Origin of the sequence: Corynebacterium sp. HMSC064E10 (assembly GCF_001812505.1) — a bacterium.
GTDB lineage: Bacteria > Actinomycetota > Actinomycetes > Mycobacteriales > Mycobacteriaceae > Corynebacterium > Corynebacterium amycolatum.
The window spans coordinates 399,778-453,937 of sequence record NZ_KV809173.1; the positions used below are offsets into that span (position 1 = coordinate 399,778).

At 58.8% G+C, this 54,160-nt stretch carries 48 protein-coding genes and 3 tRNA genes (1 of these 51 cut by a window edge); 10 read left to right on the plus strand and 41 right to left on the minus strand.

All coding sequences use genetic code 11. The annotated features are described in order from the left end of the window. Positions 1-1,139 carry the 5' portion of a Tex family protein gene (locus tag HMPREF2860_RS03575; protein ID WP_038628656.1) on the minus strand. 1,180 nt of this gene lie to the left of the window's left edge, so the window shows 1,139 of its 2,319 coding nt (coding positions 1-1,139); it begins with the start codon at positions 1,137-1,139; its stop codon lies beyond the left edge, outside the window. An 82-nt stretch (positions 1,140-1,221) separates the two neighbouring features. Here HMPREF2860_RS03575 and HMPREF2860_RS03580 point away from each other — a divergent pair, with 82 nt between their 5' ends. Continuing rightward, positions 1,222-1,716, plus strand: coding sequence for a DUF1877 family protein (locus tag HMPREF2860_RS03580; protein WP_038628654.1), 495 nt, complete (start codon positions 1,222-1,224; stop codon positions 1,714-1,716). Here HMPREF2860_RS03580 and HMPREF2860_RS03585 read toward each other — a convergent pair. The 4 genes from HMPREF2860_RS03585 to rpsP form a co-directional block, all read right to left on the minus strand. After that, positions 1,676-2,323, minus strand: coding sequence for a phosphatase PAP2 family protein (locus tag HMPREF2860_RS03585; protein WP_038628652.1), 648 nt, complete (start codon positions 2,321-2,323; stop codon positions 1,676-1,678). The two genes, HMPREF2860_RS03580 and HMPREF2860_RS03585, sit on opposite strands and share 41 nt — an antisense overlap. Further along, entirely contained in the window at positions 2,323-3,210 is an 888-nt protein-coding gene (gene trmD / locus HMPREF2860_RS03590; RefSeq protein WP_070628594.1) for a tRNA (guanosine(37)-N1)-methyltransferase TrmD, read from the minus strand. Before trmD ends, HMPREF2860_RS03585 begins: the two co-directional genes overlap by 1 nt. Further along, on the minus strand, positions 3,207-3,701 hold the full coding sequence (gene rimM, locus HMPREF2860_RS03595) for a ribosome maturation factor RimM (protein WP_038629546.1): 495 nt from the start codon (positions 3,699-3,701) through the stop codon (positions 3,207-3,209). The genes trmD and rimM overlap by 4 nt, the downstream gene beginning before the upstream one ends. 143 nt (positions 3,702-3,844) lie before the next feature. After that, positions 3,845-4,327, minus strand: a complete 483-nt coding sequence (rpsP, locus tag HMPREF2860_RS03600; protein ID WP_038628648.1) for a 30S ribosomal protein S16 — start codon at positions 4,325-4,327, stop codon at positions 3,845-3,847. 297 nt (positions 4,328-4,624) lie between these two features. Here rpsP and HMPREF2860_RS03605 point away from each other — a divergent pair, with 297 nt between their 5' ends. Next, a complete protein-coding gene (locus tag HMPREF2860_RS03605; RefSeq protein WP_038628646.1) occupies positions 4,625-6,775 on the plus strand; it encodes an acyltransferase family protein in 2,151 nt (716 codons plus the stop codon). A gap of 16 nt (positions 6,776-6,791) precedes the next feature. Here the strand turns inward: HMPREF2860_RS03605 and ffh are convergent, their stop codons facing one another. Further along, positions 6,792-8,387, minus strand: coding sequence for a signal recognition particle protein (ffh, locus tag HMPREF2860_RS03610; protein WP_038628644.1), 1,596 nt, complete (start codon positions 8,385-8,387; stop codon positions 6,792-6,794). Between the two features lie 605 nt (positions 8,388-8,992). On the opposite strand from ffh, the gene HMPREF2860_RS11020 reads away from it, so the two are divergent. Continuing rightward, positions 8,993-9,859, plus strand: a complete 867-nt coding sequence (locus HMPREF2860_RS11020) for a collagen-like domain-containing protein (protein WP_070628595.1) — start codon at positions 8,993-8,995, stop codon at positions 9,857-9,859. A 523-nt stretch (positions 9,860-10,382) separates the two neighbouring features. Then, the gene (locus tag HMPREF2860_RS03620) at positions 10,383-11,114 is read left to right on the plus strand and encodes a hypothetical protein (RefSeq protein WP_038628640.1); all 732 of its coding nucleotides are present in this window, start codon (positions 10,383-10,385) and stop codon (positions 11,112-11,114) included. 173 nt (positions 11,115-11,287) lie between these two features. On the opposite strand, the gene ftsY is transcribed toward HMPREF2860_RS03620, so the two are convergent. The 16 genes from ftsY to HMPREF2860_RS03695 all read right to left on the minus strand — a co-directional run bounded on the left by ftsY (position 11,288) and on the right by HMPREF2860_RS03695 (position 29,526). Beyond that, the gene (gene ftsY / locus HMPREF2860_RS03625; protein WP_070628596.1) at positions 11,288-12,844 is read right to left on the minus strand and encodes a signal recognition particle-docking protein FtsY; all 1,557 of its coding nucleotides are present in this window, start codon (positions 12,842-12,844) and stop codon (positions 11,288-11,290) included. A gap of 47 nt (positions 12,845-12,891) precedes the next feature. Then, complete coding sequence (gene smc / locus HMPREF2860_RS03630; RefSeq protein WP_070628597.1) at positions 12,892-16,386, minus strand: chromosome segregation protein SMC; 3,495 nt, start codon at positions 16,384-16,386, stop codon at positions 12,892-12,894. Between the two features lie 88 nt (positions 16,387-16,474). Continuing rightward, positions 16,475-17,791 (minus strand): ammonium transporter, encoded by a 1,317-nt coding sequence (locus tag HMPREF2860_RS03635; RefSeq protein WP_049181503.1) that lies wholly within the window; start codon positions 17,789-17,791, stop codon positions 16,475-16,477. Positions 17,792-18,049: 258 nt separating this feature from the next. Beyond that, complete coding sequence (locus tag HMPREF2860_RS10860) at positions 18,050-18,331, minus strand: acylphosphatase (protein ID WP_076772972.1); 282 nt, start codon at positions 18,329-18,331, stop codon at positions 18,050-18,052. Next, entirely contained in the window at positions 18,321-19,781 is a 1,461-nt protein-coding gene (locus HMPREF2860_RS03640; protein ID WP_049181285.1) for an alanine/glycine:cation symporter family protein, read from the minus strand. Before HMPREF2860_RS03640 ends, HMPREF2860_RS10860 begins: the two co-directional genes overlap by 11 nt. A gap of 18 nt (positions 19,782-19,799) precedes the next feature. Continuing rightward, the gene (mutM, locus tag HMPREF2860_RS03645) at positions 19,800-20,663 is read right to left on the minus strand and encodes a bifunctional DNA-formamidopyrimidine glycosylase/DNA-(apurinic or apyrimidinic site) lyase (protein ID WP_038628632.1); all 864 of its coding nucleotides are present in this window, start codon (positions 20,661-20,663) and stop codon (positions 19,800-19,802) included. Then, positions 20,663-21,391: a ribonuclease III gene (gene rnc / locus HMPREF2860_RS03650; RefSeq protein ID WP_038628630.1), complete on the minus strand. Its 729-nt coding sequence runs from the start codon at positions 21,389-21,391 to the stop codon at positions 20,663-20,665. Before rnc ends, mutM begins: the two co-directional genes overlap by 1 nt. Positions 21,392-21,433: 42 nt before the next feature. Continuing rightward, positions 21,434-21,994 carry a YceD family protein gene (locus tag HMPREF2860_RS03655; protein WP_038628628.1) on the minus strand — a complete coding sequence of 187 codons (561 nt, stop codon included), beginning with the start codon at positions 21,992-21,994 and terminating at the stop codon, positions 21,434-21,436. Between the two features lie 29 nt (positions 21,995-22,023). Then, positions 22,024-22,785, minus strand: coding sequence for a DivIVA domain-containing protein (locus HMPREF2860_RS03660; protein ID WP_070628598.1), 762 nt, complete (start codon positions 22,783-22,785; stop codon positions 22,024-22,026). A gap of 10 nt (positions 22,786-22,795) precedes the next feature. Next, positions 22,796-23,269, minus strand: coding sequence for a pantetheine-phosphate adenylyltransferase (coaD, locus tag HMPREF2860_RS03665; protein ID WP_038628624.1), 474 nt, complete (start codon positions 23,267-23,269; stop codon positions 22,796-22,798). A gap of 45 nt (positions 23,270-23,314) precedes the next feature. Next, entirely contained in the window at positions 23,315-23,881 is a 567-nt protein-coding gene (gene rsmD, locus HMPREF2860_RS03670) for a 16S rRNA (guanine(966)-N(2))-methyltransferase RsmD (protein WP_038628622.1), read from the minus strand. Next, on the minus strand, positions 23,882-24,154 hold the full coding sequence (locus HMPREF2860_RS03675) for an acyl-CoA carboxylase biotin carboxyl carrier protein subunit (protein ID WP_005509454.1): 273 nt from the start codon (positions 24,152-24,154) through the stop codon (positions 23,882-23,884). Between the two features lie 24 nt (positions 24,155-24,178). Then, on the minus strand, positions 24,179-26,329 hold the full coding sequence (locus tag HMPREF2860_RS03680; RefSeq protein ID WP_038628621.1) for an ATP-dependent DNA helicase RecG: 2,151 nt from the start codon (positions 26,327-26,329) through the stop codon (positions 24,179-24,181). A gap of 4 nt (positions 26,330-26,333) precedes the next feature. Continuing rightward, positions 26,334-27,860 (minus strand): DAK2 domain-containing protein, encoded by a 1,527-nt coding sequence (locus tag HMPREF2860_RS03685; protein ID WP_038628619.1) that lies wholly within the window; start codon positions 27,858-27,860, stop codon positions 26,334-26,336. A gap of 6 nt (positions 27,861-27,866) precedes the next feature. Beyond that, on the minus strand, positions 27,867-28,532 hold the full coding sequence (locus HMPREF2860_RS03690) for a uracil-DNA glycosylase (protein WP_038628617.1): 666 nt from the start codon (positions 28,530-28,532) through the stop codon (positions 27,867-27,869). Positions 28,533-28,569: 37 nt separating this feature from the next. Then, on the minus strand, positions 28,570-29,526 hold the full coding sequence (locus tag HMPREF2860_RS03695) for a thiamine-phosphate kinase (protein WP_038628615.1): 957 nt from the start codon (positions 29,524-29,526) through the stop codon (positions 28,570-28,572). Positions 29,527-29,637: 111 nt separating this feature from the next. On the opposite strand from HMPREF2860_RS03695, the gene HMPREF2860_RS03700 reads away from it, so the two are divergent. After that, entirely contained in the window at positions 29,638-30,618 is a 981-nt protein-coding gene (locus HMPREF2860_RS03700) for a DUF3515 domain-containing protein (protein ID WP_038628613.1), read from the plus strand. Positions 30,619-30,628: 10 nt separating this feature from the next. Here HMPREF2860_RS03700 and HMPREF2860_RS03705 read toward each other — a convergent pair whose 3' ends face one another. Together HMPREF2860_RS03705 and HMPREF2860_RS03710 are read right to left on the minus strand one after the other, a co-directional pair. Then, positions 30,629-31,732 (minus strand): D-alanine--D-alanine ligase family protein, encoded by a 1,104-nt coding sequence (locus HMPREF2860_RS03705; protein ID WP_038628611.1) that lies wholly within the window; start codon positions 31,730-31,732, stop codon positions 30,629-30,631. 35 nt (positions 31,733-31,767) lie between these two features. After that, positions 31,768-32,766 carry an NAD(P)H-dependent glycerol-3-phosphate dehydrogenase gene (locus tag HMPREF2860_RS03710; protein ID WP_038628610.1) on the minus strand — a complete coding sequence of 333 codons (999 nt, stop codon included), beginning with the start codon at positions 32,764-32,766 and terminating at the stop codon, positions 31,768-31,770. 112 nt (positions 32,767-32,878) lie between these two features. Here HMPREF2860_RS03710 and HMPREF2860_RS03715 point away from each other — a divergent pair, with 112 nt between their 5' ends. Then, complete coding sequence (locus HMPREF2860_RS03715; protein WP_187402694.1) at positions 32,879-33,859, plus strand: NUDIX hydrolase; 981 nt, start codon at positions 32,879-32,881, stop codon at positions 33,857-33,859. A gap of 4 nt (positions 33,860-33,863) precedes the next feature. On the opposite strand, the gene HMPREF2860_RS03720 is transcribed toward HMPREF2860_RS03715, so the two are convergent. Genes HMPREF2860_RS03720 through leuC form a run of 4 tightly spaced genes read right to left on the minus strand, consistent with a single transcriptional unit; the run spans position 33,864 to position 39,844 of the window. Further along, positions 33,864-36,332 carry a polynucleotide kinase-phosphatase gene (locus HMPREF2860_RS03720; RefSeq protein ID WP_070628599.1) on the minus strand — a complete coding sequence of 823 codons (2,469 nt, stop codon included), beginning with the start codon at positions 36,330-36,332 and terminating at the stop codon, positions 33,864-33,866. A 2-nt stretch (positions 36,333-36,334) separates the two neighbouring features. After that, the gene (locus HMPREF2860_RS03725) at positions 36,335-37,726 is read right to left on the minus strand and encodes a 3' terminal RNA ribose 2'-O-methyltransferase Hen1 (protein WP_038628604.1); all 1,392 of its coding nucleotides are present in this window, start codon (positions 37,724-37,726) and stop codon (positions 36,335-36,337) included. A gap of 47 nt (positions 37,727-37,773) precedes the next feature. Further along, the gene (gene leuD, locus HMPREF2860_RS03730) at positions 37,774-38,364 is read right to left on the minus strand and encodes a 3-isopropylmalate dehydratase small subunit (protein ID WP_038628602.1); all 591 of its coding nucleotides are present in this window, start codon (positions 38,362-38,364) and stop codon (positions 37,774-37,776) included. A 52-nt stretch (positions 38,365-38,416) separates the two neighbouring features. Then, entirely contained in the window at positions 38,417-39,844 is a 1,428-nt protein-coding gene (gene leuC / locus HMPREF2860_RS03735) for a 3-isopropylmalate dehydratase large subunit (protein WP_038628600.1), read from the minus strand. A 65-nt stretch (positions 39,845-39,909) separates the two neighbouring features. Between leuC and HMPREF2860_RS03740 the strand changes: the two genes are divergently transcribed. Continuing rightward, the gene (locus HMPREF2860_RS03740; RefSeq protein WP_038628598.1) at positions 39,910-40,635 is read left to right on the plus strand and encodes an IclR family transcriptional regulator; all 726 of its coding nucleotides are present in this window, start codon (positions 39,910-39,912) and stop codon (positions 40,633-40,635) included. Beyond that, on the plus strand, positions 40,635-41,819 hold the full coding sequence (locus HMPREF2860_RS03745) for an MFS transporter (protein ID WP_038628596.1): 1,185 nt from the start codon (positions 40,635-40,637) through the stop codon (positions 41,817-41,819). The genes HMPREF2860_RS03740 and HMPREF2860_RS03745 overlap by 1 nt, the downstream gene beginning before the upstream one ends. Here the strand turns inward: HMPREF2860_RS03745 and HMPREF2860_RS03750 are convergent. The 6 genes from HMPREF2860_RS03750 to HMPREF2860_RS03775 form a co-directional block, all read right to left on the minus strand. Beyond that, positions 41,816-43,453 (minus strand): ABC transporter permease subunit, encoded by a 1,638-nt coding sequence (locus tag HMPREF2860_RS03750; RefSeq protein ID WP_239392957.1) that lies wholly within the window; start codon positions 43,451-43,453, stop codon positions 41,816-41,818. The two genes, HMPREF2860_RS03745 and HMPREF2860_RS03750, sit on opposite strands and share 4 nt — an antisense overlap. A 50-nt stretch (positions 43,454-43,503) precedes the next feature. After that, positions 43,504-44,970: an ABC transporter substrate-binding protein gene (locus HMPREF2860_RS03755; protein ID WP_038628592.1), complete on the minus strand. Its 1,467-nt coding sequence runs from the start codon at positions 44,968-44,970 to the stop codon at positions 43,504-43,506. 71 nt (positions 44,971-45,041) lie between these two features. Beyond that, positions 45,042-46,250: an MFS transporter gene (locus HMPREF2860_RS03760; protein ID WP_038628590.1), complete on the minus strand. Its 1,209-nt coding sequence runs from the start codon at positions 46,248-46,250 to the stop codon at positions 45,042-45,044. Further along, a complete protein-coding gene (locus HMPREF2860_RS03765) occupies positions 46,247-46,891 on the minus strand; it encodes an ABC transporter ATP-binding protein (RefSeq protein WP_038628588.1) in 645 nt (214 codons plus the stop codon). Before HMPREF2860_RS03765 ends, HMPREF2860_RS03760 begins: the two co-directional genes overlap by 4 nt. Beyond that, positions 46,888-47,502 (minus strand): ATP-binding cassette domain-containing protein, encoded by a 615-nt coding sequence (locus HMPREF2860_RS03770; RefSeq protein WP_224786641.1) that lies wholly within the window; start codon positions 47,500-47,502, stop codon positions 46,888-46,890. The genes HMPREF2860_RS03765 and HMPREF2860_RS03770 overlap by 4 nt, the downstream gene beginning before the upstream one ends. A gap of 25 nt (positions 47,503-47,527) precedes the next feature. Further along, positions 47,528-48,466, minus strand: coding sequence for a TDT family transporter (locus tag HMPREF2860_RS03775; RefSeq protein ID WP_224786642.1), 939 nt, complete (start codon positions 48,464-48,466; stop codon positions 47,528-47,530). Positions 48,467-48,535: 69 nt separating this feature from the next. Between HMPREF2860_RS03775 and HMPREF2860_RS03780 the strand changes: the two genes are divergently transcribed. Together HMPREF2860_RS03780 and HMPREF2860_RS03785 are read left to right on the plus strand one after the other, a co-directional pair. Further along, on the plus strand, positions 48,536-49,450 hold the full coding sequence (locus tag HMPREF2860_RS03780) for a LysR family transcriptional regulator (protein ID WP_070432195.1): 915 nt from the start codon (positions 48,536-48,538) through the stop codon (positions 49,448-49,450). Then, complete coding sequence (locus HMPREF2860_RS03785) at positions 49,434-49,859, plus strand: carboxymuconolactone decarboxylase family protein (protein WP_070432194.1); 426 nt, start codon at positions 49,434-49,436, stop codon at positions 49,857-49,859. Before HMPREF2860_RS03780 ends, HMPREF2860_RS03785 begins: the two co-directional genes overlap by 17 nt. On the opposite strand, the gene HMPREF2860_RS03790 is transcribed toward HMPREF2860_RS03785, so the two are convergent. From HMPREF2860_RS03790 to HMPREF2860_RS03820, 7 genes are all read right to left on the minus strand, one after another. Further along, the gene (locus HMPREF2860_RS03790) at positions 49,766-50,962 is read right to left on the minus strand and encodes an acyltransferase family protein (RefSeq protein ID WP_236658489.1); all 1,197 of its coding nucleotides are present in this window, start codon (positions 50,960-50,962) and stop codon (positions 49,766-49,768) included. The two genes, HMPREF2860_RS03785 and HMPREF2860_RS03790, sit on opposite strands and share 94 nt — an antisense overlap. A 70-nt stretch (positions 50,963-51,032) precedes the next feature. Next, positions 51,033-51,989, minus strand: a complete 957-nt coding sequence (locus tag HMPREF2860_RS03795; protein WP_070628601.1) for a lactate/malate family dehydrogenase — start codon at positions 51,987-51,989, stop codon at positions 51,033-51,035. A 128-nt stretch (positions 51,990-52,117) separates the two neighbouring features. Then, positions 52,118-52,190 (minus strand) — tRNA-Glu (locus tag HMPREF2860_RS03800). An 84-nt stretch (positions 52,191-52,274) separates the two neighbouring features. Continuing rightward, the gene (locus tag HMPREF2860_RS03805) at positions 52,275-53,057 is read right to left on the minus strand and encodes a TatD family hydrolase (protein WP_038628581.1); all 783 of its coding nucleotides are present in this window, start codon (positions 53,055-53,057) and stop codon (positions 52,275-52,277) included. Further along, on the minus strand, positions 53,057-53,836 hold the full coding sequence (locus HMPREF2860_RS03810; RefSeq protein WP_070628602.1) for a tRNA threonylcarbamoyladenosine dehydratase: 780 nt from the start codon (positions 53,834-53,836) through the stop codon (positions 53,057-53,059). The genes HMPREF2860_RS03805 and HMPREF2860_RS03810 overlap by 1 nt, the downstream gene beginning before the upstream one ends. Before the next feature lie 76 nt (positions 53,837-53,912). Then, positions 53,913-53,985 (minus strand) — tRNA-Glu (locus HMPREF2860_RS03815). Between the two features lie 49 nt (positions 53,986-54,034). Continuing rightward, a tRNA-Gln gene (locus HMPREF2860_RS03820) sits at positions 54,035-54,106 on the minus strand. Positions 54,107-54,160: the final 54 nt, after the last annotated feature.

The following is a 54,160-nucleotide window of genomic DNA, read 5'->3' on the forward strand; positions in this document are numbered from 1 at the left end:
CCGTTGCCGATGGCCATGAGCTCCACGCGGTGAGTGGCGCAGACAGTGGCCAGCTGCTCCTTGGCGCCAGACCAGTCATTGCGCGGCTGGTGCGGGTAGACGATGGCAGTGTCGAGCACCTTGCCGGTGGAGTCGACAACGGCGCACTTCACACCATTGCGGTATCCCGGATCCAGGCCGAGAGTGGCGCGCTGACCAGCAGGGGCAGCCAGCAGCAGGTCGCGCAGGTTACGGGCGAAGACATCCACAGCTTCAGCCTCGGCGCGCTCCTTCAGTCGAGTGCGGGCATCGAGGGCAGCGGAAACCTCCAACTTGGTACGCCAGCCGAAACGAACGGCCTGGTCAATCCACTTGGAGGCACCGCCGTCGGGAAGCTCAAAGGCCTCACGAATCATGTGTTCGTAGGTCTCATCTTCACCCGCATCGATGTTGAGAGTCAGGATGCCCTCGGCCTCTCCACGCAGCACGGCCAGCACACGGTGGCTGGGCATGGTCTCCAGCGGTTCGTTGTGCTCGAAGTAGTCGCGGTACTTCGCGCCCGCAGTCTCCTTGCCCTCCACCACGGCAGCGGCGGCGGAACCGGAAGACCACACCTGCTCACGGACAGAGCCCACCAAATCAGCATCAGTAGCGAAGCGATCGACCAAAATGGCACGGGCACCGGTCAGAGCGTCCTTCGCATCCTTACCAGCTGCCTCGCCATATTTAGTGGCCAGAGCCTCAGGGTCCGCGGCGGGGTCGGCCAGTAGCTCCTCCACCAGCGGTTCGTACCCGGCCTCACGCGCAATATCGGCCTTGGTCTTGCGCTTCTTCTTGTACGGCAGGTAGAGATCCTCCAACCGTGCCTTGGTGTCGCAGGCGAGGATGGCGGCCTTGAGGTCGTCGTTAAGCTTTCCCTGCTCTTCGATGGCGGCGAGAATCGTCTGCTTGCGCTCTTCTAGTTCGCGCAGGTAGACGACGCGTTCCTCGATGAAACGCAGCTGTGTGTCATCGAGCCCGCCGGTTACTTCTTTGCGATAGCGGGCGATGAAAGGCACGGTGTTGCCTTCGTCGAGAAGCTTGATAGCGGCGGCGACGGCACTTTCGGCAATGTCCGCACCAGTGGCGGCGAGTTCTCGGGCAATTACTGATGAAATCACCCGGGCAACTTTACTATCGTGGAAGTACCAATTGGCGAACGCCCCACAGAAGGCTCGCAGTTAACACCGGAAAAGGAGCCCCATGAAGCAGAAACTCTGTGCCGAATACCTGCGCATTTCCGATGAGGAGGCAGCACGGTTAGTTGAGGTCGCAGCACCTGCGGCGACCAGCGACGGCGGCACGGCGGGGCTTGTTAACGACGGCGCGGAGAAGATTATCCTGCAGCACTTCGTCGACGTTCCGGACGAAGATGCCCTGGACATCGACACCGACTGGGAGTCCCTGCTTCGCACGTTGACCGGTAATCCCATCGACGGCCAGGCGCTCGGCGACCCGCTGGCGGAGGCCATCCTCGGCGCCGACCGCGTCTGCCGCAAGCCGCTGTCCGCGGTCATCCGCGCCGATCGCGTCGGCGACGTGCACCAGACGCTGGCAAGCATCGACTTAGACGCCCGTATCACGGACAATGGTTCGCTTATCGACGAAGCCACTGCGACGCAGCGCTACCGCGAACTCTTAGCTTTCTATGAGGAGACTAAAGCAGCGCGTAGCGCCGTGCTCGTGGCCATCTCCTAAGAACCAACAACGCAACTGCCAAGCCGATAACTCCGGCGATAAGTCCGCCGATAACATCGGTGAGCCAGTGCGCCCCGACCCACACGCGTGATAGTGCCACGGCACCGATAAGCGCGACGATGGCCAGGTCAAGCAGCTTGCGGGCTGTGCGCCGCAATACGGGGATGGCAAGCTGCATCGCGGCCATGCCGCTGGAGGTAACCGCTGCCACATGTGCAGAAGGAAACGCTGCATCGTGCAGGTTGACCAGCGAGAACTCCTCGCCCGGTCGGTCGCGGTCCAAAAACCACTTCATGGCATAAGTCACCGCAATCGACGAACCGAATGACGCTGGCAGTAGCAACGCCCACGCACGGAAGCGGAACCACAGGAGTGCCGCAGCAACAAGCGTGACCGGCGCGACGTAAATCGGCCGGATAATCTCGCTCAAAGTCAGCATCAAACTATCGACGCGGCCATTCCGTGCCCCATGCAGGTCACTGACCCAGCCTGCAAACGACTGATCTACGCTCCCCGCCAGCTGCGTTTGAGTGAACCACGCCAGTGCCCCTAGGACAGCTAACCAACCAATGACGTGCCGGGGTCGCGCAATTCGAACACGTGCCACTAGCAGTTCTCCTCGGTTACTTCCCCAATGACCTCTTGAATTATTTCCTGGTCACGGACGCTGAGGTCGACGTCGGCAAGCAAATCCGGACGACGTTCGGCCGTACGAATGAGTGACTGATCGCGCCGCCAACGGTCCACCAGCGCGTGATTGCCGCTGAGGAGAACGTCCGGCACTTCTAGTCCACGCCACTCGCGCGGCTTTGTGTAGGACGGCCCTTCGAGCAGACCGTCAGAGAAAGAGTCCTCCTCGTGGCTCTTGCGGTTGCCCAACACACCTGGGATTAACCGCACGACGGACTCCGCAATCACCAGCACCGCCACCTCCCCGCCGATCAGCACATAGTCCCCAATAGAGACCTCACGCACGCGATAACGATTAGCGGCATCATCAATAACGCGCTGGTCAATGCCCTCGTAGCGCCCGCACGCGAACACAATGTGCTCCTCGTGTGAGAACTCCTGCGCCATCTGCTGCGTAAACGGCTCGCCCGCCGGGGTCGGGACAATCAGCAGGGGCTTCGCTGAATCTTCTTCACTTAACGACGGCACTTCCGCTGCAGCATAGGAAGATTCCTCGGCCAGACCCAGTTTCTGATCATGGCGGACATTGTCCGAATGCGGCACAGCGGATGTCAACGACTGCTCCACTTTCAGCGTCGCGATCTCGTCGAGGGCGAGACCCCAGACATCCGGCTTCATAACCATGCCGGGGCCACCGCCGTAGGGCGAGTCATCCACGGCTTGGTGTACACCTGGCGCCCAGTCGCGCAGGTTGTGCACTCCGACGCTCAAAATGCCCTGTTCGATTGCCTTGCCCAGCAGCGCATGACGCAGTGGCTCGAGGTACTCCGGGAAGATTGTGACTACATCGAGACGTAAGCTCACAGCTCCAACAGTCCTTCCGGCGGCGTGATGGTGACGGTTGAGTTCTCAAGGTCTACTTCCGGAACGATTTCCTCTACCAGAGGAATAAGTACCTCCCGGCCGCCTCCGTCAAGCGTGACTTCAAGGAGACGGTGAGCGGGAGCACGGACGATAGAAGTGACCTCGCCGATATCGGTGCCGTTGCGGACAACGCGCAGGCCTTCGAGTTCAAAGTCATAAAAACCCTCGTCTTCGAAGACGGGTTCGGCATAAAACTTCATGCCCCGATAACGCTCGGCCTCATTGCGGCCCGGAATCTCCTCGAAGCGAACCAGCAGACGGCCCTGGTGCGGACGCGCCGTTTTCACAGTCAGCTGTTCTTCACGGCCCGCCTGTACACCCAACAGCGTGGTTCCGACTGCGAAACGCCCTTCCGGGTCATCCGTTGTTGCATCAACGACGACTTCCCCGCGCACACCGTGGGGCTTAATCACTCGGCCAATAAGCACCATGTCAGCTACCGACACGCGCACACTCCCTCTCTTATAAAGGCTCTGTAAAACACCCGCATAAAGCAAAAAGGCGCCACCCAACACTTCGTCTTGAAGTATAAGGTAGCGCCCGGATTAGCTAAGCGGCGTACTCAGCGTCCTTATTACTCGGCGTCCTCGGAAGCCTCGGACTCAGCAGCCTCAGCCTCGGCAGCCTTTGCGGCCTCCTCAGCTTCCTTAGCAGCCTTAGCTGCTTCCTTGGCCTCGCGGCGCTTAGCGGTGATGGCCTCCGCGGACGGGCCGTTGTTGGCCTCTTCCAGAGCCTTGTTGAACAGCTCGAGCTTGGTCGGCTTCGGCTCAGCAACCTTCAGAGTGCCCTCAGCACCCTCGAGGCCCTTGAACTTCTGCCAGTCGCCGGTGACCTTCAGAAGAGCCAGAACCGGCTCGGTCGGCTGTGCACCGACGCCCAGCCAGTACTGAACGCGCTCGGAGTCAATCTTGATGATCGACGGCTCTTCCTTCGGCTGGTAGATACCCAGGTTCTCGATGACCGCACCGTTGCGGCGGGTACGAGCATCAGCAACGACAACGCGGTATTGAGCAGTACGAATCTTACCCAGGCGCTGCAGCTTAATCTTGACTGCCATGAGGAGTTCCTCTTTCTTCTATGTCACTGGACAATACTTATGCATCCAAGCTCACCAGTAATTACTAACGAGGTGCCTTGAACCGGTTTTGCCCTTGGGATATTTACACTGCGCGTGACCACCGGGCGGCCGTGGCCGGATCCGATGAATTCGCAGTCGTGCCTCAGCTGAGGATTCTCATTGAGGCAACTCGAGGTATGTTACCAGCAGTTTTGGAAATTAACAAAACTGCGCACTCGAAACTCTGCATACCCACTAAAGCTGAACGTCGTTGACAGTGCGGTAACGTAACATTCTATGAAAACCACCGGCACCCAGTATAGGTATGACTTGGACGGACTACGGGGCATTTCAATTGCCCTCGTAGTCCTTTTCCACGTTTACGTCGGTCGCGTTTCCGGTGGTGTGGACGTATTCCTCTTGCTCTCCGGGTTTTTCTTCTTCGGCGCGCAGTACCGCAATGCCATCAATCCCCGGCAGTCCATCAATCCGTGGTGGAGCATCTGGCGCACGCTGCGTCGCCTAATCCCGACACTGGTGCTGGTCCTCTTCGCGACAACCCTGTTTGTCATTTACTTCATTCCATCGCTTCGCACCATTGACATTGCCCAGCAACTCCGCGCCAGCCTGCTCTACTACCAAAATTATGAACTGGCACTCCAGGGCTCGGACTACGCTGCCGCAGAGAGCGAAACTTCCCCACTGCAGCACCTGTGGTCAATGTCGGTGCAGGGTCAGTTTTACCTCGGCTCAATCTTGCTCATCTCCCTACTCGCCTGGATGACGCGCTCATCCCGGATTGTCGGGACTGTCACCTCACCAGTGGAGGCGAAGCGTACCGACGCTACTGGCGGTAGACTCCGCCGAATCCTCACCCCGTTGCTGGCAGTTATCACTCTCGGCTCGCTTGCCTATGCCTTCTATATGCACTCCGAGAACCAGGGGTGGAACTACTACTCCACTGTCAGCCGCCTCTGGGAACTCTGCCTCGGCGCACTACTCGGACTGATTCTTGTCCGGGGCTCCATCCCCATGCCCACGCCTCTACGAGTGCTGTTAGCAGGCATCGGCCTCGCACTGGTGGTCTCCACCGGTTTCATCTTCGACGGTGCCGCACAGTTCCCAGGCCCTTGGACACTATGGCCCCTCGGAGGTGCTGCGCTGATTATTATCGCTGGCCCCGAGGCGGGTTGGATCTCCAAGTTCCTGGCCAGCCGCCCAATGCGCGAGATAGGCCAGAGCGCCTACGCGCTCTACCTGTGGCACTGGCCTCTTCTCATCCTGGCCATAAACTACCTCAACCGCGATACTCCGGGGTTGAAGCTTGGCACCGCAGTGATTGTCGTTTCCTTCATTTTGGCCAAGCTCACCAACAAGTATGTCGAGCTGCCACTGGCTCAATCGACTCGCCGACCGACCCGGACTCAGCCCGTCGTCGGCGATGCAATCCACGCAATTAAGCATCGTCACCCGGCTCGTCGCCAAGCGGTAGCCGGCGCTGTTGTAATCATTGCGTTGGTTGGCATGACCAGCCTTGTCAACGTGCAGCAGCTGCGCGTCAATCGTGCCTCTGCCACCAGCCTAGATCCAATGGTCTATCCAGGTGCGCTCGCGCTTACCGACGGGTACGAGGTGCCGAAGGCAGCCACAAAGCCGAATACCGATTTCATCACTGACCTCTGGCCGGAACCCGCCCTCGATGGTTGCCTTGTGACAGGCGGCGAAGACGTCGGGTATTTCCCGCCGAATCGCCGTTGGCGCGATGAGACCCAACCGTGTGTTTACGGTGACCCGGATGCTAGTGAATCGATTGTCATCATCGGGGGCTCGCACATGGAACACTGGTTCGCCCCAATTGATGCCTACGGCAAGAAGCACGGTTACCGAGTGGTCGTTCTCCTTCGACAGGGCTGTCCAGCGACTTTAGAACCAATCCACGGAGTCGGCGACATCTGCGTGCCCTGGACTTTCGAGGCACTGCAGAAAATTGACGAGGTTCAGCCAGAGATGGTTTTCACCACCTCGACCAGGCCCTTATTCCAGGCGGACCCACCGCAGCCCGGCGACTATACGCCGGATGGCTATGTCTCGTTTTTCACTGCTCTACAAGAACGCGAAATTGATTTCTTCGCAATCCGCGATAACCCGTGGGCGCTACGGGAGGACTTGAGTCAGTTCTCCCCAAGCGTGTGCGACGAAGCGAACGAAGATTGCACCATCCACCGCAAAACTGCTCTAAATGCAGAAAATCCCGCTGAGGAAATTCTTGCAAACTTCCCCAACGGGCACAGTCTAGATTTTTCCGACATCTTCTGTGGCCCGACTACCTGCCGCAATGTTATCGGTAATATCTACGTCTACCGCGACAGCAATCACATCACCGATGAACTAGCGGCCACCTTCAGTGCCGAAATGGGCCGCCAGATCCAGGAGAGCCTGCGGGGCTAGCTACTTCTTGCCCCAGCTACTTCTTGCCCTGCCCGAAGTCGAGATTATTGAGGTCAAAGCCCTCCATGCCTTCTGGCAGCTGGTTGCCCATCTGCTTCTGTAGCTTCTGCAGCTCGGCCATGCTAGGCATCCCCGGCATGCCCTGCATACCGGGCATTCCGCCACCGCGCATTGCCTTCGGCGGCGTCGGGCCGCGGTTAGCGCCCTTGCGCTTATTCTTGCCCTTGCCCTTTCGGCCACGCTTGGCCTTGCGGTTCGATGGGCGGCCACCGCCCATACCGAAACGACCGGCCATCTGAGCCATCATCTTGCGTGCCTCATTGAAGCGCTCGATGAGCTGGTTAACCTCCGAAACAGACACACCGGAACCGTTGGCGATACGACGACGTCGTGAAGCGTTCAGAATCTTCGGATTCTCGCGCTCTTCCGGAGTCATACCGCGGATAATCGCCTCGATGCGGTCAAGCTGCTTTTCATCGACCATTTCCGCGGCCTTGGACATTTCCGCGCCGCCGGGGAGCATCTTGAGGATGTTGCCGATTGGGCCCATCTTGCGGACCATCATCATCTGCTCGAGGAAGTCCTCGAGAGTCAACTCGCCCGAACCAATCTTCTGGGCAGACTTTGCAGCCTGCTCATGATCAATTTCCTTGGAAGCGACCTCAACCAACGTCTTCAGGTCACCCATGCCCAGGATGCGGCTGGCCATGCGGTCTGGGTGGAAGACGTCAAAGTCCTCCAACTTCTCGCCCGTGGAGGCGAACAGAATCGGCTTACCTGTGACCTCACGGATAGACAGTGCAGCGCCACCGCGCGCGTCGCCATCGAGCTTGGTCAGTACAACACCGGTGAAGTCAACGCCATCTCGGAAGGCCTTGGCGGTCTCTACCGCGTCCTGACCAATCATGGAGTCGATGACAAACAGAACTTCATGCGGGTTGATGGCATCGCGAATATCGCGGGCTTGCTTCATCAGAACCTCATCGATACCCAGGCGACCTGCGGTATCGATAATCACCACATCGTGGCGATGCTGGCGAGCATAAGCGAGGCCACGGAACGCGGCGTCAACTGGGTTGTCCTCGCTGGTGCCCATTTCATGGGTGGAATCGAGGCTGGTGCCCGGGAACGGTGCGAAGCACGGCACGCCTGCACGCTCAGCCACGATTTCCAGCTGCTGCACCGCACCTGGGCGCTGCAGGTCGCAGGCGACGAGAACTGGGGTGTGCCCCTGATCCGTGAGGTACCTGGCCAATTTACCGGCCAAGGTGGTCTTACCAGCACCCTGCAGACCGGCCAGCATGATAACCGTTGGCGGCTGCTTCGACATATTGAGACGTCGAGTCTCGCCACCGAGGATGTTGATCAGTTCCTCATTGACAACCTCAATGATTTGGTTGGCCGGGTTGACCGTCTGGCTGCCAATAATTTCGTTAGCGCGTTCCTTGATGCGCTTGATGAAGGTACGGACAACCTCAAGGGAGACATCGGCTTCCAGAAGAGCCAGCCGAATCTCGCGGGCGGTGGCGTTAATATCCGCCTCAGTCAGGCGACCCTTCCCGCCCAGCCCCCGCAGGGCACCCGTCAAACGATCGGAAAGAGACTCAAACAAGTTTCCAGCTCCCCTTTTGCCTTATCTTTTCTTAACTGTTCTACCGTACCCGCTGGCTACTCCGTTTGGCACATATCTACAGCTTCGCCTATCGACAACAATTGCATCCCATCCACCCTAAACACCCCGATTCGGGTGTAACCAATAGGAAGTAGAAATCGGCAATAGAGTGAAGCTCTTTTATTCTCGGGAACGTTAAATTACTATTCGTTATTTTAACGTGACAATTAAACACGACCTAAGACAGGGTTGTCCCACTGCATAAAGAACGTTTACACAACCTATCTACCGCCAGGTAGATAACAGACAAGTAACGCCAATAGCCAACTTTTACTAAGGACGATCCTAGTGCACGCCTCCCCCGAAATGGTGCAAACTAAATTGCAAACCGGCAGCATTACAGCAGGTCAAAGTGTGCCACTACACACCTAGAGTTATCCCTATAACTACTTCCAATGCCATGCATATATCAACCAGTTTATGGTTAGCCATGAACCTAGTTAACCGCAGTTGGCCTGGTTTTATTTTCCGCCGTGCACGATGAGGGATGAACGGCGAAATCATATTCATCGGTCTCTGACCGTTTGACTCCTTGGGAGGTTTTCATGAAGAAGTTCACTACGGCTATCGCCGCCACCTTCTCCGCCAGCATGATTGCAAGCGCAGGCATCGCTACTGCACAGATTCCGGCCCCAATGCCGACCGAGTGCCCCGCCGGCCAGCACTTTGAAAACGTCGACGGCACTTTCCAGTGCGTTGCAGACCAGCCTGAGCAGGATTCCGCTGACGGAATTCCGGCCCCAATGCCGGACAAGTGCCCAGACGGCCAGCACTTTGAAAACGTCGGCGGAACCTTCCAGTGCGTCGCGGACAAGGAAGCCCCTAAGCCTGAAACGCCGGGCAACAATGAGTCCCAGCCCGGCAACCTCGGAAACCCAGGTATTTCTGATAAGCAGTGCCCGGAGGGCGAGCACTTCGACATGAGCAAGCCAGTTCCGGGCAACCCGAACGTCTTCGGTGCCTGCGTCAAGGACGAGACGAAGCCGGATACTGACAAGCCAGGCAAGGACAAGCCGGATACTGACAAGCCAGGTAAGGACGGTAAGGACGGCAAACCGGGCAAGGACGGTAAGCCAGGTAAGGACGGCAAGGATGTCAAGGTAAACGTTGACATCAAGATCTCTGCTGAGTGCAAGAACGAAAACAAGTGCACGAAGGAAGAGAAGAAGGCCAAGGAAAAGGCTGAGAAGAAGGCGTCCGAGTCCAAGAAGACGACCTCTTCCGAGAACGTAAAGAAGGTTTCAGACTCCAAGAAGTCTGAGCAGAATAACTCTGAGTCCAAGAAGGCTTCTTCCACTCAGAGCACTGGCCTAGCAGCCACCGGCGTTGACGCCACCACCCTGGGCGGAGCCGCTCTGGTTCTTCTGGTCGGCGGTGTCGCTGCTACCCGCATCGCCCGCAAGAACCGCTAAGAAGCTTAGGGTTCTACCCCGCTAGCGAAACGTAAACTGCTCCTGATGCCAATTCAGCATCGGGAGCATTTTTGCGTGTCATATCTTCGAAACGTTATAACTCCTATAGCTCGAACCATAAACCGCACAGATACCGATTTTTTACCAAACCGCTACGCCCCACCCGCCTTTCGCCACCCCGACACGATTAGGAAGCACCATTCGCCAGCAAAGATGAGCGAAAGCTATAAGACATTAGAAGACTCGGCTCCATTAGCGAAGACAGAAAAGCCCTATGCCGAGTCGACAGTGGCAAGTTCTATAAACGCTCCAACCACAACGGGTGTACCCACTCAGCGTTGTAAATATAAGTTCCCACTTTCCTCTACTGAGGTTTGGACGAGTCAACAATTTTGCTTTACCCCCTCCCCAAACCCATGCCACTAAAGACTTTAATTAGTTATTAGAATCAAATGTGTGAACAGTGTTCCCCCTTAAGCCCATTGATTGCAGGGCTTTCCTATAGACATTGTGAGGTTTCCAAATGAAGAAGCTCTCTTCGACCATGGTGGCCGCTGCCGCTTCAGCCGGCATGCTCATCGGCGTTGGCGCCGCCACCGCACAGATTCCTGACCCCGCCCCATCGGAATGCCCCGCCGGTCAACATTTTGAAAATGTTGGCGGTACTTTCCAGTGTGTAGATGACGCGGCAAACCCGGATCCAGGAGGTTCATCGAACGATGGCATCCCACCGGGCGTTGAGGACACCCAGACCTGTCCCGACGGTTCCCCGCGGGATATGAGCAAGATTGACCCGGCAACCGGAGCTTACGGCGCGTGTGGCACTTCAGATGATTCCGGCCCAACTCCGGAGCCTGACGAAGATGCCCCAGAGAATGACGGAATTCCGCCGGGAGTCGATGACACCGCAACGTGCCCCGATGGTTCCCCGCGGGATATGAGCAAGATCGACCCGGCAACCGGAGTCTACGGCTACTGTCCAACTTCCGACGATGAAAACCCAGACGATGACGCACCGGGGGATGATGAAAACCCAGGTGACGAACGGCCTGGGGACGACAAGAATCCTGGGGAGGAAAATCCAGGAGACAAGCCCGACAACCCTAAGAATGACGGTAAGCAAACCGGGACCAAGAACACTGGTCTAGCAGTCACTGGTGTTCAGGCGACTGCCCTCGGCGGTGCGGCTCTCGCACTCCTGGTCGGTGGCGTGGCAGCTACCCGCCTCGCACGCAAGAATTCTAAGGATTCCTAGCACAACTCTCCGCTAGATTCCTAGCCCCTCAACAGTAAAAGCCCCGGAGCCCCGCGTATCCTCTACAGAAATCTACGCGGTGGCTCCGAGGCCTTTACTTTTTGCCGGGAGGGGGGCAACGACCGACGCTGTACTCACCAATCAATGGAAAATTCACTCATCGATGTTAGTTACTATTTGCGGCCGCCGAGCAGTGCGTCTACAAAGCTCTCCGGCTCAAACGGCGCCAGGTGGTCAGCACCTTCACCAAGGCCAACCAACTTCACCGGTACACCGAGCTCGTTTTGCACCTGGAATACAATGCCGCCCTTCGCGGTACCGTCCAGCTTGGTCAGAGCAACGCCGGTGATGTCTACAACATCCCGGAAAGTACGAGCCTGCAGCAGACCATTTTGGCCAACCGTCGCGTCCAAAACCAGGATGACTTCATCAACCTGAGCCTTCTTCTCCACCACGCGCTTAATCTTGTCCAGTTGGTCCATCAGTCCGACCTTGGTGTGCAGGCGGCCGGCGGTGTCGATGAGCACCACATCAGCGCCGGACTCGATACCGTGAGCAACTGCCTCAAATGCAATAGAAGCAGGATCCGCGCCTTCAGCGCCACGAACGGTCTCGGCACCGACACGACGGCCCCAGGTTTCCAGCTGATCTGCAGCAGCGGCACGGAAAGTGTCCGCTGCACCGAGAACAACATGGTGGCCCCCGGCCACCAGCACACGAGCCAGTTTGCCCGTCGTCGTGGTCTTACCAGTGCCGTTGACACCGACCACCAGAATCACTGCGGGCTTGCCCTCGTGCGGAAGTGCGCGAATGGAGCGATCCATCTCAGGCTTGCACTCCTCAATCAGCACCTCACGCAGCAGGGCGCGTGCCTGTTCTTCCGTGCTCACCTTCTGGCTGGCAATACGCTCACGCAGCTTATCGACGACACGCTGCGTCGCAGCCGCACCGAGGTCAGCCATCACCAGGATGTCCTCGACCTCTTCCCACGCGTCCTCATCAAGGTCACCCGCGCCCAAGATGCCGAGCACAGACTGGCCAATTGCATTCTGCGACCGGGACAGACGACCGCGCAGGCGACCCAGACGTCCCTCAGCCGGGTCAATGGAGTCAATCTGCTGTTCCGCTTCTGGCTCCGGCGTCGGCTCCGGCTCTGGCGTCGGTTCTGGCGTCGGTTCTGGTTCGGGAGTCGGCTCCGGCTCCGGCACCGGTTCAGGAGCAGAAACTACCTCTACCTCAGGCTCTGCTTGGGGCTCTGGTTGTGGTTCCGGCTCGGGCTCTGATTCCTCTTCTCCGGCCGTAGGCAAATCGATTGGGATTTCCCGCATTACGCGGTCGTGATCCCCCTCCATTTCGGTGGGGTTATCGGGAATAGGCAGTTGGCCTTCCGGCTTCAGCAGGGAGCCATCCGTCGACTTATCAACGGGCTCATCTGCCCGCTTTTCAACTGGTTCCGGGACCTGCTTTTCAATGGGCTTTTCCACCGGCTTGGGCATCGGTTTTTCAACCGGCTGCTTCTCACGGGTATCAGTTCCACTACCGGCCGGAGCGAAGTTAAAACCACTAGTGGCCTGGTAATTTCCAGACTTCTCCTGCTGGGTGAGTTCCTTAGTATCTTCCTTCGCAAAGGAAATGCGCTGGTTTTTCCTGCGGACATAGCCCACAACAAAAAGCAGCGCGATAATAACGACAATCGCGACGACAAGGAGTATCCACTGAGTTGGAGTCATAACTCTCATTATGCAGTATCAACGACTCTTCCTCACTTACTCCGCGCCTACTCCGCTCCTGTCGACGGAGTTGCGGATGCCGGTGACATTCGCTGCGAGATTACTCGAGTCACACCATCGCCCCGCATGGTCACACCGTAGAGCACATTCGCAACGTCCATTGTTGGCTTCTGGTGCGTAATGACAATCAGCTGACTGGTCGCGCGGAGTTCCTCGAGCAACGCAATAAGGCGACGCAGGTTAACGTCGTCAAGCGCTGCCTCCACCTCGTCGAGCACGTAAAACGGACTCGGGCGAGCGCGGAAAATAGCAACGAGCATTGCCAGCGCCGTCAGCGACTTCTCGCCGCCGGAGAGCAACGAGAGTCGCTTGACCTTTTTGCCCGGTGGGCGAGCTTCAACCTCGATACCTGTGGTTAGCAGGTTGTCAGGCTCAGTGAGAACCAGTCGTCCGTCACCGCCCGGGAAAAGCGTTTGGAAGACCGCGGGGAATTCTGCCTCGACATCGTTCCACGCGTCTGTGAAGAGCTGCAGAATCGTGGCATCGACTTCCTCGACAACATCGGTGAGGTCCTGGCGGGCCTTGAGGACATCATCGAGCTGCGTGGATAGGAAAGAGTAGCGCTCCTCCATCGCCTTATACTCCTCCAGCGCCAACGGGTTGACGCGGCCGAGCACACGCAGATCCTTCTCCGCCTGTTTGAGCTGCTTCGTCACGGCTGCGCGGTCAAAGTTCTCATCAGGAGCAAAGTCCGCGAGCAGGTCATCGACAGACAGCCCCAACTGGTCGACGATGCGCTCTGCAGCCTCGGTCACGCGGACCTGCGCCTGTGCACGGGCGATGTCTCCCTGGTGCGCGGAATCCGTTAGCTGTGCCAGCTCACGTTGCGCCCCATTTGCCTCCGTCCGTGCCACCGATAGTGCCTGCGACACCGTCTTCTTCTGCGCCTCGGCATCGTCGCGATCGGCCTCTGCCCGCGCCAACGACACGTTGACCTTCGCATGCAAATCCTCAGCCAGCTCCGCGACGACTTCTGCCAATTCGCGCTGGGCAACCTTAGCCATCTGCGCCTGCTCATGGCGCGCCTTCGCTACGCGCTCCGACGCAGCCTGGCGACGAAGCCGCTCGGCCTTACCTCGTACACTCGACAGCCTCTCCTCTGCCGTACGCAGCGACAGACGCGCCTCTGTCTCCATGGCGCGCACTGCCGTCAGAGCCTCCGAGGCACGGTCACGTTCGCTTGTCGACGGTTCCCCCTCCTCGGGGTCACGGTCAACGCGAGCCAAGCGGTCCGCAACCTCCGCCAATTCCTTCTGGAGCTTCGTTACTCGGTCCACGGCTTCGGCTCCGCGCTGCTCAGCACGTTCGGCATCATGCACCACGCCGGACAGCTGCGCCGTGGCCCGAGTTCGGGCATCCGTGAGGACCTTCATACGACTCTGATGCTCACGCAGCGCAGCACGGGCGGCCGCAGCGTCAGTGCGGCGGTCCTCTTCTTCGGCCTGTGCACCGGAGAGCACACCACCGAGGTCACTCAAACGCACCTGCGCCTCCGCCAGCTCTTCGCGGGCCTTGGCAATGTCGGCGGCGATTTCCACACCTGATGCAGTGCCACCAGCACCGCCAGCTACCCAACCAGAGCCACGCAGCACACCATCGCGGTCAACAACGCGCAGTCGAGTATCCTGCGTCACCAGCTCACGGGCAACGAGTTCGTCGTCGCAGGCCACGACATCAACGAGCAGAGAGGTCAACGAACCCGAAAGCTTCGCGGGCACTGTCACATGGTCGAGCAGCCAGGATGCCTGTGCGGGCAAAGTGATGTCCAAGCGCCAGGAGTCGGATGCATCCGCAGAACTGATAACGACGGCACTGCCTTTGCCTGCAGCCACCAGCTCGTCGATAAGCGAATCTCCACTGCCCTCGCTGACTAGTGCTTCGGCGGCCGCGCCGAGGGCTGCGGTGAGCGCTTTTTCCCAGCCAGCGTCGACATCGATGACTTCAGAGAGAACGCCGAGCTCGTGCTTTTCGCGTAGCCACGCGGTGCCGTCGTTGGCAGCAGCGGTGCGGGCGGTCTCTAGAGCTTCGATGCGAGCGGACAAACCTGAGACGCTGCGCTCGAGGTCGCGCTCGTCAGCACGGAGTTCTTTCAACCGTGTAGAGGCCAGCTCTGCTTCCCGGTTAGCCTGTTCATAAACGCTCTGCAGCTCGGGACCTTCGAATTCGGCCTCGGCTAGTTCCTGTGCGGCGTTTTCCACGGCTTCGGTGGCATCGGCCCGGCGTTCGTCGGCCTCATTGGTTTGCTCGGCAAGGCGTGCAGCTTCGGCTTCGGCGGCTTCCAAGCGAGTGCGCAGAGATTCTTCGGCGGAAATGAGGCGAACCACTCCTTCGCGACGGTCGGCGATTGCGCGAACGGCCGCGAGGTGCTCGGCCTCTGCTTCGCGGAACGTTTCCTCGGCATCGAAAAGCGTTTCGCCGATTTCCTCCAGCTTTTCGCGAGCCTCTGCCTCTGCCTCTGCAAGCGTGGCTTCTTCGGTGGCGGCATCGTCGGCACGCTGCTCCAGGAAGTCCGGGTCCGGGCCTACCCACGGAGCGACGGAATGGTCGGCCGCGCGATCGGCGGCGATGCGGGCCGTCGCTTGAATACGCTCACCGAGTGCGGAGAGACGGAACCATAGGTCACGGGCAGCATCGGCAGCTGGAGTAATGTCCTCCAATTCGGCTTCGAGTTCTGCAGTGCGCTCAGCGGCAATCTCAGCACGCTCCGTGGCAGCTTCTACTTTTTCCTCAATGAGCTTGGCTTGACCAGCAATGTCATTGAGGCTGTCCTGCAAGTCCACGAAGTCCGCGGCAGCCAAACGCAACTTGGCATCGCGCAGGTCTGCCTGCACAGTCTGAGCGCGAGAGGCAGCCTCAGCCTGACGTTTTAGCGGCTTGAGTTGACGGGAAAGCTCACCTGTCAGGTCCTGCAGCCGGTCGAGATTGGCCTGCATCGACTGCAGTTTACGCTGCGCCTTTTCTTTGCGACGACGGTGTTTGAGCACGCCTGCGGCTTCTTCAATAAACGCACGACGCTCCTCTGGCCGAGACTCCAGAATCTGAGAAAGCCGGCCCTGGCCGACGATGATGTGCATCTCACGGCCAATGCCGGTGTCGCTGAGGAGTTCTTGGACGTCCATGAGGCGGACGCGAGAACCGTTGATTTCGTATTCGCTGGCGCCGTCGCGGTACATGCGACGCGTGACAGAGACTTCTTTATATTGAATGGGAAGTGCCCCATCGGAATTGTCGATGGTAAGAGTAACCTCCGCGCGCCCCAAGGGCTTTCGCCCGGAAGTACCCGCGAAGATGACATCTTCCATTTTGCCGCCACGGAGGGTCTTGGCGGAGTGCTCGCCCATAACCCACGCGAGGGCGTCGACAACATTCGACTTACCAGATCCATTCGGGCCGACAACTGCGCAGATGCCGGGCTCGAATTTCATCGTCGTCGCCGAAGCGAAGGATTTAAAGCCCTTCAGAGTCAGCGATTTCAAATACATGGGGCAATATCTTACCTGCAGTTGTGGACTGGAGCTGAATTAACCCAAGGACCCACTTGTTTTCACAGCCTCATTTACACAGCCTGGATTACACAGCCGCCTGCTTGGCCGACGTGTAGGCCGACTCACCGTGCTGAGCAACGTCGATACCAGAATGTTCCTGCTCGCCGTGGATACGCCAGCCGACGGTTACCTTCAGAACTCGGGCAATGATGTACGTCAGCACGCCCGAGAACACCGCTGCGATGACCGCAATAATGATCTGGATGGCGAACAATTTCAGGCCGTCGATGCCACCGCCGGTAAGCAGTCCGCGGTCGTTAGCCAGCAGGCCAACACCAATCGTTCCCCACATGGCTGCAACCAGATGCAGACCAACCACATCCAGGGTGTCATCGAAGTTGAACTTGTACTTTAAACCAACGCCCCAGCAAGCCAGCACACCGCCGATATAGCCCAGAATGATTGAAGTCACCGGGTTCATATCTCCTGCGGCCGGAGTAATAGTCACAAGCCCTGCGATGACCCCCGAAGCAGCACCCAGCGAGGTGGGATGTCCATCACGAAAACGCTCGAGTGAAATCCAGCCGAGCATGCCTAGGCACGCTGCCACGGTCGTATTTAGCCATGCCAGACCAGCGACACCGTCGGCAGCAAATGCCGAACCGCCGTTGAAGCCGAACCAGCCGAACCACAGCAGTGCAGCACCCAGCATGACGAGTGGCAGGTTATGCGGGCGATGCTGGCTGCCATCGATAGACTTGCGCTTGCCGACGATAATCGCCAGCACCAAAGCGGCGGTACCAGCAGCAATGTGCACAACCGTACCGCCAGCGAAGTCAATTGGAGCGATGGCAGCCTCGCCGTCAGCGGCCCCAAACAGTTTTGCCGAAAGGCTCTCTGCAGAGTGGCTCAGCAGACCACCACCCCAGACCATGTATGCCATTGGGAAGTACACCAGCGTTGTCCAGATACCGACGAAAATCAACCAGGTGGAGAACTTCACGCGTTCGGCCAGCGCGCCAGAAATCAGCGCTACAGAAATAGAGCAGAACGTGAGCTGAAATCCGATGTCGATGATGTTCGGGTAACCGTTTGCACCCGTAATATAGTTGCCGTCATCGTCCGTGATTGAGTTACGCAGTCCAAAGAACTCGAACGGGTTGGCAAATACACCACCGATTGGCTGCGACCCGTAGGACATCGACCAGCCCCACAGGACGTAAATGGCACCGACAACGCCAACAGCGCCAAAGCTCATCATCATCATGTTGAGCACCGACTTCTGTCGCGACATGCCGCCATAGAACAGCGCGAGCGCCGGTGTCATGAGCAAGACCAACGAAGCCGAGATCAGCATCCACGCTGAGTTTCCCGACTGTGCAATCACTTCTTCAGGCGTCATTTGTGCCTCCCCTGTCTGTCAGTAGGTAGTTATTAACTTAAACCACCCTGATTCCGTATTTGCGTAGTCTTTTTCTCACTTGCGTATTTTTCTAGCGCTCCGGGAGCTCTTTAGCGCCCCAATCAACTACCCCAAGACACGAAAAAATCCCCCGCCAACTGCGCAAAATCAATCACACAGAGCGAGGGATAAAACGTATTCGAATTTTTCGGTTTCCTACACCGACATGGGGGGGGGAGGAAGACAGTTAGCACCCGCTTAACGACGGTCAAACGTGCTAAATGCCCCCTTCGGTTCCTGCCATAGGGGCACCACTGCCGTCACATTGCCTGGAGTATTCGGCCCCTCCAGCCAAGCGAGCAAACTCTCACAGTCTGCCCGTGGCCCTTCGGCAACAACTAACACCCGACCATCCGGATAGTTCTGGGCGTAACCAACCAACCCCAACTCCAGTGCCGTCGCGCGGGTGTGCCAGCGAAAACCGACACCTTGAACGCGTCCGTGTACCCATGCGGTAAGGCGGACGTCGTTAAGCGGCATCGGACTCACGCACCGTCATCGGGTCGGAACCATCCCAGCACTCGATCTTGTCGTGACCGCGGAGGTTAGGCAGATCATCGCGGTGGAATACTGGATTAAGTCCCTTGGCCTTCTGCTCGGAATAGTTCTTCAACAGGGCGACTGCGACACCGCCTAGCGGCAGAATCGCGATGATATTGATGGTGGCCATGAGTGCGGAGAACGTATCTGCAAGCGACCAGACTAGCGGCACGGAACCGACAGCTCCGCCAATCACGCACAGGATAACCAGGACGCGCACGGTGTTCAAGACAGCCTTGCTCTTTGACAGGAACGGGATATTCGCCTCGGCGTAGTAGTAGTTACCCACCAGCGAGGAGAACGCGAGGAAGAAGATGATAACCGTGACCGCGTGGATGGCCCACGTACCCACCTGCGCCGACAGCGCAGCCTGAGTCAACGCGGTGCCCTCCGCATCGCCGCCGAAGGTCGGATCGGACAACAGGATGATAACTGCGGTGATGGTACAGACGACCCAGGTGTCGAAGTAGACACCCATCGTCTGGATTAGGCCCTGTTTGACCGGGTGCGACACCGACGCCGTAGCCGCCGCATTTGGTGTGGAACCCATACCGGCCTCGTTGGAGAACAGACCACGGCGAATACCCTGCATCATGGCGGTACCGACAGCGGCACCAGCGATCTCACGGATACCGAAGGCGTGCTCAAAAATCAGCTTGATCATGCCCGGCACCTCGGTGATGTTGAGAGCCAAGACAATCAGGCCGAGGATAATGTAAGCCACGGCCATAATCGGCACGATGATCTGTGTCACCGCCGAAATACGCTGCACACCACCGAAGATGATGACGCCGGCCAAGATTGCCAGCACAATGCCGACGCAGAATTTAAAGATCGGCGTTTCCTGACCAGTCGACTCAGCCACAGCCGCCGTGATTGAGTTGGATTGCACCGCATTGAACACAAAACCGTAGGTCACCGTGATCGCGATGACGAACAGCGACGCCATCCAGCGCCAGTTCTCTCCCAGCCCCTTGGTGATGTAGTACGCGGGCCCTCCTCGGTAAGAGTCCTTATCCCGCACCTTGTACAGCTGCGCCAGCGTCGACTCCACGAAGCTGGTAGCACCGCCAATCGCAGCGAGTAGCCACATCCAAAACACGGCACCTGGCCCACCCGTAGTGATTGCCACCGCCACACCTGCGACGTTACCGGTACCGACACGCGAGGCAGCAGAGATTGTGAAGGCCTTAAAGGCCGAGATGCCCTTGACCCCCTCGGAGATGTCAGACGGCTTTTCGGTAATTGCCTTGAACATCTCCGGGATGTACCGGAGCTGCACCACAATGGTCCGCCAACAGAAGTACAGGCCTGCACCGCTGAGTAGCAGAATCATGAACAGCCAGTACTTGTCATTCCAGGCGTTGACCCAATCGGTCGCTTGTTCCATGAAGCTCATAAGGAAATTCTAGCGCTGACAGGTGGGACACAGATAACTCGATCTATTCCCAAATGGCAGACGTACAATTGCGCGCCCACACCTCGAGCACGGCTCCCCCGCTTGGCCATAGGCGTTCAAGCTCCGCTCGAAATAGCCACTTTCGCCGTTGACATGTACATATAGTGCGTCAAAGCTCGTGCCGCCGGCCGCTAGCGCCCGCTGAAGTACCGCTTGGCCCTCCCGCAGAAGTTTCGCTAATCGACGGACCGAAAGGTCGCACGCCGGCACGCGACCATCAACCTTCGCCGCCCAAAGCATTTCGTCGGCATAAATGTTGCCGATGCCGGACACGATGTTCTGATTGAGCAATACGGCCTTGATTGGCGAACGCGACTTCATCATGCGGTGTGCAAGTGCAACCACATCGACAGTTGGCTCCAATAGATCGGGCGCGATCTTGGCTGCGGGTTCCGGAACAAAGCGACCGTGGTATTCGACCATTTCACAGGCCCAGACCCAACCAAAGGTGCGCTGATCGTTGAAGTTGATAAGGTGCCGAGCGCCGTCCGGCAGGGCTATGTCAAATGCGGCCCTGGTGTGGCGTCCGGGCAGCGTATCGGGCGTGTACGGAGCTTCCACACGCAATTGGCCGCTCATACCCAGGTGGATGGCAATTGCGGAGTCGTCGTCAAGCGTGAGCCACATGAACTTGCCGCGGCGATCCGTAGCGATAACCGTGCGCCCGCGCGTACGACCGATAAACTCTGCGGCACCACCGGGTTGGCGCCGCACAGCACGAGCGTTGTAGACGAAAGTATCCTCGATGCGGCCACCGACGACGTAAGCGTCGAGACCGCGGCGTACGGACTCGACTTCAGGAAGCTCGGGCATTATGCAAGTGCAGTATGCGCCTGATGCGCGGCGTGCATCTCGGCTTCCTTCTTCGTGGCGCCGGTACCGCTGCCCTTAACCACGCCGTCAACCAGCACGTCGACGTAGAAAGTTAGGTCATGGTCGGGGCCGGTGGTGCGCACGGTGTACTCAGCAGCCGGTAGTTGCTTGGCTGCCAGGCGCTCCTGCAACAGCGTCTTCCAGTCACGACCGCGAGACTCCGTCGGGGCATCGTCAATCATCTGGTTAAACAGGCGAAGAACGGTCTCGCGGGCAACCTCAAAGCCATGCTGCAGGTAAATGGCACCCAGCAGTGCCTCGGTGGTGTCAGCGAGAATTGAGTGCTTATCCGCGCCACCGGTGGCCTTCTCACCGCGACCGAGGAGAATGTGCTCCCCCAATCCGATACTGCGGGCCAGGTCAGCCAGCGCGTACATGTTCACGACACCTGCGCGCATCTTGGAAATATCCTGCTCAGCACGGTCCGGGAAGCGACGGTAGAGTTCTTCAGCAACGCACATGCCCAGCACGGCGTCGCCCAGGAACTCTAGACGCTCGTTATTGGTCAGCATGCCATTTTCATTTGCGAAACTGCGGTGGGTCAGAGCGAGCTTCAGGGACTCCTCTGGTAGTTCAACACCGAGTTTTTCCAGCAGCGGGGCGTGATCGACGGCCTCAAAGGCCGCCTTTCTAGCCGCTTCACCGGTTAGCCGACGCTTGCGGCTCATCCGTTATATCTCCTTTAAAGTCTTCGTCTAAGTCGTCGTCGATTACTTATCGTCCCCGAGCGAGCCAAACTTTTCCGCCAGGCCAGCCCAACGCGGATCAATACGCTCCTCTTCACCCGAGATGCCGTCTGGTTCCGGCACTTCCGAGTCCGACTCAGCACAGCTGGAATCGAAATCCAGACAGGTCGGATTGAAGGGCAGATTCAAGCCCGCCTCATCGATGACGGCTTGAGTGATATCCACCGTATTGTCGACGATCTGACCAACTTCGTCCTCAACGTCTTCTTCCTCGGCATCGTCGCCTGTGATGAAGTCCTCGTTGTTGGAAAAGACAGCCGAAATATGGAAGCTGAGCTCCGGATTCAGCGGGGCTAGGCAGCGCACGCACTCGCCGGTGGCCTTGGCAGTCACAGTCGCGTCAACCATGACACCACTGCCGAGGTTCGTGACAATGCCGTCAACGACAACCTCCTCGCCAGCGGCGATGCCAATCATCTCGACACCAACGCGGACTGGGCTATCGCCTACCTTGCGGAACTGCTCGGGCATGCCGCCCTGCAGACATGTCGAAACGTCCAGAACAAATGGGGATGAGTCAGTCATGATAGACCTCAGTCTACCCCGAAGATGCGCTAACGCTCGTACCGGCGGCGTTCCTGCCCCTCGGAGAAGGAAGACGGCGCGTTCTGCGCCCCTGCACCACCGCCGACGGCACCGGCCCCTGAACGCAGTACAGAGCGATTGCGACCGACATTGCGCAGGGTCTCCTGGAGGGTCTGCTCAAACTCGGCGAGCTTGGAGTCAACGTAACGGTCACACTCTTCGCGGAGGCGAGAGGAATCCGCGTGTGCGTCGGACAGCAGACGATTCGCTTCGTCGTTGGCCTCGCGGACGACCGTCGACTCAGCGACCAGGCGAGCCTGCTCCTCACGGCCTTCCGCAACGGAACGCTCGTAGGATTCGTTACCAGCGTGAATCAGGCGATCGGACTCGGCAGAAGCACGATCCACAATGTTGTCGTACTCGTGCTGAGCATCCTCGCGGAGACGACGAGCGTCGTCCTCAGCGGCCGCAACGGTGCCAGCCGCGTGAGCATTGGCATTCTCAACGGTGTGGTTAGCGCGGGCCTCTGCGTCGTCGACAATACGATGGGCTTCTTCATCCGCAGACGAAATGGTGTTGTTCGCCCGGGCTTCAGCATCGTTGATAATCTCATCCCGCTGGTCCAAGACATCCTGCGCGTCATCGAGCTCAGCCGGGAAAGCATCCCTCAGTTCATCGAGCAACTCGAGAACACGCTGGCGCGGGACCATACAATTGGCCGACAGTGGCACGCCGTGTGCCTCTTCTAGGATCTGGACCAGTTCATCAAGAGATTCGAAGACGCGAAACATGACTTACATGCTACTTCAGTCTGAGCTGCAGGGCGTGCAAGACAGGCTCAGGAACTAGGCCTTCCACCGAACCGCCGTACCGAACAACTTCCTTCATCAGTGTCGACGACACGTGACCGTACTTCGGATCAGCCTCCACAAAGAGAGTTTCAATGCCAGTCATGCGCCGATTCATCTGTGCCATAGGAGCCTCATACTCGTAGTCTGCTGCCGAGCGCAGTCCCTTGACCAGGCAGGTAATCCCCTGCGCGGAGGTGTAGTCCACCAACAGCTTCGACCAGGAGTCCACCCGCACATTGTCCAGGTGCTGCGTGCACTGCCGAATGAGGTCCATGCGCTCTTCGACGTTGAACATGCCCTGCTTATTCGGGTTGTGGGTAACCAACACGGTCAACTGACCGAATTGGCGCGCGGCACGCTCAATCACATCGAGGTGACCACAGGTCATGGGATCGTAGGAACCGGGGCAGCATGCGTGAGTCATAGAGGTCAAACCACCTTTGGCCGTCGTAAAGCGTAAAGAAGAACGTTAAGCGTTGTGGATAGCGGTGTCGAAGCGCGCCAATCCATGAATGCGGCGCTTCAGCTTCTGCTGGAGCTGCTCATAGCCCTCCGGCCACTGCGTCTCGTCGTCATCGCGGTGACGCTCCACAGTCACTACCGCGCCCGGCGCGAGGAAGCTGCGCAGAGCCTCCAACATCTCTGTAACGGCCTCCCCCGCCAGCTCGTAGGGAGGATCAGCGATGACGCGGTCAAAAGGCTCGCCCGGCGCGCCCGCAAGGTACGATGACACTTTCATCGGAGACACGGCCACATCGGGATGCCCCACGGTGCGAATGTTCTTTTCAATGGCGGCAATGGCGTTCGGATCGTTTTCCACCAATACGACGGAACGCGCGCCACGGGAAGCCGCTTCCAAACCGAGCGCACCTGAGCCCGCGAACAAGTCGAGAACGCGAGTTCCCTCTAACCCAAAGCGTGTGGACCAGGATGAAAAGATGGCTTCTTTCGCGCGGTCACTGGTTGGCCGAGTGGTCTCTCCCTTGGGTGCGACTAGTCTGCGACCGCGCGCCTCACCTGCAATAATGCGGGTCATCTACTTCCCTTCGTGCGATGTGTTCTCGTTGCCGTTGTTCTGTGCCATCGTGCTGTGAGTTGCTGGCGTGATTCGTGCCAGCAGCTGACCACCTTCGACATCCACAAATTGATCTGCCGCCACCTCCGCGACCGTACCCGGGCAGGGCGCTAAAACCGGCGCTTCTAGCTTGACGGCCTCCACGACCGCAATGACCTGGCCAGTCGTCACCGAGTCTTTCTCGGCGACCTCCCAGCGGACTACTCCTGCAAAAGGTGCACAGACATTTACCATGCCCAACAGTCTACTTAGGTCTAACTAGGAGCGGTCCAAGTAGTTCGACTGCTCTTCATCAATATCGGAGATGAGCTCCCCCACAAGTCTCTCATCGCTGTCGAGGAGAGCCGTGGCGTCGTGCCGGGTGCGCTCGATGATCTCGCCGTCGGTGGTGAGGTCCACCAGACCGAGGCCAGTTGCCAGTCCCGATTGGTCATCACCGAGTAGATCACCAAAACTACGCGTGGCCAGGTCTAACTCCGCCAGTTGAATACCATCGGTGGTGGTGGCAATGCGTTCCAACCGGGTACGCTCCGGTGTCTGAGAATGCGTGTGTGTACACAGGAAACACAGTCCACCCCGGTCACCGCGGCCGACGCGACCGCGCAGCTGGTGAATCTGCGAGATACCGTAGCTCTCGGCGCGGCGAATCATCATGATCGTGGCCTCTGGTACATCCACGCCGACTTCGATAACTGTGGTGGACACCAGCACATCCAGCTGACCTCCGGCAAAAGCCTGCATCACGCGGTCTTTGTCCTCCGGTGCCATATTGCCGTGCAACTGACTGATACGTACACCGGGCAGTTTCTTCCTCGCTCGGTCGAACACCGCTTCCACAGACTCGTCGAGGAACTGTTCCTCATCGCGGGTAATACGAGGACAGACAATGAAGGCGCGGTTGCCCTTGGACACTTCTTCCCCAATGCGCTCCCAGGTTCGTGCCTCCCAGCGGGGTTTCTCCAGCGTCGGTACGACAAAGGATTGGATCTCCTGACGTCCCCGTGGCAATTCCGTCAACTGCGAAACTGCAAGGTCGCCAAAAATGGTCATCGCTACCGTGCGCGGAATCGGGGTTGCCGACATCACCAACAGATGCGGTGTCATTCCGCCCCGTCCCCTGCTGCGCAATTGATCGCGCTGGCGCACACCAAAGCGGTGCTGCTCATCGACGACCACCAACCCGAGATCGAAGAACTCCACGCCCTCACTGAGCAGGGCATGCGTGCCGACGACAATGTCCGCCTCCCCGTTGACTGCCTCCAACAGGGTTGCCCGGCGCTCCTTCGTCGACATCGAACCCGTCAGCAGTCGCACAGTCACTGCTACTCCGGCTTGCTCCAGCATCGCTGTCAGCGATCGGTAGTGCTGTTGGGCCAGGACTTCCGTCGGCGCCAGCATCGCGCACTGTCGGCTGGCATCGACTGCCTGCAGCATTCCCAGCAGGGCCACCACGGTCTTACCCGAGCCGACTTCACCTGCCAGCAGGCGGTTCATAGGGCTGGTCTGCGACATGTCGTGCGCAATATCGGCCGCGACCGCGACCTGACCGTCGGTAAGCGAAAACGGCAGTCCTCGGCGTAGCTCGTCGCGAAGCCCTCCGGTGACCTCCGTGCAGGCCGGAGCGGTGAGGCTCTCTTGAGTGCGTTTACGTGCACCAACGGCGAGTTGGAGCTCAAGCGCTTCGTCATACTTCAGCCGGGTGAGCGCAATGTCGGGGCCCGCGATGGAGGGAAAGTGTGCGCCACGCAGTGCGGAGTCGAAATCGGTAAGTCCCTCCGGTGTGGCGGGCAACGGGTCTGGCTGCAGCGGTAACCATTCGAGGATGCGCTGCATGAACAGAGCCAGGTGAATACCCGCTACTCCTTTGCGGCCACGGTAAATGGGCAGGTAAGGGCGAGTGAGAAGCCGCTGCATCTCCGCAATCCCCTTGGCCGTTTTCGTCAGTGTGGCCAGCTTGCCAGTGGCTGCGCCTACCGAACCATCGGCTTTGAGCACCATGCAGTCAACATTTTTCAGCTGCAGCTCATTGCGGAACTCGCTGAGTGTGCCAACAATGAGCAGACGCACACCGGGGTGCAGCATATTGCGCAGCCATTCGGCACCAAAAATCGCGGCCGGAAGAATGCGCACGCCGTCGCTGACATAGATTTTCAGTGGCTTGCGTCGGTCGGCGAAGGCGGGCGCTGGCGAGATGCTGTGCACCTCCACGACTGTGGTGATGGTGTCGCCAATGTCGGAAAATGACACATCTAAGCTCTTACCCTGCGCCACGTAGCGCTTTGGGAAATTCGTCAGTGCATCCGAGACGGTCTCCATACCGAAACCTGTGTGAAGTTTCTTCGCAATCTTTGGACCCACCACGATATTCAGGGGCGTGCGCGCATAATCCGAGCCGAGCCATCCGAGCATCGTGCTACTCGATTCCTATCTGCACCGGCTCATCGATGCCAGTTGCATCATAGGCTACGACCTCCACAGGCTTGTCCAGCCGCGCCCGCACTTGCTCTATGTCCACGTCCTCAGCTCCGCGCCCGAGCAGCAGAGTCACTAGTTCCCCGCCGCCAGCCAACAGGTCTGAGACGATCTCTGTGAGCGCGTCAGTCAAAGGCTTATCGACGTCCGCAGCGATTACAGCCGTTCGCGTGCCATTGGCAGCCTCGCCCATCGCGTACGCGGCAACCTCCAGCGGCAGCTCAGCCGAATGCACGGCCAAGGCCGCGAGGCCAGCCGGAATGGAGTCTGTAGAAACTACCGCGAGTGTCGGATTAGCCGCGGCAGCAGCGAATTCGATATCCGCCAATTCCTGGTCGCTGACTAGACCATTTGGCAGCAGGATTACCTCATCCGCACCCCGCATGGCAGTCAGTGCCTTGGTGACCACATTTTCAGCGAACTCCTGGTCGGCGATGGCTGCGCGATCTGTTGGAGTGGATGTGGGAGTCGGAGCGGGGGTCGGGCTGATAGCAATCGCTCCAGAGGAAGTGATGAGATCTTTCAGCGGACCGTCCGGCACTACCGCAATGAGGATGCGAGTGGACTCAGGTGTTGTCTCCGGTTCATCGAGCACCTCGATGCGGATGCCCTCCGGACGACCGAAGTCAAGTGCCGCTTCGATAACTGCGCCCGGCTCCACTGTGTGGATATGCACCATGTACTGTGCGGTCTCCGCATTACCAGCGTCACCTGCGATGATGAGCGAGTTTCCCAGCGGGTTTAACCGCTCTCGCAGTGTCTCCACCGCCTGGGTATCCGCCAAGGAAATCAGGTACATGACCTCCATCTCAACGGTGGCTACGTGCGGCGCGTCGACATGTAAATCAACCGGTGCGGCTGCGCGGCCGCTGACTTCGTCGGCAAGCGCGTCGAGCAGAATAACCAACCCCACGCCGCCGGCGTCGACCACACCCGCCTGCTGCAGTGCCGGGAGCTGGCTGGGGGTTTTCGCCAGCGCATCGCGAGCGGCATCTGCAATCGTGTCGGCGAGCTCCTCAATTGAGTCGCCCTCAAATTCCTCCGCGACAATCGCGGCGTGACGCAGGACTGTCAGAATCGTGCCCTCCACCGGATTGGCAATCGCCTGGGAGACATGTTGTACAGCTAGCTTTAGCGAGTGCTGCACCGACTCAACACCAATGCCGCTACCGGAAGCTGCCTCAGCCACCGCACGAAAAACCTGCGAGAGCACAGTGCCCGAATTACCGCGGGCACCACGCACCGCACCGGCAGCCAGCGCCGCGGTGACTGCGCGAACATCGGAAGCGTCTGCCTTTTGCGCTTCCTCATACGCCGAACTCAACGTCGCGAGCATATTCGACCCGGTATCGGAATCCGGTACTGGGAAGACATTGAGACTGTTGATCTCATCGCGGCGGGATTGAAGCGCATCAATACCCCGGGCAACCCAGCCGACAATCGCGGCAGAACCAATCTGCGAAGACATGAATTCCTATTCTAGCGTCCAGTCGATAGGGGTAGCTCCCTGACGAATCAGCGACTCATTGGCCCGGCTGAACGGGCGCGACCCGAAGAACCCACGGGATGCCGACAGCGGTGACGGGTGCGGCGAACAGATGCAGTCCACGCCCGGGAGCCAACGCTGCAAACTCTGCGCATCGCGTCCCCACAGAATTGCCACGAGAGGCTTGTCCCGAGCGACCAATGCTTTGATGGCATGCTCCGTGATTGCCTCCCAGCCCTTACCACGGTGCGAGGCAGCAGCACCCGGGCGCACGGTCAGCACACGGTTGAACAGAGCTACGCCCTGCCTACTCCACGGAGTGAGGTCACCGTTGGAGGGAGTCGGGAGCCCCAGGTCGGAGGAGTACTCCTTAAAAATATTCGCCAACGACCGCGGTACCGGCTTCACATCCGGTTGGACCGAGAAGCTGAGCCCCATCGCGTGCCCCGGGGTCGGATACGGGTCCTGGCCGATGATGAGCACCTTGACCTCATCGAATGGGTAAGTGAAGGCGCGCAGCACATCGGTGCCCGCGGGCAGGTAGCCGTAGCCGGCCGCGTTTTCCTCGCGCAGGAACTGCCCCATCCGGTGGATATCATCGGCCACTGGCTCCAGCGCTTTCTGCCACCCTTCTTCGACCGGCAACGGATCCATGTCATGCAGCCTTTCTTCTCAAAACCTCGTCGAACTCTTAAAAGGAAACCCAACCGGCATCGCGGGCAGGGGGTTTGCCGTCGATAAGCACCGAATCGAACTTTTCCTTCGACACCGTGCCGATAGCGCGGAATCCCGTCGGAGGCTCCCCCGGTGTCGAACCAATCAGTGTGTGGTCCTCCCCGCCGGTGAGCACCCACTCCCATGGATCGACGGCGAGGTATTCGCCAGCGGCAATCTGCAACTCATCGGGCGCAATCGCACTGCTGTCAACTTCCAAAGTAACCCTGGAGGCCTGCGCAATAGCGCGGAGATCCACCACCAGTCCATCGGAATTGTCCGTCAGTGAACGCACTCCTGTGGCTCGCGCCGTGGCCCCCCTGCGGTATTCAAATTCGGGCGTACAGTGTGCTGCCACCAGCTGCGCAAACTCACTTGGAACCTTTGCCGGGCTTCCGCAGTGCTGCAGCAGCGCAAGGCCCGCTGCAGAGTAGCCGATGCGCCCCGACGCAATCACCGTATCCCCCGCGCGTGCCGCTGAGCGCAGCAGCGGCCGCCCCAGCCCACCGAGTTCGCCCATCGCAGTGATGGAAATCACCAGAGAATCTCCGCTGACCATGTCACCACCGACGAGCTCCGCGGGACATTGCTTGCCTTCCTGCCACAACCCCTCGGCGATACCGGTGACCACGCTCACCGGAGTATGCAACGGTGCTGAGATGGCGAAAAGCATTGCCGTTGGACGTGCACCCATCGATTCGATGTCGGCGAAATTCTGTACCGCGGCCTTAGCTCCAACTTGCTGAGGTGTCGACCAGTCCAGGCGGAAGTGGCGCCCTTCCACCAGCATGTCAGTGGAGGTGACAAAGCGGGCGTTGGGGGTTGTCTGCGTCAAGACGGCGGCATCGTCGCCATTGCGTGCCGACGGGGCGATAGCCCGAATAGCCTCAATGACCCCAAACTCGCCAATATCGCCAATGGTCAATTCAGTCACAGTGTCGAGTCACATTCCTAATAGTCGATGGTTAACCGTTAATAACGGAACCCGTCTCGGCATTGCCCCCAACCAATTGGAGTTGGTACCGGACAACGTAGAATCAGGCCCATGGTAGACGCACCCCGATCGGGAGAAACAGTTCAGTCCAAGGGTAGCCGGACACGCGCGGGCATCGCACTCGCTATCGCCATTATCTCTATCCTCGGCATCATTTTTGCCGCAAAGATTTACCAGGATAGTCAGGCGGCGAAACCAGTCGCGATTTCCAACCCGGAGCTCCCCGCCAATGACTCGCCTGAGTGTGCGGAACTGCTCGACCGACTGCCAGAACGCGCCGCAGGTCTGGTTCGCGCCGAAATTGCAGAGCCGGCTCCAGAAGGTGCCGCTGTGTACCGAAACTTGGAACAAGACCGCATCACGCTGCGCTGTGGCGCGAACGTACCTAACCAGTACAACGAACTGGCCAAGACCGAAGAGGTCAAGGGCATTTCGTGGCTGCGCGTTGTCGACAGTACCGACGAATCTTTGGCGACTTGGTTCACCGTCGGCCGTGAGCCAGTGGTTGCGATTACCGCCGAAGGAAATGCAAAGGCGGACGACGCACTGCGTGATCTCGCCGAGGCGCTGCTCCCGGATTCCGAGTACAAGAACAAACCGGAGCGCGGCGGTGTCCCGCTGGCAGAATTGGCAGCTCCGGAAGCTGATAAGCGCTGTAGCGGCTTGGAAGCTGCCCTCCCCCGCGATCTCGGCAACCGTCACCGTCTGAGCGCAGCGGAAATGCCGGCTGACATGCCGAAGGACATGGTCATTTGGGGCGGTACCCCAGCCGATCCGGTGGTGCTGCGCTGTGGTGTCGACGAGCCGGCTGGCTACAGCACCACCACGCAGCAGCTAACACAGGTTGGTGACATTGTCTGGTTCAACGAACCAACGCTGTCCTCCGGTACCTCCGCCACCTGGTACGCCATGGGGCGTGAACGCTTCGTCGCCGTTGAAATGCCAATGTCGGAGGCCAGCTCTCTGATGCCGGTGCTCTCCTCGGTCATCGCTGACAACCTGGAGAACATCTCGCCGAGCGAAGAGAAGTAAGAACCAGCTTTTATCGACGAGCTACCAGCGCCCGCTCAATCAGGGCGCTGAGCAGCTCCTCGTAGGCAACACCTGAGGCCGCAAACATCTGCGGGTACATCGAAATCGGGGTGAAACCCGGCATGGTGTTGACCTCATTGATAATCGGGCCATTATCCGTGACAAAGAAGTCCACGCGAGTCAGACCATCAGAGCCCAGTGCCCTGAACGCCCGACGAGCATCCTTCTCCAGCGCCTTCAAAACATCCTCTGGCAGCTCAGCCGGAATCTGCGCCGAAACGATGTCATCCAAGTACTTGGTCTCAAAACCGTAGAAGCCCTCGTCGGAGTCCTCCGTGCCACGCAGCAAGGACGGAACCGATACCTGCAGGCTGCCGTCAGCGCGCTGCAACACGCCAATCTCCACCTCGGCACCGTCTACACCGGCCTCTACGATGACCTTCCAGTCATGCTCTCGGGCCAGCTCTACCGCCGCATCCAGATTCGCCCAATCATCGACGCGGGAGATACCAATCGACGATCCGCCACGGGCAGGTTTGACGAACACCGGCAGGCCAAGGGTCTCCTTGTCCTCGTCGGAAAGCGACTCGCCAACGTGCAAAACGACCTGCTTGCCGATAGGAAGCCCCGCTGCCTGCAGGAGATTCTTCGTGCGTTCCTTATCCATACCCGCCGCGGAAGCGAGCACGCCCGGGCCGACGTAAGCAATGCCGGAAAGCTCAAAGAGCCCCTGGATTGTGCCATCCTCGCCGTGCGGACCGTGGAGAACAGGGAAGATGACGTCGACAGTGTCGAAAACCTCGCCGGCGCGATCACCGGTGACATAGCGGAACTCACCGCGGCGTGACGGCGAGGTGCTCAGCGCAACTTCCTCGCCTGGGATGACCTCCGGCATCGTACGCCCCTGCGTGCGCAGCGTGTCCGTCTCACGCGTGCCGACGGTCCAGACACCATCCTTGGTAATACCAATGGGAACCACTCGGAAGCGGTTCTCATCCAGGTGATCCATAATTGCGCCAGCTGAGACACAGGAGACACTGTGTTCAGGGCTTGCGCCGCCGTAGATAACGGCGACGGAAATGCGATCTGCAGACGAGCTATTCGACGAAGTCATGGTGACTAAGTTTAGCCCCGCCCCTGCATTATTGGTTATTCCGACTTGCGGCTGCGCCCCATCAGCTTACGAATTGTCTCATCGACCTTCGCGCCTTCGTGGCAGACAGCGTAAACGGCCTCAGTAATTGGCATTTCCACGCCATTGCGGCGAGCGAGGTCACGGACCGAGATTGAAGAAATCACACCCTCAGCCACCTGACCACGCGTAGCGTGCTGCGCCTGCTCCATCGTGTCACCGCGACCGAGACGGTCACCGAAGGTGCGGTTACGCGACAGTGGTGAGGAACAGGTGGCCACCAAGTCGCCGAGACCGGCTAGACCCGCGAAGGTCTTATCCTCTGCGCCAACCGCGTCGCCCAAACGTGTGATTTCCGCCAGGCCACGGGTGATGATGGTTGCCAACGTGTTCTCACCCAAGCCCTGCCCAGAGGCCATACCGCAGGCCAACGCAATGACGTTCTTGCAGGCACCGCCGATTTCGCAGCCGATCACATCGGTGTTGGTGTAGGGACGGAAGTAATTAGTGGCGACTGCCGCCTGAATCATCTTGGCGTTGTTCTCATCAGCGCAAGCAATGACCGTTGCCGCTGGCTGCTCCATCGCAACTTCGCGGGCGAGGTTCGGGCCCGATAGCACCGCAATACGCTCTGCTGGCAGGTCTGTGACCTCAGCGATGACCTCACTCATGCGCAGATGTGTCTCACGCTCCACGCCCTTCGCCAGGCTGAGCAGAATCGTCTCCGGTCCGATGAAGTCCTTCCAGACCTTGAGATTGTCACGCAGGGTCTGCGAGGGCACGCCCAGCACCACCACATCCGCGCCCTTCAGCGCGGCCTCTGCATCCGAGGTGGCTTCAATGTTTCGCGGCAGTCCCAGCCCAGGTAGGTAGTCGTGGTTTTCGCGGCTGATCTGAATACGCTGTGCCTGCTCTGCACGTCGCGACCACAGCCGTACAGGATTGCCCGCATCAGCAAAAACCTTGGCGAGCGTCGTGCCCCACGACCCCGCGCCCATCACTGAAACCTGCACCATCGCCGCGACCTTCCTCCGTTAGTCTCTAATCTCCAACAAGTCTAGCGAGACGTTCTCACACTGCGATACTAAACTAGGTCGGCGACAAAGGATTGAAAGGGAATTCACGATGATGCACGAAGAGGACAAGGACCTCAAGGGCGATACCTCCGTGACCGGTCGCCTGCGCCAGATTCCGACGAAGCCAGGTCAGGATGTCACCAAGCCGACCTTTGCGGCCGGCGCGGTTCTGTGGCGAGGCGATGTCCACAACCCTGAAATCTGCGTAATTCACCGTCCTTCTTACGACGACTGGTCGCTGCCGAAGGGAAAGCTCGACGCCGGTGAGAACCTGATTGCCACCGCTGTCCGCGAGATCTGGGAAGAAACAGGCTACCGAGTCCGGTTGGGCAAGCTGGTCGGCAACGTCTCCTACCCTGTCGCTGGACGCACGAAGTTGGTCTGGTACTGGACCGCTGAGGTGCAAGGCGGCGACTTCGAGCAGAACTCCGAGGTCAATGAGCTTCGCTGGGTCTCCTGGGACGAAGCCGAGGAGCTGCTGTCCTACGATCTCGACCGCGACGTGCTGGTCAAGGCCCGCAAGCGCATGAACAAGGAACCGGACACCCGTCTCATTCTGGTTCGCCATGGGCGTGCGCACCGCCGCACCAACTGGAACGGCAATGATGCACTGCGGCCGCTGGATAAGAAGGGACGTCGTCAAGCGGAACTGCTCGTCTCTGCGCTGGAGGGTTTCCGCCCCGAGCGCGTCTACTCCGCCGAGCCCGTGCGTTGCCAGGACACCGTCGCGCCACTCGCCGCAGAGCTGGGCATGCAGGTCACAGTCGACGAACGGCTTGGCGACGAACACTGGATTGCCAACCAGGTCGAGTCCAAGAAGGCCTTCGAGGACATTGTCGCGCTAGGCGGAGTCAGCGTGGTCTGCTCTCAGGGCATCACCATCCCTGACCTGTTGGCCGCTTGGTCCGCCGAGGGCACCCTGCCCTTCGACGAGGAAATCCTGTGCAAGAAGGGCTCGGCCTGGGTACTCGGCTTCAACGACGGTGTGATGACCACGGCTGATTACTACGCCTCGGCGCTGCCGGTGAAGTAACCCCCTACAACCTCGGATCCATCGGTTCTGACTCCAGCGCCAACACACCGAAGACGGGGACATGGATCCGATGCAGAGGCTCGCCCGCCGCTAGGCGCTCCAGCGACTCGATGCCGAGGGCATATTCGCGTAGCGCCGATGACTGCTTGTGCTGCAGATTTCGCCGCTTCAGACGCTCTTGACGCTGCGGGTGCAGGTAGTCATGCCCATAAATCATGCGCAGATACTTCCGTCCCCGCACCTTCATGCCGGGCTGTACCTGCCGGTCCACTGCGGCGTTTTCCATCGGCTTGACGACGGCCCCTTCCCCGCCCGACTCTGTCAGCTGCAACCACCACTGCGATGCGGCCTCCACCTGTTCCGGGTCACTGGGGTCAAGGACGAAGCAGCGCGTCAGCCGGTAGATCTCACTGTCAGCTGCTACTAGCTGGTTCGCGATATCCAAGTGCCATGAGTGGGGCTTGTGGTGCCAGGTGGCATCCTCACTTGCCAGCACTTGGAAAGGTGCGAACTGAATCTTCTTGTCACTGTCGACATACCGGTTGTAGGCAGCACGGAACTTCTCGAGCTCGTCCAGAATCTGCTCTGGCGCAGGACCACCGACCTCTACTCCCCTGTCGGTTGCCGCCTGCAGAGCGGCCGCGAGCTGTCTGGCAGCACCGATACCAGCGGCAGCGGTGGGTGCATAGATGTCGTCGATAAGCCCTTGGGCCTTAAGATTCCAGGGCAGCATTTCGCCGTCGAGCAGGACCCAGTCGCCGAATTGGTCGAAAAGCCCGGCGCGCTCTGCGGCCTTGGTCATGGCATCAAGTGCCGGGGACGCGTCATCGAAGAAGGCACGCCCCGTCCGGGTGTAGGCGTACGAGTTAGCACCGAAACGAGTCTTCGCCCCTGGCTGGATCAGGCACAGCACAGCTCGGGAACCCATGTGCTTTTCCTGGCACATGACCTGGTCAGTGTGCGCTGCGTAGTAGCGGAATGCCTCCTCCGGGTGTTCCAGGAATCCCTCTCGCTGCGAGGTCGGCGCCGGTGACATGGTCGGTGGCAGGTACGGAATTTTCTCCGGTGCGAGCGTGAAACGGCTGATAGTTTCCAGCGCTGCAGCTGCGCGGTCACTATCAATGCGAATGCGGCCATGCCGACCAGTCTGGATACCATCGACATCTAGCACGTCAGTGATGCGCAGCTCGGACTCCGGGCGGTTGGTGGTCTTGCGCGATGGAGCCTCCCACCAGGTCTGCTTTGCATCGACCTGCACGGTCTCTAGTTCGGGATAGCGCAGCGCAGAGAGCTTGCCGCCGAAGACACAACCGGTGTCGATGCACATGGTGTTATTGACCCAGCGCAGCCAGTCTGCTTCCATGTGGCCATAGACGACACGAGCGGAACCGCGGTAGTCCGCTGCCCAATCCAGTCGTTCTGGCAGGCCATTTTCGTCGATCTTGCCAGTAGTGGCACCGTAGAGCGCGAACTCACGGACCTTTCCGGAGGCCCTGCCATGGAGGTGCTCAGGCAGTCCCGCGTGGGCTACAACCAGGGCGCCGTCGTCAAGCACAAAGTGCACCGGCAGGTGGTCGATGAAGTCGCGGACGTCTTTCCGGAACTCCTCGCTTTCATCGGCGAGCTGAGTGAGCGTCTCGGCCAGCCCGTGACCAGTGGTGACGTTGTGGCCGTCGAGGGCGCGCACCAACTTAGAGTCGTGGTTTCCGGGCACGCAGAGAGCGTTGCCGGCCACGACCATCCCCATGACCAACTTCAAGACAGCTGGACTGTTGGGACCGCGGTCAACAAGGTCACCAACGAAAATGGCCGTACGGCCATCTGGGTGATGAGCATTGCCGCCATCTGCCGACAGCTGATAGCCGAGCTTTGCCAGCAGTGCGGTCAACTCGTCGTAGCAGCCGTGAACATCGCCGATGATGTCGAACGGACCGTGGAGATCGCTGCGGTCGACCTTCAGCGGCACACGTTCAATGGTGACGTTGTCGATTTCCGCCGCGGAATTCAAGATGAAAACATTGTGAATCTTCTCGCGCTTGAGGTGTTTGAGCCCTCGGCGCAGATCGCGGTGCTGGCGCTCCAACACCTCGACTCCGAAGTTGCGGTCAGCGCGCTGGCTGTGCCGCTCCTTCAGCTCCGCTAACGGAAGGTTCAAAACGATGGCAGCACTCAGAGCATGGTGGCTGCGCGCCAGCTTCACCAACCGGGCACGGTCCTGCGGTTTCACATTCGTCGCATCAACAACAGTAAGCAATCCGGCTTCCAGGCGCGTGCCGACGATTGTCTCCAGCAGTTCAAAAGCAGGCGCCGTCGCCGCCTGGTTATTCGGATCGTTGGAAACAATGCCGCGACAGGTATCCGAGGATACGACTTCAAATGGGCCGAAGTGTCGTGCCGCAAAAGTCGACTTTCCGGCGCCAGAGACACCGACCAGCATGACCAAGCTGAGGTTAGTAAGCGAGATGGTACTCATAATTAGCTCTCCTCTGCTGCGGTGAAGTCGAAGGAAAAGACCGCCATTTGGGTCGGTTGGCCGTAAGTTTCGTGCACGTCCCCAATACCGTCAAAGTCCACCAGATAACCGAACTTCTCGGCCACGCCCTTCGCCCACTGGCGAAATTCCACGCGGCTGAACTCGAAGCGGTGATCAAGGTGTCGGAACTGTCCGGGCGCTAGGTTTGGATAGCACGCGTTGTAGTCACTGTTCGGCGTCGTGACGATGACATACTGCGGCCTGGCAAGCCCGAAAACGTTGTTCTCCAGCGCGGGCAGCCGATCGGCATCAACATGCTCAATGACCTCCATCAGGATTGCCACGTCCATGTTCGCAATGCGCTCGTCGGCATAGGTGACCGAGGATTGGAAAAGCTCTACCCGCGCAGCTTGGCGCTCCGGCATGCGATCTAGGTTCAGCGCCTTGTGCGCCTTACGAAGCTCCCCTACAGAGACATCAGTGCCAACGATCTGCGCGATTCGCGGATTCTCCAGCAACGGCCCGAGCAACACGCCGGAACCACAGCCGATGTCCACCACGCTGCGCGGGCGCAGTCTAAATACCTCACGCAGGACTCGGTCTTGACGCTGTCGATTGAGCGGCTTGGCTGTCTGGTCACCGCTGGCCAGTTCGATTGCACCAGCTTCCCCGGCAAGCTTCACGACGGCTTCGTTGACCAGGCCTTTTTGATCGGCAAGGTAGCGCTTTAGGATTTTCTCCCGCTGCGGGTGCTCCGGCAGCCAGTCCTGGGCGCGCGCGGCCAGCTTGTCGATTTCCCGGTCATCAACCCAATAGTGTTTCCCACCGTCGAGGACGGGAAGCAGAATATACAGGTGATTGAGCAAATCACGAACGGTTGCTCGACCTGTGAGGGTCACCGTCGGTGAGAACTTCTGCCCGGCAATGTTGTTGAAGAAATCGCAGGTGACCTTCCACCCCAATGGCTCAAACAAAGCACGGATTTCTTCCTCGGTGCCGGGTACCGCCGCGACTGTCGCGGTGAGATCGCTTGGGGTTTCGTCGTAAGGCGAAGTCTTTTCCATGACCATCGCCGTGGAGAAGACCGACTTCAACGCCACAGTCAAAAGCGATGACGCAGCCCACTGCCGATCATTAATGTAGCCGGTCAGATTGAACGTATCGGCACGGTACTGCTTGAGTTTCAGCAACTCATCGCGGTCAATATCAACCCAGAGGGCTGCCGTGCATTCGGCATCGGTTGCAGTGGGGAAAAAGACGCGGGCAACACCGAACTTTAACTCGGCCTCATGCACGCGATCGGGATGCTTTCGCAAAATAAATCCCAAATCGCGTGCCGATTCACCAGGCGAAGATTCACCTAGCCGAGAGTGTTTAGTGATTGCCAGATACATACGGCAAGTTTAACGCCTACCGCGGATTGGACTAGAGCATTTTTGACCTACATCGTCTTCGGCTTGTGGGCCGGACGACTCTTCTCGTAGGCCACAATGTCCGCTTCGTTGCGCAGGGTCAGGGAGACGTCGTCAAGCCCTTCCATCAGACGCCAGCGAGTGTAGTCATCGACCTCGAATGGGAAGACCTGCTCGCCGGCCTCGACGGTGCGGGTCTCCAGGTTGACGGTGAGCTCCATGCCCGGGTTGGCCTCGAGCAACTTCCACAGCAGCTCGACATCAGACTGCTGCATCTGTGCGGCGAGCAGGCCCGCCTTGCCGGCATTACCGCGGAAGATATCGGCGAAGCGGGATGAGATGACGACGCGGAAGCCGTAGTCCATCAGCGCCCACACGGCGTGCTCACGGGAGGAACCGGTACCGAAGTCCGGCCCTGCTACGAGGATGGAGCCCTTGGCATATTCCGGGCGGTTGAGCACGAAGTCGGATTCGTTGTTGCGCCAGTTGCTGAACAAGCCATCCTCAAATCCGGTGCGGGTGACGCGCTTTAGGTAGACGGCCGGGATGATCTGGTCGGTGTCGACGTTGGATCGCTGCAGGGGAACGCCGACGCCGGTGTGAGTATCAAACTTTTCCATGGTGAAAGGTCCTTAGAAGTTCTGCTTGGGGCTGTTGTACAACGATCGGCGGTTAGAGATCAGCCGGCGCTGCGAAGTGACCGGCGACGGCGGTAGCTGCGGCGACAGCCGGGCTGACCAGGTGGGTACGACCACCCTTACCTTGGCGACCTTCGAAGTTGCGGTTGGAGGTCGAAGCGCAACGCTGGCCCGGGGTCAGCTGGTCCGGGTTCATGCCAAGGCACATGGAACAGCCTGGCATACGCCATTCAGCGCCTGCCTCTTCGAAGATCTTGCCCAGTCCCTCTTCCTCAGCCTGCGCGCGGACCTTTGCGGAGCCCGGCACGATGAGCATCTGGACGCCGTCGGCAACCTTGCGGTCCTTCAGCACGTCGGCGACGGCGCGCATGTCCTCGATGCGGCCGTTGGTGCAGGAACCTACGAAGACCACGTTGACCTTGACATCGCGCATCGGGGTGCCCGGCTTCAGATCCATGTACTCTAGTGCGCGCTCGGCGGCGATGCGGTCGGAGTCCTCGGCGATGAACTCCGGATCCGGCACGGTCTCCCCCAGCGGCACGCCCTGGCCCGGGTTGGTACCCCAGGTAACGAATGGAGTCAGCGCGGAACCGTCGATTTCGACGACCTTGTCGAACTCTGCATCCTCGTCGGTAACCAGGGACTTCCAGTACTCGACCGCCTCGTCCCACTGCTCGCCCTGCGGCGCGTGCGGGCGGCCCTTCAGGTACTCGAAGGTGGTTTCGTCTGGAGCGATCATGCCGGCGCGGGCACCGGCCTCGATGGACATGTTGCAGATGGTCATGCGGGCTTCCATCGACAGCTTCTCGATGGCCTCGCCACGGTACTCGATAACATGGCCCTGGCCACCACCGGTACCAATCTTGGCGATAATCGCCAGAATCAGGTCCTTGGCGGTAACACCATCCTGCAGCTCGCCGGTGACATTGACCGCCATGGTCTTAAAAGGCTTCAGTGGCAGGGTCTGGGTAGCCAGAACGTGCTCAACTTCGGAAGTACCGATACCAAAGGCCATCGCGCCGAAAGCACCGTGCGTTGCAGTGTGGGAGTCACCACAGACAACGGTGGTGCCCGGTTGAGTCAGGCCCAGCTGCGGACCGACAACGTGCACGATGCCCTGTTCACGGTCGCCCATCGGATGCAGGCGGATTCCGAACTCTTCGGCATTCTTGCGCAATGTGGCAATCTGGGTGCGAGAGGTCGGTTCCTCAATTAAATCAATCTGGCCACCGGCTACAGTCGTCGGAACGTTGTGGTCCTCGGTTGCGATGGTCAGATCCGGGCGGCGCACCTTGCGCCCTGCCAGACGGAGGCCATCAAAAGCCTGCGGCGAGGTAACCTCGTGGACGAGGTGCAGATCGATATAAATCAGATCTGGTTCGCCGTTTTCGCCTTGCTTGACAACGTGGTCACGCCAGACTTTCTCGGCCAGAGTCTTCGGGCTAGTGTCCGTGGTGCGCATAGTGGGTGAGCCGCCTTCCGGATATATCGCTTTTATCTCAAAGTATGAGATGTTAATATCATGGCATGGGACAGATTAGCACATCCGAGACGCCAGCTCTAAGTGGCATTAAAGTTCTCGATCGTTCGGTACTCATTCTCAAGTCCGTTGCAGAAACTCCTCGCACCCTCGCCGAGCTCTGCGAGGACACCGGGCTGCCCCGCGCAACCGCCCATCGGCTGGCCACGGCGTTGGAAGTGCACCGCCTTGTCACCCGCACGCCGGACGGCCGCTGGACGACGGGCCCCGGGCTCACCGAGATCACGCCTGTCACCACTGACCTGCTTGCCGACGCCGCAGCGCACATCCTGCCGAAGCTGGTAGAGGTCACCGGCGAGTCAGTGCAGCTCTACCGGCTCACCGGCGACACCCGCACCTGTATTGCCTCCATGGAGCCCGCCACCGGGCTGCGTAACACCGTGCCAGTTGGCTCTCGCATGCCGCTAACCGCCGGCTCCGCCGCACGTGTTCTCCTGGCCTTTGGCCCGGCCAACCTCGCTGAGCGAATGCTTCCCGACGCCGACTTCAACCAACAGGACCTCGACGACTGCCGACGTCTCGGCTGGTCCGAGTCCATGGGTGAGCGCGACCCCGCACTTGCCTCCGTCTCCGCCCCGGTTTTCGACAGCAACCAGCGCATGATTGCAGTCCTATCCGTCTCCGGCCCCGTGGAGCGCATGACTCCGTCGCCCTACGAATGCTGGGGCGCAAAGGTTCTCGGCGCCGCTGAAGAGATGAGCTCCCGACTGTAATGCCCGCTTACCGTCACCTTGTCCTTCTTCTGTCCATGTTCGCGGCGGTCGGTTCGTCCGTCGTTCACATGGGTGTGCCTTTTCTCATCCCATCCCTACAGGAAAACGGCTTAAGCCTCTCCGCCGCCGGCCTCGTCGCAGCAATGCCGGCGGCCGGTATTGTCTTCACGCTCATCGCCTGGGGCTGGTTTGTCGACCGCTATGGCGAACGCGCAGCTCTGTTCGCCGGCCTGACCTCTACTGCCTTAACGACGGGGCTTGCGGCGCTAGCTTCGTCGTCAAGCCCGGCCCTGCTCGGGGCCACACTCTTCCTCGCCGGATGTGCGGCGGCGAGCGTGAACTCAGCATCCGGCCGCGTGGTGTCGGGCTGGTACCCACCGCATCAGCGCGGCACTGCGATGGGCATTCGCCAAATGGCTCAGCCCCTCGGAGCGGCGTTGTCCGCAGTCACCCTGCACCCGCTCGCACAGAATTACAGCATCGGAGTCGCACTCGCGATGCCCGCAATCCTGTGCACCGTGCTGGCGTTGCTTGTACTGATAGGCGTGAAGAATCCCCCACGCCCTGATGCCTCGAACCCCACCGTCACGGCCAGCCCCTACCGGGACGGCAAGTACCTCGTGCGCATCCACATCGCCTCGGCACTGCTGTCCTGGCCGCAGTCGATGATGGGCGCCTACATTCTCGTGTGGCTGTTGTCCGTGGGTTATGCCGATGGCACGGCGGGCACAATTGTGATGGTCTCGCAGCTGCTCGGTGCCGGATCGCGAGCATTGATGGGTGTGGTCTCCGACCGAGTGCGATCCCGCATCCGCCCCTACCGCTGGGTCTCGGGTGCGACCTTTGTTTTGGCTGTCGCAATGATGATTACCAGCTGGGCTGATTGGCGCACGCTTGGAACTTTGCTGGTCTGCGCACTGGCCGTTGCTGTGGTCAGCCCGAATGGTCTTGCTTTCACCGCAGTTGCTGAATACGCAGGTCCCTTCTGGTCCGGACGCGCTATGGGTACGCAGAACACGTTCCAGAACATTATCTACGCTGCAACGCCTCCGGTTTCGGGTGCGATTGTGGCCGCTGCGGGCTTCCCCGCGCTGTTTGCCGTCACGGCCCTGTTCCCCGCCGCCGCGCTGGGTATTGCGCCACGAGAAGACCAGAACCGCAACGGGCGGGTAGAGCTGGGCTAATTAGTCTGTCGCTTGCCGACGAATCGGTCGGTAGCAATGGTTGCGGCAACACCGAGGCTGGCTAGTCCAATCATCGGCCCCCACGCTAGCCACGGCGCCCGCTCGAGATATTGTGTGGATTCGTTGAGGATTACGCCCCAATCTGGACTGCCTACACCTGCGCCTACGCCGAGGAAGCCGAGTGCTGCAAGGGCTATAGCATTATGGGCAATCCTGGTCACGGCATGGCGAACTACTGCTGGAATGGTCGTGGGAAGAACATGCAGCTTCAAAAGGTGCCAACGGCTGGCTCCCATGGTTTGCGCAAATCGGTAGTGCCCGGATGCAGCGGCTTCGTTAGCAACTTCGACGCAATGTACAGCAAGTGGAATCCACCCGACCAAGAACACCGCTATCGCAGCTGTCAGCATCGAGCGGCCCAACACACCAGCCAGAATAAGGCCCAGCAATATTGCGGGTACCGCATTCATGGCGTCTCCGAAGAACTGCACTGGCGCCCCTAGATGCCCAATCACAAGGGCGATGAGTGCGCACACTACGGTCACCAGGATTGCAGTTCCGATAGTGGCGCCGATGCCGTCGGCAAGCCGCGCCCAAATGTCACGACCAAGTTGATCGGTCCCCAGTGGGTGTTGCCAGGACGGTGAAAAGAAGCGTTGCGCAGAGTCGATATCCGCGCTGCGGGGGACTCCCAGCGCAATTAGCACGATAGGAATAATCGACAGGATGAGACTCCAGAAACGTCGACCTCCTGTAGGCCGGCCAACAGTGGCGATGCTTCCTCGCAGCTTCCGCGCATACTGTCCCCGTATTGCCTGAGCCACGAATCCACAGATTATGCCGATTCCCAACACCACAGTCACCGCAGCTTGCAGAACAGGAATATCGCCCGCAGTAGCAGCCGCAACTACGTTGCGCCCAAAGCCCGGCAAATGAAAGGTGACCTCAATTGCTGCGGTGGCTGATAACGTGCCCGCAAAGAACAGCGTCAACTGTGACAGTGTCGGCAGCAGGCTACGCCAAGTGACAAATCGAATAATTGTTGATTTTGGAACGCCATTGGTGCGCCAAGATTCTACCCAGGGCTCTGCCAACGCAGTATCAGCTGAAATCAGCAGCACGCGCCCATAGAGTCCCGCGGCGGGCAGGCCAATTGCCAGCACTGGCAGCACCATATGCGCAGGTGATGCCCAACCGCTTACCGGAAACATCCGCAGTTCAACAGCCAACCACCACAACAGCAAGACCGCCACCACAAAGTTTGGCAGTGCGGCGAGAACCGCTAGCACGCTAGGTGTCCATTTCCCGGCTCGCATCCCCGCAATCCGCGGAAGTACGAGCGCCAGCGCAACGAAGACGCACAACGCCATGGAAGTCGCAGTCAATGCGAACGTAATACCGAAGCCGTTCACGGCCTGAGCGAAAGCATCTTGTCCGGTTACCCACGAGGTGCCAAAATCACCGTGAAGAATATTTGTCGTCCACTGCTGGAGTGACTCCCAAGGCGTTGTCGGCAGGCCATATTCTCTGCGAACAGCCTCAATAAGCTCCGGTGTTATCTCCCGTTCCCGCTCACGGGCACGCAGAACGGCGTATGCGGGTTCCCGTCCTGTCAACCACGGCAACAGGGCCATGAGGACGAGAAGTCCCACAACTGAGGCAACTACCGCGAAAGCTTTCCGAATCACTTAGCCGTCTTCTCTGTGATCAGGTGGCGCTCCATCGGATCGAGTGCGATACCACGAACATTCTTCGCACCGATTAGTGATTTTTCATGAGACAGCGGAACTACTGCACCATCAGCAACAATTTCCGCGCCGATTCGAGCTGCTGCCGACAGGCGCTCCTCATCGTTGCCAAGCTCAGCGGCCTTCTCAATATCGGCATCTATGGTCTGGTTACACAGCTGCGAGAGGTTATAAGAGCTCTCACAGGTGAAGTCGGATTGTAGGAAGCTGATTGGATCAGCCGCACCGAGCATGTAATTACGGGAGCCGATGATGACATCAAAGTTCCCCTCGAGCATGTCGGCTTCCAAAGAGTTGTAGTCGGCTACCGTGATGTCGACTGTGAATCCCATCTTGCGCAGCTGATCTGCGACGAGATTGGCAACCTCGGGCAGCTCCGCGCGGGAATCCCACGTAGCCAAGCGGATTTCCTTCCCCTTGCCATCCGGCCCCGGCTTGACAGTGGTCTCAGGAGTTGTTGCCGCCCACGGGGCTGAACGATTGAAAATCGCCCCCTTCGGATTCACCGCTTGAGCTTCAAAAATGTCCCTAACCACCGGTTCGGGATCGATTGCAGCGGCTACTTCCTTACGCAGTGCGGCGTCGGCAAACACGCCTTTTTCGGTATTAAAATGCAGGAGATTGACACGAGGTAAATCCACCTTGGACACGTCGACGTCATCGAGGCCGCCAAGCGATGAGATTGGCAACCCCTTCACCAGGTCTTGTTCATCTGCGCGCAGTGCATTCGTACGAGCTGTGGAATCCCCAATGAAAGACAATGTCAGAGTCTCAGTTTCCGGCTTACCATTCCGGTAGTCGGCGAATGCACGTGCGGATACGGTACCGTCTGGATTCTTCGTCTCGAGCTCAAACGGACCTGTACCATGCCCAAAGGGATCAGGCGCGTCCCCTTCAAATGCTGCGGGTGAGAGAACCATAGTTCCCGGGTCGGCAAAGCGCTTCACCAGAATTGGATCATCTTTATCCGAAGTGACGGTAACCTCTCGGTCTCCCGTCGCGGTAGCCTGAAGTCGGTCCTTGCCGAGTCCCTTTGGCCTCGTCGGCGCATCAATGGCATGTGTAAGCGAATTAGCTACGGCCTGTGCATCGACTGGCGCTCCATCGTGAAAAGTCAATCCATCCGGCAGAGTGAATACAACGGTGCGAGCATCTTTCACTTCCCACTTCTCTGCCAGTTCGGGCTTAACGGTGCCCTCGTCATCAATCGCCACAAGCATTTCCGTGGCACCTGCGCGGGTCGACAGGACTGCGTCATCGGAGTATGGCGAGAACTCTGCAACCGGTTCGAATTGCAGGGCTACGCGCAGCGCATCCGCATCACCGCTGCCCTGCGCAAAGCAGGAGGTCAACGCGAACGGCAAAGCCGCAGTGGCCAGAATTAGGCCAATTTTTCGATTCATAAGGCTACTTCTCTTTCGCAAGTGTCTAGGTGGATTTTGAATAGTTGTTTGATGTTGTCTAGTGCTGCTGTCTAGTGCTGCTGTCTCAGCTTGATTAACCCCACGGCTGATATCAGCAATAAAACGGTCATGATTGCCCACGGCGCTGCTGCCAACAACTGTGGGGTCTCGGCCCAATCCAGGGTGGCGCCAACCACAATCGACCCCATTAAAACGGCGAGTCCACCGAAGCTGTTGAGAAAACCGTATGCAGAACCGAGGTCCCTATTCCCGGTTAGTTTTCCGACGAGGTCTTTGGCTATCGGAACTGCAATCATCATTCCGAGATGCATCACTAGCAGCATTGTCACTGCCGGCGCGAAGGCCCACCATCCCTCCATGCGGATAGGTGCGCAGACCGCAATGATGGCGAAGGCAAACGCCATCAGGCCAAAACCGCCACCGATAGCAACCCCTAATGGCAATTTCTCGGCCCACTTAGTCACGGTGGTTTGCAGCCCGATAACAAATACCGCTGAGATGACAAAGAACCAGCTCAGGTATTCATCGCTGCCTGTGGCGCGACGCAGTTCTACCGGAAGAGCCAAATACTGCTGGTTATAGGCGAGCAAATAAGTCGAGTAGAACACCGCAAACACAATGAACGCTCGATTGCGAAGGATTCGCCCCCACGCAGCGGTCATACTGCCACCAGCTGAATGTACACCTTCCCATCTCCGTGCTAACAGCAGATGCATGACAAAGATGCCGGCAAAGATGGCTGCGCCGGCAAAGGAGACAGCTGAAAAACCGATCGGGATCAGCAGCGCACCAATCACGGGGCCGGTGAGTGAGCCCAAACGGGAATAGCTTTCGTCAAGCGCAAAGAGTTGTGCCCGTGTACACACTCCTTGTTTCTCGAGTTCGGCACCCCCACCGGCCAGCAAGGACTCAACTGCAGGCGAGAACAGTGCTGCCGCAAAGCCAATGAGGACAACGCCAAGAAACACCATTGGCACAGAGGTTGCCAGTCCAGTTACCAGGAAACCTACAACGCGAAGCGCAACTCCAACGAGCAACACCTTGATTGCCCCGAAACGATCGGCAAGACCGCCGCCGAGGAAGAACATTCCCTGTTGGCTAAAGGTTCGTACACCGAGCACCAGACCAACCACGACACCGCTGGCACCCAAATTATTCGAGAGCTCGACGGCAATGAACGGGACAACGAGGTAAAAACCGATGTTGAAAAGCAGCTGCGTAATCAACAGTGCTTGAATCTTTTTGGGCAACTGCTTCACGACGCTAGCTCCTCTGCAGCCGACAGAAGCTCAACAACTTCAGGAATATCGGTCTTATGGAGCTCTCCAACCGGGCCGCTAAAGACCGCTTCTCCTGCTGACATGACAATTATGTGATTACACAATCGCAACAAGCTGCTTATGTCATGAGATACCAGCAGTACCGTCGCCTCAGTGCTGAGGAGCACCTCTTCCAACATGGCAGCGGTATCCCTGTCCAGAGCAGAAAAAGCCTCATCGGCAATGATAAGTTCAGGTTTACCAATGAGCGCACGCGCAATTGCCATTCGCTGTCGCTGACCACCAGAGAGCTCATGGGGTCGTCGATACGCAAATTCCGGATTGAGTCCCAGAGATTCCAACATCGCTCGAACATCTCCAGTTGCAAACTCACAAATGCTGTCGATTACCGGTCGATGTGGCAATAACGTGGTATCTGGATTCTGCGGAATATAGCCAATTGGCCCCTGTGCCATAGTGACCGTGCCACTGTCAGGACACAACTGACCTGTCAAGAGACTGATTAGGCTACTCTTGCCCGCCCCTGATCGCCCCATGATGCCAACCACACTTCCCTGCGGAATCGTGAGAGTGACATCGAGGAGCCTACCTTTGCAAGTAACTCCATCGATACTGATCATGCGCAGACTCGCTCTTGCACAGTGCCACTCTCCAAATAGAGGATTCGTGTAGCGATCTTTCGCGCTACTCGCTCGTCGTGGGTGGCAATAACAATGGCTGTTTGCGTGCGCTCATGCAGCTTCCGCAACGCGCCTACTACCTCTAGAGTCGCAATCGGATCCAGCGAGGAGGTAGGTTCGTCGGCAAGCAGCAGCGAAGGAGACGGTTTCATTGCCAGCGCCGCCGCAATTGCGACACGCTGACGCTGACCTCCGGACAACTCCATGGGATAGCGATGAGCCTGTTCTCGGGAAATACCACAAGCTTCGAGCGCATCGAAACCACTATTACGCGCAAGAATTCGTACTTGCCTATCGCAGCGCACAAGAGGATTAAGGCACGCCAAGGTGTCTTGCATAATAAAGCTGGTACGCAGACCTTGTTGGCTTAATGTGCGAAGTAGCGACGTCTTTCCGGATCCGGACTGTCCCATCACCGCGATAATGTCCTTTGGAAAAACATCAAGTTTGTCGATGTGGAGTACATTCAAATCGCCAGCTGATACATCGACATCATGCAAGCGCACTATCGCGGAATCGCCCATTCTCCCCTTCTTGCCAATCAGTTTCATTAAGAGGAGTTTAACACGTTGAACTCTAAATCCGTACTGCCTGCTCCCGCGCCCACCAAACAAATCGAGCCACGCACGCGCTCCAGTGCACAGCCAGTAAACACAACAGCACACCACTGACGGTGTACAGCCACTGCGCTCCAACGCTGTCGCCCAGCATGTGCGTACCAAGGCTCAGCGTGCCCACGGGGAAGGTTGCACCCCACCAACCAGGGCTATAGCCGGCCCAACGGATTACGGCGCGAGTGAATCGTCGTAAAGCAATGGCAGCGAGGAAGATGCCGACAATGAGCACCACAGCGCCGTAAGCGACAGCGAAGGTCCGATCGAAAAGCAGCTGCGCGGCAGCCGTCGACTGACCGACCAGCCCGAGCGGGATCCATGCAGTACCGGCGATGGAATCGGGGATGCGCATGGTGCCAGAGAGCAGCGCGACGTAGCAGCGTACGAAAATTGGTAGGACGGTGATTAGCGCCATCCAGAAGAATATTTGCCCGCAGACGTGATAAAAGGTGCCGTAGTCGATACTCAACTGTGCACCGCTTGTCGCCGCCACCATCGGGGCAACCAGCGCGAGGCCCCACTGAAAAGTTGGTTCGCCTTCGAATCCTCGCAGTTGGCGAAGGCTGACGTAGATTGCCAACGGCGCACCGATCCACCAGGACACCAGCTGCCACGATGAGTTACTAGCTAGCGCAGTCGCAGCACTACCGAGAGCCATGATGCCCATCGAGAGCATGCCCCACGGCGCCATCAGCTTCGAGCGGAAAGGCGGGTTTCGAAGACGCAACCAGCCGACCACGATAAAACCGAGAATGCCCACCGCCATGACGAGAAGAAGCTCCGGAATCACCGGCACGTCATGGATGTGCGCAAGCGTGGCGAAGATGGACGTACCCATCAGAGATCCTGCCCACGCGGGCCCGGCGGGTGCCAGCACATCACGGCGAGAAGAGTTGGTCATGCTCATACCGTATTTGTTCTTGCCACAGCTACAGCTATCACCAGACTCTGTGAGGGGTACCATAAATGCATGTACCCCTTCGCTGTGGCCGAACTCGAAGCACTTCTCACCGCCGCCCGTGCAGGCTCGATCTCCAAGGCCGCGCGTGAGCTAGGCATCAATCAGCAGACCATGTCCGCACGCATCGCGCGGGCGGAAAAAGCGCTGGGAATCACCGTCTTCGAACGCTCCCCCTACGGCGTATCTCCCACGGAAAACGGGCAAGTGCTTATCGACGCCCTCCCAGACCTCCTCGCCGCCTGCCACAGGTTTTCGGGCATTGCCGCCAGCTTGCGTTCCGACGATGTTCCCCGCCACCTCACCCTTGCGGTGTCCAACACTGTCGCTGAGCTCTACTACCCCGGCTGGGCCGCCGAGTTCCACCGGCAACATCCCGCAGTCAAACTGTCGATGGTGCAGGCAAACTCCCGTGAGGTGCGACAACTAGTGGCCAACAGTGCGGTGGACTTCGGCCTGGTAGAGGGCGAGGCTGGTCGACACGACCTCGAAGAACGGATCATCGGCACCGACGAACTGGTCCTCGCCGTGCCGACGGGGCATCCGTGGACTGAGCGGGCTGCGGTGCATAATGCAATATCCACCGAGGAACTGCGCACTACCCCGCTTGTTATTCGCGAACCCGGTTCCGGCAGCCGGCAGGTGGTGGAAGATACGCTCGGCACTCTCACCGAGCCCGCCGGCGAATTCGGTTCCCTTTCAGCACAGCGCGCCGGCATGATTGCGCTGGCAGCGCCAACAATCATCGCCCGTGGCGCAATCCGCGATCAGGTAACACTTGGGCGCATCGTCATTGTCCCCACTGACACCCGCTTCACCCGCAACCTCAGCGCCGTCATGCGTCGCGGCAGCGAAACTAGCGGGGACATTTCGGAATTTATCCGCATTGCAAGTCCTATACTTAGCAAGCATGAGCAATCCCAATGATGAACTCTTTTCCTCCGACCGCTATGATGCCGGCATCCAAATTCGCCGCCAGGTAATGGGCGACGAATTCGTCGATGTCGCCCTCGCCCGCAACGCTGGTTCCGACGGAGAGACCCTGCAGAAGCACATCACCGCCACCGTCTGGGGCTCCGTCTGGAGCCGTGAAGGACTGGCCAAGCGTGATCGCTCCCTGCTCAACATTGGAATGCTCGTCGCTCTGCGCGCCACCGAAGAGCTGCGCGGCCACATCAAGGGTGCCCTCGCCAACGGCCTGACCCGCACCGAAATCACCGAAGCCATTGTCCATGCTTCCGGTTACTGCGGCGCACCAGCTGCACTGTCCGCGATGAAGGTCGCGCAGGAAGTGCTCGTCGCTGAGCTCGGACCGCTTGACGACGACGATCGGTAGGCAGCCCACGGGCTCTCAGGCCCTGGTCTCCGCGTGAGCACATCGGTGATGCGTCGCAGCAGCCACGACAGCGGCAGGGCAAAGGCAGCGGTGACGATTGCCACTGCCAACATCGAGCCTTGGAAGGTCTGATAGCCCATCAACGTCATCACCCAGTCCATGACCAGCACGTGGACGAGGAAGAACTCGTATGAGACCTCTCCCAACCACATCAAGGCTGGATGACGAAGCCACCTTACCTCCGTACCCAGTGCAATCGGGGCCACGAATGCACCAGCGGATAGGCCGTACAATGTGGTCTTCCACAACGCCTGATCGACATCATCCGGCACCAAGGTTGCTGGCCCCACATGCGTGGTCGTGGATAGGAAAAACAGCGCTAGCGCTATCAGCCAACTTGCAGCCAAATTAACGCGCCAGCCAACCTTTCGCCCATAGGCCAGCAGCATACCGATAGCGAACCAGTCAAAATACGCCATCGGCCACAGCCGTGCCACCACCGGCAGCAGGTTTTCCTGGTGCGACAGCACAGTCCAGACCGGGCCAATGAGGCCAAAACCAATAATGATGGCCAGCGTCGGACCGGGGCGCAGCCGCCCCTTTGTAACCGTCCAGATGGCAAGCCCCACCAGCGGCAATACCAAGTAGAAGCCGACTTCCACCACCATCGACCACATCTGCGGCAAGCCCGGGTGAATCCAGCCGAATTGGAGAGTCTGAGTAAAAGACATCGACCGCAGCCAGCCTTGCAGACCGCCACCGGCCGGTGGCGGGTCGTCTGCGGCGTGGATGAGGAATGCCGCAGTGACCACAATCCAATAGGCCGGCAGGACTCGCTTGGCACGACTGATGAAGTATTTCCTCAGGCTAGGCGGTTTCGCGGGGACGTCGTCAGGCGAACCGAGCCAACGTCCTGTAAGCAGAAACGCGCTGAGCACAAAGAAGATGGTGACACCAATTTCGAATCGACCGCTGAGGCGCCCCCACCAATCGTCCGTGTAATGTCCAGTCCAGAACGCGGCATGCGTGAGCAGGACGCCGAATGCGCCGATTGCACGGATACTGGTTAACTCCGGAACATAGGTGGACTTGGCCGAATTCATGCCAATATTTTAGGAGCGCAAAGTACTTCCCCGTGTTATTTCGGCAAAAGTGGAATCTACATAATTTCTTCTACATGTTCTCGACGGTGCTCAAGATGTACTGAGCAGATTCACGCAGTCGCTCCAGCTCCCAGCTGTTTAGCTGTGGCGACATACGGCGAATAATTCCACCTCGGCCAATCACTGCTGGCATCGACAGCGAGACATCCGGCAACCCGTATTCACCATCCAAGCGTGTACACACCGGGTGGACGCTGTTTTGATCCAGCATCACCGCGCGGGCAATTTCCAAAGCGGAGCGTGCAACACCGGCATTAGTCCAGCCCTTGGCATTGAGAACATCGTAAGCTGCCCCGACTACGGCATCTTGAATTTCTTGCGGTGAAGGCAGCGGCGTGCCATGCCATTTTTCCAGTTCTGTCCACCTCACACCTTGCACGTTCAGCGTGGACAGAATCGGTACGGCAGTAAGACCATGCTCACCCATCATGTAGCCAGTCACTGACTTTGGGTCAATTCCCAGCTGCTTGGCAACTACCCACCGCAGTCGGGCCGAATCTAGCATCGTGCCGGTGCCAAAGAGTTTTTCCGCGGGATAATCGAACTCGGTATGTGCCAAGTGCACCACCGCATCGAGCGGATTAGTAATAAAGAGGACAATCGCATCGAGCGTATGCTTCACGATTCCCGGCATGACATCGCGAACAACTTGCCCGCTGAGCTTGGCCAATCCAGCACGGTCCGGACGGGAATCCGGGTCGTCCGGGTCCGGGAGAATGGACGCACCAGCAGCGACGATAATCATATCCGCGTCGGCGCAATCGCTGTAGTCGCCAGCATGCACATTGACATAGTCCGTGCCGGGAACACCAGTGGACTGGGATTGGTCCAGAGCCTCGCCATGCGCGACACCTGCTGCTGTGTCAATTGTGGCAATCTCAGCGAACAGCCCGGATTCCATGGCATATGTCAGGACATACGAACCGACATGACCGAGACCAATACAAACGAGTTTTGAATGTTTCATAGGTTCGATACTAGGACTGTGGAAATCCAGTGCCGCGGTGGAGGGGTAGGCAATGTAGGGGCACAAGCACGAAAAGCAAAAAGCCTCCACCCAATCACGGGCGAAGGCTTGTGCTTTGTATATCTTTGTACCCCGTACGGGATTTGAACCCGTGTTACCGCCGTGAGAGGGCGGCGTCCTAGGCCGCTAGACGAACGGGGCTTAGAACTTTTCATCCACGCGCTGCGGACTTGTTAAACAATACACTAGACACGAATAGTAACTACAAATCCGCAGGTTAGCGCCTTAAATACCTATCGTTTTCGCATTGTTTGCCAGAGCGTCTGTAAGCTCCGCTTCATCCATATTTCGCAGCGCCGCAACCTCGGCGACAGTTTCCCGCAATGCAGCGATTACCTCTGCAGCGACCATCTCCGCCCCATCACCGCTTCTAGGTTCGCGCGGAAGATCTGTCTCCAGCAAGAGCCTATCGACGGGCACCTGCGACACATAGGCCCGTCCGCGCTTTGTCCGCAACATGAGCGGGTTGACGGAGATATAACCACCGGCGCGGATCAGCCGCGTCAGTTCATCGCTAGTGCCACCGAAGCGGTGAAAGATGGGCACGAAGGTCTCGCCTGGTGCGACGCTGGAGCTGGTGTCCAAGCGCGGTTCCAGCAGGTCGAGGACCATATCAGCGCTGCGAACCGTGTGAATGGAAAGGATATGGAACAGACTCGAGGCTCGGACAGCATCCAGGATGCTGGTGAGGACATGGATTTGAGTCTCGGCGGAAACGTCGTCAAGCCTGCGGGGCGCGAAGTCCAAACCAATCTCGCCGACGAAACGGGTGCGTGGAAGAGCCTCGCGAAAGATCTCGAGCTCACGCTCATAATTATCATCGATGTACCACGGGTGATAGCCCACGGCGACCATGGGTAGGTTTTCGCGCTCTAGCTCGATAAATCCGGAGGGCCGAACCGTCTGCGCGATGATCTCCACTCCTTCCCGCGCGATACCGGCTTTGAAGCGCTCGCGCGACGCCGGTGGCAGGAAATCGTAGTGAAAGTGGGTATCGATGAGCCGCATTATTTTTCCGTTGGTGGCTGGTTTTCGTCGGCCGGACCACCGATTCGCGGGGCCAGCGGGGTTTCCTCGAAACCGAGCAGACGGCGAATGACCTTTCCGGCCAGCATCTGCCCCATGATTGGCGGTATGTAGCTCATGGTACCGAGGGTTTCCGCTTTGGTGCCGCTGCCTTTGTCCGCAATTCTCACTGGTTCTTCGGAGGAGTACAGCACTTCAAGACCGCGAATGCGTCGGCGGATACACACCTGACGGACGACCTTCGCCAGCGGACAGACCTTTGTCTTATTGATTTTTGAGAAGGTCAGCCGAGATGGGTCGAGCTTATTTCCGCCGCCCATAGCGGAAATGAGGTGGATACGATTTTCCGCGCACCACTGCGCGATCTCAATTTTCCCGGTGACATCGTCGATAGCGTCGATGATGTAATCCGGACACGGGAACTGCTCGAAGGTCTCTGACAGGTTCTCACGGGTAAGGAAGATCTGGCGGGTGTAGGTCGTACAGTCCGGGTTGATATCGGCAACCATTGCCTCCATGACCTCGGCTTTAACGCGGCCAATAGTAGAGACAAACGCCAGCGCCTGACGGTTGAGATTACTTGGCTCCACGACGTCGCCGTCGATCAAGATGAGGTTGCCCACGCCACCTCTCGCGAGAGCTTCGGCACAACTGGATCCCACGCCTCCGAGTCCGACAACCATGACGGTAGATTCAGCCAACGTTTCCAGCCCCTCCTCCCCTAGGAGTAGCTTCAATCGTGCGAAACGTTCACTGGTCATAGTCGCCCCTGGTCATAGTCGCTTCGATTCTTAAAAAACAAAAACTCCCCAGCCGACTGACTGGGGAGTATCTTTGTACCCCGTACGGGATTTGAACCCGTGTTACCGCCGTGAGAGGGCGGCGTCCTAGGCCGCTAGACGAACGGGGCTTAGAACTTTGCAGTTAGTGAATACATTCAACAATGAACTTCTTCACTGCTGGCCTACCAGGACTCGAACCTAGAATGACGGTACCAGAAACCGTAGTGTTGCCAATTACACCATAGGCCAATAAAGACTGGCGCTTTCACACTGTCTTTGTACCCCGTACGGGATTTGAACCCG

What these genes read in the sequence shown, in the direction of transcription:
- HMPREF2860_RS03620 (WP_038628640.1), top strand. Translation starts at nt 10,383, where the DNA reads ATGAAGAAGCTCTCTTCGACCATGGTGGCCGCTGCCGCTTCAGCCGGC.
- HMPREF2860_RS03810 (WP_070628602.1), bottom strand. Translation starts at nt 53,836, where the DNA reads ATGACCAGTGAACGTTTCGCACGATTGAAGCTACTCCTAGGGGAGGAG.
- HMPREF2860_RS03700 (WP_038628613.1), top strand. Translation starts at nt 29,638, where the DNA reads ATGGTAGACGCACCCCGATCGGGAGAAACAGTTCAGTCCAAGGGTAGC.
- HMPREF2860_RS03685 (WP_038628619.1), bottom strand. Translation starts at nt 27,860, where the DNA reads ATGTCTTCGCAGATTGGTTCTGCCGCGATTGTCGGCTGGGTTGCCCGG.
- HMPREF2860_RS03640 (WP_049181285.1), bottom strand. Translation starts at nt 19,781, where the DNA reads ATGGAACAAGCGACCGATTGGGTCAACGCCTGGAATGACAAGTACTGG.
- HMPREF2860_RS03690 (WP_038628617.1), bottom strand. Translation starts at nt 28,532, where the DNA reads ATGGATCCGTTGCCGGTCGAAGAAGGGTGGCAGAAAGCGCTGGAGCCA.
- HMPREF2860_RS03780 (WP_070432195.1), top strand. Translation starts at nt 48,536, where the DNA reads ATGTACCCCTTCGCTGTGGCCGAACTCGAAGCACTTCTCACCGCCGCC.
- rpsP (WP_038628648.1), bottom strand. Translation starts at nt 4,327, where the DNA reads ATGGCAGTCAAGATTAAGCTGCAGCGCCTGGGTAAGATTCGTACTGCT.
- mutM (WP_038628632.1), bottom strand. Translation starts at nt 20,663, where the DNA reads ATGCCCGAGCTTCCTGAAGTCGAGTCCGTACGCCGCGGTCTCGACGCT.
- HMPREF2860_RS03680 (WP_038628621.1), bottom strand. Translation starts at nt 26,329, where the DNA reads ATGCTCGGATGGCTCGGCTCGGATTATGCGCGCACGCCCCTGAATATC.
- HMPREF2860_RS03740 (WP_038628598.1), top strand. Translation starts at nt 39,910, where the DNA reads ATGGGACAGATTAGCACATCCGAGACGCCAGCTCTAAGTGGCATTAAA.
- HMPREF2860_RS03790 (WP_236658489.1), bottom strand. Translation starts at nt 50,962, where the DNA reads ATGAATTCGGCCAAGTCCACCTATGTTCCGGAGTTAACCAGTATCCGT.
- leuD (WP_038628602.1), bottom strand. Translation starts at nt 38,364, where the DNA reads ATGGAAAAGTTTGATACTCACACCGGCGTCGGCGTTCCCCTGCAGCGA.
- HMPREF2860_RS03750 (WP_239392957.1), bottom strand. Translation starts at nt 43,453, where the DNA reads ATGGCCCTGTTGCCGTGGTTGACAGGACGGGAACCCGCATACGCCGTT.
- HMPREF2860_RS03675 (WP_005509454.1), bottom strand. Translation starts at nt 24,154, where the DNA reads ATGGTAAATGTCTGTGCACCTTTTGCAGGAGTAGTCCGCTGGGAGGTC.
- HMPREF2860_RS03720 (WP_070628599.1), bottom strand. Translation starts at nt 36,332, where the DNA reads ATGAGTACCATCTCGCTTACTAACCTCAGCTTGGTCATGCTGGTCGGT.
- coaD (WP_038628624.1), bottom strand. Translation starts at nt 23,269, where the DNA reads ATGACTCACGCATGCTGCCCCGGTTCCTACGATCCCATGACCTGTGGT.
- HMPREF2860_RS03795 (WP_070628601.1), bottom strand. Translation starts at nt 51,989, where the DNA reads ATGAAACATTCAAAACTCGTTTGTATTGGTCTCGGTCATGTCGGTTCG.
- HMPREF2860_RS03715 (WP_187402694.1), top strand. Translation starts at nt 32,879, where the DNA reads ATGCACGAAGAGGACAAGGACCTCAAGGGCGATACCTCCGTGACCGGT.
- HMPREF2860_RS03605 (WP_038628646.1), top strand. Translation starts at nt 4,625, where the DNA reads ATGAAAACCACCGGCACCCAGTATAGGTATGACTTGGACGGACTACGG.
- rnc (WP_038628630.1), bottom strand. Translation starts at nt 21,391, where the DNA reads ATGAGCCGCAAGCGTCGGCTAACCGGTGAAGCGGCTAGAAAGGCGGCC.
- HMPREF2860_RS03805 (WP_038628581.1), bottom strand. Translation starts at nt 53,057, where the DNA reads ATGCGGCTCATCGATACCCACTTTCACTACGATTTCCTGCCACCGGCG.
- HMPREF2860_RS03765 (WP_038628588.1), bottom strand. Translation starts at nt 46,891, where the DNA reads ATGATCAGTATCGATGGAGTTACTTGCAAAGGTAGGCTCCTCGATGTC.
- leuC (WP_038628600.1), bottom strand. Translation starts at nt 39,844, where the DNA reads ATGCGCACCACGGACACTAGCCCGAAGACTCTGGCCGAGAAAGTCTGG.
- HMPREF2860_RS11020 (WP_070628595.1), top strand. Translation starts at nt 8,993, where the DNA reads ATGAAGAAGTTCACTACGGCTATCGCCGCCACCTTCTCCGCCAGCATG.
- HMPREF2860_RS03785 (WP_070432194.1), top strand. Translation starts at nt 49,434, where the DNA reads ATGAGCAATCCCAATGATGAACTCTTTTCCTCCGACCGCTATGATGCC.
- HMPREF2860_RS03775 (WP_224786642.1), bottom strand. Translation starts at nt 48,466, where the DNA reads ATGACCAACTCTTCTCGCCGTGATGTGCTGGCACCCGCCGGGCCCGCG.
- HMPREF2860_RS03705 (WP_038628611.1), bottom strand. Translation starts at nt 31,732, where the DNA reads ATGACTTCGTCGAATAGCTCGTCTGCAGATCGCATTTCCGTCGCCGTT.
- HMPREF2860_RS03745 (WP_038628596.1), top strand. Translation starts at nt 40,635, where the DNA reads ATGCCCGCTTACCGTCACCTTGTCCTTCTTCTGTCCATGTTCGCGGCG.
- HMPREF2860_RS03770 (WP_224786641.1), bottom strand. Translation starts at nt 47,502, where the DNA reads ATGAAACTGATTGGCAAGAAGGGGAGAATGGGCGATTCCGCGATAGTG.
- HMPREF2860_RS03710 (WP_038628610.1), bottom strand. Translation starts at nt 32,766, where the DNA reads ATGGTGCAGGTTTCAGTGATGGGCGCGGGGTCGTGGGGCACGACGCTC.
- HMPREF2860_RS03755 (WP_038628592.1), bottom strand. Translation starts at nt 44,970, where the DNA reads ATGAATCGAAAAATTGGCCTAATTCTGGCCACTGCGGCTTTGCCGTTC.
- HMPREF2860_RS10860 (WP_076772972.1), bottom strand. Translation starts at nt 18,331, where the DNA reads ATGCCGCTTAACGACGTCCGCCTTACCGCATGGGTACACGGACGCGTT.
- HMPREF2860_RS03655 (WP_038628628.1), bottom strand. Translation starts at nt 21,994, where the DNA reads ATGACTGACTCATCCCCATTTGTTCTGGACGTTTCGACATGTCTGCAG.
- rimM (WP_038629546.1), bottom strand. Translation starts at nt 3,701, where the DNA reads ATGGTGCTTATTGGCCGAGTGATTAAGCCCCACGGTGTGCGCGGGGAA.
- smc (WP_070628597.1), bottom strand. Translation starts at nt 16,386, where the DNA reads ATGTATTTGAAATCGCTGACTCTGAAGGGCTTTAAATCCTTCGCTTCG.
- HMPREF2860_RS03580 (WP_038628654.1), top strand. Translation starts at nt 1,222, where the DNA reads ATGAAGCAGAAACTCTGTGCCGAATACCTGCGCATTTCCGATGAGGAG.
- rsmD (WP_038628622.1), bottom strand. Translation starts at nt 23,881, where the DNA reads ATGACCCGCATTATTGCAGGTGAGGCGCGCGGTCGCAGACTAGTCGCA.
- HMPREF2860_RS03660 (WP_070628598.1), bottom strand. Translation starts at nt 22,785, where the DNA reads ATGTTTCGCGTCTTCGAATCTCTTGATGAACTGGTCCAGATCCTAGAA.
- HMPREF2860_RS03635 (WP_049181503.1), bottom strand. Translation starts at nt 17,791, where the DNA reads ATGACGCCTGAAGAAGTGATTGCACAGTCGGGAAACTCAGCGTGGATG.
- HMPREF2860_RS03725 (WP_038628604.1), bottom strand. Translation starts at nt 37,726, where the DNA reads ATGTATCTGGCAATCACTAAACACTCTCGGCTAGGTGAATCTTCGCCT.
- ftsY (WP_070628596.1), bottom strand. Translation starts at nt 12,844, where the DNA reads ATGACTCCAACTCAGTGGATACTCCTTGTCGTCGCGATTGTCGTTATT.